The sequence below is a fragment of the Aminobacter sp. J44 genome, assembly GCF_007829415.1.
In the GTDB taxonomy this organism is placed as follows: Bacteria; Pseudomonadota; Alphaproteobacteria; order Rhizobiales; family Rhizobiaceae; genus Aerobium.
This window is the reverse complement of sequence record NZ_VLJG01000078.1, coordinates 57,315-113,162: the sequence shown is the minus strand read 5'-3', so window position 1 is coordinate 113,162 and position 55,848 is coordinate 57,315. Positions and strand designations below refer to the sequence as shown.

Sequence of the window (55,848 nt, the reverse complement as noted above, 5' to 3'; positions counted from 1 at the left end):
TCAGTGCCGCCATTAGTTCGTTGGAGAGTTCGGTCAGGTCCTTCAGAGCTACCTGCGTCGAATCCAAGCGCGACCCGGCGAGCTGATTGGTGTCGATGAGGCCGCTGAGTCGGCTGACTTCCCGGTGCAGCGATGCGGAGATGCCGGCACGCGCGCCGAGCGCGAGTCCTACGTCCGCGACGCGAAGGGTCTGCACTTCCTTCTGTGCCTTGGTCAGATCAGACGTCATTTTCTGCGTCTGGTACTGTAGGGCCTTGGAAATGGCCTGCGAGGAGACGAAGGATACCTTCATGGGCCTATCTCACCACACTAAGTAGGGTCTCGAGCATTTCGTCGATCATCTGCAACAGCTTTGCGGAGGCTGCGTAGGACTGTTCCAGCTCAAGCATCAACGCCATTTCTTCGTCGACGTTGACGTTAGTTACATTCGACAGCGCCTCCGCGGTGCGCACCAGTAGGGCGCTCTTGGTTTCGGCGCCGTAGTCGGCGTTCTTGCGCGCATCTTCGAGCCAACTGATCGCGCCGGTCGAGTAGTTCATCAGGCTCATCTCGTAGGATGAACCGTCGGCGCCGACGAACGTCTGGTGCGCGTCCATGGCGGTGCTGAACTTGTTCAGAAGGCCAGTGAAGTTGGCGTGACGCTCCGCCGGAAGGCCCGGATTGATGTCGTAGTTGATGCCGTCGCGCAGCTTGATTGGATCGACATCCGGGTTGATCGCGATCTTCCCGGCGAGCCCCGTCTTCCTGTCGGCCGTTGTGAGGTCGACCGAGGGGTCGACCGAGACGAACAGACCTGCGCTGAAGCTGCCGGGGGTGTTCGGGTCTTCTTCGGAGAAGGCCAGGATGAGACCACGCGCAACCTCATCAAGTTGAGCCTGGAGACCGCCAGCGTAGTCATCGCGCAGCTGAAGCATCGCAGCCAGCGTGCCGCCGGCATTCGTATTTGCACCGTTACCAGGCGACAGAGGTACACCATCCACCAGGATCTGACTGCCGACCGTGTCGCTGGCAAAGATCGGCGTCGCGGTGAACTGAATTGACCGCGGAGTTGACTCGAACAACGTCATGCCGTCGGCCGTCACGATCATCATGTCGTTGTTGGCCCTGGTAATCGTCGAGATCGGCACAAGCTCGGCAATGCGGCTGAGCAGCTCGTCGCGCTGGTCGTATGCGTCGAGGGCCTCACGTCCAGAAGTGGTCGCGAGCTTGATCTCGTCATTAACCTTCTGAAACTGGGCAAGCAGCGTGTTGAGTTCAGCTACTCCGAGCGCGATCTGGCTATCCATTTCGGCACGGAATTTCTGGATCTGGCTCGTGCCGTCATTGAGGGAGCGCACGAGGCTGCGCGCTGCCTCGATCGCATTCTCACCAAGCGTACGGTTGGAGGGCGTTGACGAATAAAGCTGGATCGCTTCCTGCATCTTGCCAAGAAGCGTCGCCGGCGACGTGGCATTGTCGACGCCGTTAACTGCAAGATTCAGCCTGTCGAGACCGTTGACGATCGTGCTCTGAGCCGTCCATCCCGAAAGCGCGTTCAGGTTCTGCCTGAAGAGTGCTTCGTCGGTCGCCCGCCGCACTTCGGCAATCCGGTTCCCAGGCGCGAGACTCGAGACGATAGAGGTTCGCCTCGAGTAGTTCTCGTTATACGCGTTCGCGATGTTCTTGGAGACGACCGTGGTCTGTCGCTGGGAGTTAAGGAGCGAGTTCTGCGCGATATTCAGTGCAGTTGAAAGTGACATTATTCCCCAGTTCCCTTACCCCAGCTGATCACCTATCGCTTCAGGTTGACCAGAACATCCATGAGATCGCCGCCGGTCTGGAAGACCTTCGAGTTTGCGGTGTAGTTGCGTTGGGACTCGATCATGTTGGTGAGTTCCTCAGCGATATCGACGTTGGAGTTCTCGACGGCACCGGACTTGACGGCGCCAAGAGAAATCTCATTCGGCTTGCCGAACTTCACCTGTCCCGACTGGAGACCTTCCTGGAACACGTTGCCGGGCAGCACTGACAGCTGATCCGGGCTCTGCACATAGGCAAGGTCGAGGCGATAGAGTTTCTCCATCGCGCCGTTTGCGTACTGAACCGACAAGATGCCGTCTTCGTCGATAACGATGCGATCGATCGCCGACGGACGAGACCCGTTCATTTCGGCTGCCAGCGGCGTATAGTCTGTCGCCAGCTGGCGCATGTCGCTCAGGTCGACCGAAATTCTTTCGCCGTTGAGATCCTTACCAGCAGGAGCCGGCCGCAGATCAAGGACGAGTTCGGTGCTGGATCCTGCGACTAGATTTCCGGTAGTCGGATCAAAAGTCAGGTCCATCTTTTCGAGAGGGGCCGTCGCAGGGGCGCCTGTGACAGGGTCAATGTATGGAAACGCCGTGGCCGTGGATGCGTCGGGTTGGTAAAAGACAGCGACTTCCCACTGATTGTCTGCAATCTTCGTGAAGTAAATGTCCAGTCGAATTGCTTCGCCGGCGTATCCGATTGCAGTCAAGCCAGACTTGAAGATCGAGCCGGCCTCCATGCCCGCGCGAATGTCGGCATCATTGGCAGGGTTGGCCGAGGGCAACTTGGTAACGTCGCCGGGCGCAGGTAGCATGGGCGCGTACACCGGCGCATCAAACGGAAGATTTGATGCCAATTTGCCCATTGTGGAAGCTACTCGTTCCAAACCCGTCGTTGGAATGGTAACCCGTTCATAGTCGCCGTATGTGGTGGTCGTTCCGGGCTCGCCGAGCGCATAGCTGCGGCCCATGAGGTAGTAGCCGGCGGCATTCACCAGGTTGCCGTTGCCGTCAGGGATGAAAGAGGCGGCACGCGAGAGGAAGGGCTTTCCTGCTGCGTCCTGGACGACGAAGAAGCCGTTTCCATCGATGGCAAGGTCGGTGACGGAGGTCGTATACTGCAGGTTACCAGCGCTCATGTCGTAGCGGACCTGCGTGGAGATGCCGCCCGAGACGTAGCTCGTGCCGGTATTCGGCACGACCAGCGAGGAGAACGCCACGCTTGCCTTCTTGTAGCCGTGGGTGCCGGAGTTGGCGATGTTATCCGCAACGGTTGCAAGGCGGGTGGCCTGTGCGTTCATGCCAGACACGCCGGTGCGCATCATGCCATACAAGCTCATGGGTTCTTCTCCTGAAGATTCAGACAGCTTGGAGTGAGACTAGCTGTTCTGTCTTGCGTGAAGCTGGCCAGCGCCTGCGTCCTCGTGATCGCAGGCGCCAGGGATGATCACGCTACGAGCCGGTAGCCGAGGAAACGCTTCGAATCGATCGGGTCGTATCCGAGGCGCTCACGCAGCTTCTTGCGCAGCTTGCTGATGTGGCTTTCGACGACGTTCTCTTCGACGTCCTCGTCGAAGATGCCGTAGATCGCGCCGAAGACCTGGCTCTTGGTTACGCGACGGCCCGCGTTCATCGCCAGATACTCGAGGATGCGGCGTTCGCGGCGCGGCAGCGGCAGCGGCTGGCCCTCGATTTCCGGATCGCGGCCGTCCATGAAGATGCGCAGCGGTCCGAACTCTGAGTAAGGCTTCTCCTCCTGAACGCGGCGGCGGATTGCCGTGATGCGCGCCAGGATTTCGCGAATGTGAACCGGCTTACGGACCACGTCGTCGACGCCGGCCTCGAACAGCTTCAGCGTCTGCTCGAGCGACTGCTGCTCGAGAAGCGCGATCACCGGAGCCGTGGTGCGGTCGCGGATCTGGCGCGGCGAGACGATGCTGCTCGACGCCTCCCCGATCAGGAATGCGTGCACTGCCTTGAGGTCGTCATCCGAAACGCTGGAGACCCACTCTCCAAACTCGTCGGGGCCAAACCCCGCGCTCGCGACACCCTCGCGATCAAAAAGTGATTGATAACCGTCCTTAACGAGCTCGCGCTCGTCGACAATCACTATCATCGGCCCGCCTCCGAATCAGTTGCCCAAAATTGTTCACAAAGGGTTACTCGCACGGGTGAATCCCCCACAATGGTCAGATTTTGTGGGGTGGTTTTTGGGAGTCTGAGGGGTCTCGGAACGACAGCGAAAAGCAACTATGAGTTGCAGAACTTTCGTGCTTCGGGCGTCCAATTTCCGAAGCCCGTGGTGACCAGATTCGTGATCACCCGACAGATGTAGCGCTGCTGTGCAGGGTCGTTGTTGGGGCCCGCATGATAGCGGGCAACAGCCATCGCCCATGAGTCGTGACGCTTCTTCAGGTCGGCCAGGAAGCGGGCCGCGTAGTCGACGTTCCGCGCAGGATCCAGCATTTGCCTGACGCCGGAAAACTGTTGGGAATGATAGTGATAGTTGATCTGCATGCAGCCGAGATCGATCAGCTTCTTGCCTTCTCTCCGCGCGCTTTCAAACGTGCGGACGGCGTCCTGCGGTGAGCGCGGATAGACGGCGCGTCCCTCGATGTTGAGCGCCCAGGCGTAGAGGCTGCCCTTTCGGCCGGTCTCCGTCAGCCCCACGGCGTAGAGAACGCCGACCGGCACCTTGTGCCGCACGGCGGCACGCAGGATTTCCGCCTCGCAGCGCGCCGTGCTTGCAACTGCGGCTGTGGTGAAAACGCTAGATGTAAATGCCGCCAGAAGAACGATCAGCCACCTGGTCGCTCTGGGCAATGCCTTCCGCATTTCCACCTGCCGTCCTGCCTCTTTCCTGGCCGTTGCCTGCATGGTCACCCTGCTTTGCCGCCTGGTCGAAAGCATCGCTGCCGCGGCTGTCGGTATTGGCCTGCTGGTTGCTCGCATTCGCGCTCGACGGAGACTGCTGGATGATCACCCGGTCGACGTCGTAGCCAACAGCGCGCAGCGCCTTCACGATGGCGTCATGATCGCTTGAGAGGCGTCTGTGGGCCTCGCTCGACTGGACCTGGATTTCAATCGCAAGTTGTTCTCCGGTGGCCGTCAAGCGGGCCGTCACCATCCCAAGTTCCAGGGGGTTCAGCTGGATCTTGAGGGTGCTCGTTCCGGACTGGGCGGCGGTGCCCGGAGTGGCTCCAAGGGAAGCTGTACCAACGAGTGCCTGACGCCATGTCGGCTCGGCATCGATGGCCGCCACGACACCTGCGGAGGTTACGCTGAGGGTCTGGCCCGGAGACGGAGCCATGGCCGCGCTGAAGCCGACGACATCAACCTTTCCGGCGAGTTGTGCCGACTGCCCCTGCAGAGGCAGCGTCGTCTTGGGACGCGTTGACGATGCGTCGTCCGATGAATTGTTGGCGACCTGCGTCGGAGATGCGTTGCCCTGCTTGACCGGCTCGTCTGCGGCCGCCGGTTGTGCTTGCCCGGGCCGTTCGGCGGTCGCGACCGTCTTCTGCTGACCGCGATTGCCAGCGCCGCGCTCCCCGCTTCGCTGCTGGTCCTGCGACGCGTTGTTCGCAATTTGCACGACCGAGGATGCGGTCTGCGTCATGGCAGGCTTTTCGCCAGTGCTCGCCCTCGGCTCGGAAACAGGTTCTCCCGCATCAACGGCTTGTTGCTCGACGTCCGGGGCAGCGACACTCTCCTTCGCGGCCTGCTCGGCGCGTTCGCTCACCCTCGCCAGCGCATCAAGCAGCTTGCGCGCGGGGTCCGGCTTGCCGGACAGCCCGTCATCGCCAGCGTCGGCCTGAACGGGCGGCACATCCCCGTCGAGCGACGGCTGAGGCTTGTTGGCGGGATCTGGTGCGTCGGTCAGCAGCAACGCGAGTGCAGCTTCGGCATCTGATTCTGTTTCCTCGTCGAGCGCAGGGGCACCGTCCAGTACGGGGGCATCCCCCTCAGACTCCTGCGCGGCAGCCGTCGACGAGTTCGACCAGGTCGGCTTTGCCTCGGCGGCCTCGGCTTTCCTGCGGTTGCCCTGCGACGGGCGGTCTTCTGCGGCTGCCGGCGCGAGGAGATTATCGAAGCTCTTCGCGTCCTCATCTCCCTGCGAGCCGCGGGCAGCTGGCTGACCGGCGGTGGCAACGGCTAGACCGGGGAGGGCAACGGTCATGTTCATTGTGCTGTCTCCTCAAGGAGCTTGTCGATCGCCTGAAGCCGGGCACGCGTCGTCTCGACGATGCCGCTCGTATCCTCAGGTGCATCTTCCGCCTCCGGCTGTTCGAAGGCGGGCAATGCTGTTGGCTTCACGGGCGCCACGACTTCATTTGCGACCGTCTTGGCAGCCTTGAGCAGCGCGCGATCCTTCTGGGTCAGGCCGCTGCCATCAAGGCCTTCAAGACGGTTGAGCGTCTCTGTGACGGCGTCGGACGTCACCGTGGAGATGCTGGAGTACAGTTCGGCACGCGGGTCGCTTTCTGCCTCCGAAGGCGGGTACTCGCTCGCGCGTTTCGAAGCATAGGCCAGAAGCTGCTTGTCGCCGTCGATTGCGGCCCGGCGCGCGAGTCGCAGATAGATCGTGCGTGCCTGCTCGCCGGTCATCCAGGCGATCGTCTGGTCGAGGCCGTTGAGGTCGAGTTCGCTGCGGAGTTCGACGACGCCGGCGATGAAAGCCTCGGCAAACTGCGCCGCATAGGGCGAGCGCAGGAACCGCCGGGCGTACTGCTCCGACACGGCGAGAAATCGCGTTGCATCGCGCTTTGCGACGGCCAGGGACACCGTGCGGCGCAGAGCGGCCTCCTCGATCAGCGTGCCGGGGCCGAGTAGCCGAGCACGGTCGAGATGCGAAATCGCCGCGTCATACTCCTCCGACGCAAGGACAGAGCCCTTAATCAGCGACAGGAAGGCGGAGATCTCGTCCGGATATTTGACCGGATCGATCGAATCCAGCGCAGCGCGCGCCTGGTTTACGTCGCCGACCAGATAGGCGAGGATCCCAGCGCCGGCGTCGCGATCGGCATCAGGCAGCTCCGGCCGGGCGAGGCTGGTCGCAACGGTCGACGGGTTGCCGCCGCTCATCGCGTAGATCATCAGCGCCTGAACGTTGCGGCTATCCTTGAAATCTTCCTCGCCTGCCGTGCGCAGACGCAGGTCGATCAGCTCCAGCAGCTTCTTCTGCATCGGCAGCGAGGCGTGATCGCCGCTGGCGATGCGGTCCTGCACCAGCTGGAGCGAGCGCACCATCTGGTATGGCTGGAGTCCCGTATTTTGGGTGTCCGCCGTCGCATGCCCCACCCAGCAGATGCCGAGGGCAAGAGCCCGCAGGATCTGGCAGGAGCGCCTCATCATCCATCGGTCTCCAGCAGGATCTCGATGCGGCGATTGCGGTCGGAGAACGGGTTTTCCGGATCCTTGAGCTGGCGGTCGGCAAAGCCCGCGACTTCCTTCACACGAGCCTCGTCGAGGCCGCCGCGCACCAGCATGTAGTAGGCCGTATGCGCACGCGCGGTCGACAGGCGCCAGTTGTCATAGGACTGGCTGCGGAACGGGCGCGCGTCGGTGTGGCCATTGATGCGGATCTTGCCGGGATGCTCGTTGAGCGTCTTGGCGATGCGCTCCATCGCGCGCACGAGTTCGCCCTTCGGCACGGCCGAGCCGATCTCGAACATGCCGTAGTTGAGCTCGTCGGTGACGGAGATCGCGACGCCCTTGTCGGTCGCGACCACGTTCAGAGCCTTGTTCAGTTCGGAATCCTTGCCGAAAGCCTCACGCAGCTCGCGGCTGATCTGCTCCGCCTGCTTCACCACTTCCTGGCTCGGCATGGCTTCGGCGGCCTGTTCGGCCTGCGCGGCAGCAGCTTCGCCGACCGGCTCGTTCACCGGTAGCTCGTCGGATGACTCGGCTGTAGCAGTTTCTTCCTGAGGCTGTTCATCCTCGTCGCGCTCACGGAAGGCCTCGATCTCTTCTTCGTCGAGGGGTTCGCCGATCTCCTTGGACCAGAAATCAGGTGCAAACGGGTCGCGGTAGGACTCGCCGCCCTGCGCGCCGGTTGCCGGGCCGGAAGTCTGCGCGCCGCCGTCGCCCTTGGCCGACACGTTCTGCAGCATTGCCGTCTGTGTCGCGATCTCGGCAAGGACGGCGTAGGGATCGGAGAACAGGTGTTCGTCGGACGTCTGGCGCGTTTCCGCCATGTCCTTCGAATTCGCGAATTTGGCCGGGCCGGCCTTCTGGTCGAAGGTATCGAGCGGATCCGTCGCGGCCTTCTCCAGATCGGTGCTGACCTCTTCGCGCGCAGGTGTGGTTTCGTCCGGCTCTTCCAGGCCCTTGCTGCTCGGCGCGGTGTCGGTCAGCGCCATTGGGTTGAAATAGCTGGCAATCGACGCCTTGGTTTCCTCATTGGTGGCGTTGATCAGCCACATGACGAGGAACAGGCACATCAGTGCCGTCATGAAGTCAGCGAACGCGATCTTCCACGCGCCGCCGTGATGACCATGATCATCGTGTCCGCCACGACGAACGATGACGATCTCGCCGTGCCGCTGGTCCTGGTCCGCCCCGCTCATTCGATCGCCTCCGCGAGGGCGGCGGACCACTCGGCGAGCCGCGTCTCGAACATGCTGTCGTCAATGGTGACGGAGAGATCCATGCCGATGCTTTCGGTAAAGTCGAACTGCGACGCGTAATTGGGCAGCTTTTCCTTGAGCGCCTCGAATAGGGGTGCACTGCCCGACACCTTGATGCGGACGGACTCCTCGTCATGCAGCGCTTCGGTGATGAGGGAGGCCAGCCGCTCCAGCGAGCGCTCGCGCACGTCCTCGGTAAGCACTGTGCCGAGGATGCGCGCCGTAACGGCCGCCGTCAGGTCGACGACCCGCTTTTCCATGTCCGCGATGGCGGTCTGGATTTGAGCTGCCGTCTCCTCGGCGAGCCGGCGCTCCAGCACCTCGAGTTCCTCGGCATGCCGGTCGCGCTCGAGCTGGAGCGCGTCCTGATGTTCCCTGATCAGGCGTTCGGTAAGCTCCGCCTCCGCCTTGGCGACGGCCTCGGCGATCAGGGCCTCGGTGTCGACCTCCGGGACCGGCGGCAACTCGGGGAAGTCCGGAACTTCGGGTGCCTCGAATGCGGGCGCGGCGAAGTCGATGGGCTCGGGAAACGCAGCCGGCATCGAGAACGGCTCGGCCGCCGCTCGTCGCGGCGCGCCGAAGTCCTTCAGGGCTGCTGCGAGAGCTGGCGAGGCCGTCACGCTGCAAGCTCCTCGCTAGCCCACTTGCGCAGGATCATTGCAGAGCGTTCCTCGTTGAGGTCGACCATCTGCGCCAGGCGATCCTGCGGCGCCGGCTTCAGCTTGAAGCGGATGTCATCCGCCATGTTATCCGGGAACGGGCTGCCGCCATAGCCGATGCCCATACCCAGGCCATCCGCGTCTGCGAGCGGATCCGGCAGCTGCAGGTTGTCCAGCGGGTTCGGCAGCGACAGCTGGAGATCGTCGAAGTTCATGGCATCTGCACCTTCCTTCTTGGTCACGGCGGCGACCAGCGGACGCAGGCCGAACCAGGAGAGGAGGAACACGACGACGATGAAGGCGGTCGCGTTGATGATGGTGCCGAGGTGGCGGCTGAGCGTCTCCATGATGCCCGGCTCGGTCGCCTCGACGCCGGCAAGGCCTTCCATGAACTCGACGGAAGAGACGTTGATCACGTCGCCGCGGTTCGCATCGAAGCCGGTGGCGGACGCCACGACCTTCTCGATCTCGGCAATGCGGTCGGCGACCTGTTCGGGCGTTGCATTCTCGCCGAGGACTGCAAGCAGGCGTTCGCGGTTGACCACGACGGCGATCGACAGGCGCTCGACGGTGTAGCCATTGCTGACGGTGGCGACGCGCTTGGAGTTGAGCTCGTAGTTGGTGGTCTCTTCGCGGCGCTCGCGCTGTTCTGACGAAGCCGGACCCTCGGTCGCCGCCAGATCCTCTTCCGGCAGGTTCTGCTGCACGGTGGTCGGCGGTGCGGACTGGCGCTGGTTCGACTGGTCGTTGGCGCGGACGATCTGGACCGAACGCTCGACGCGCGATTCAGGATCGAAGATCGTTTCCTCGATCTGGCGCATGTCGGTGTTGACGTCGGCCTTGACGCTGGCGCGGAAGTTTTCCGGGCCAAGGTACGGCGCCAGCGCGCGACGGATATTTTCCTCGATCTGGGTCTCGACGGTGCGCTCGACCGTAAGGGAGCGCGCGACGCTGGAGTTGTTCGGATCGTCGCCGGCGGCAAGCAACTCGCCCGTCGCGTTGAGGACGGTGACCTTGTCGGCCTGCAGGCGCGGAACTGCAGCCGCCACGAGGTGACGGATGGCAAGCGCTGCCTTCATGCCTTCGGCGCGGTCGGCGCGGATGACGACCGAAGCGGTCGGCGCCTGCTCCTCGCGGCGAAACGAGGCGCGCTCCGGCATTACGATATGGACGCGGGCGGATTTGATGCCCGTGATCGACTGGATGGTGCGGGCGATCTCGCCCTCGAGCGCACGCACGCGGGTCACCTCCTGCATGAAGGAGGTGAGGCCGAACGAGCCGACATTGTCGAAGAGCTCGTAGCCTGCGTTCGAGCTGGTCGGCAGGCCGCGCTCGGCCAGCAGCATGCGCGCCTGGCCGGTCTTGCCGGCCGCTACCATCACGGACGTGCCGTCGCTCGACACGTCATAACGGATCCCCGCCTCGCTCAGGACGGCGCCGATCTGACCGACATCGTTGCGGTCGAGGCCGACATAGAGCGTCTCGTAGGCGGGACGGTTGAGATAGATCGCAGCCGTCAGCACGACGGCCATGATGATCGCGGCGGCCCCGCCCATCATGGCGAGGCGCTTGGGACCGAGGCCGCGAAGGTTGTCGATGATGGACTTGATCTGCTCAGGCAAAGCTTCATGCTCCGGAAACACCCAGCGGCAACCTAAGCAATGAAGCTTGTGCGAAAATGATTTCGGGCCGCCACGAGGACGGCCCGGGGAAGGGGCGGCTGAAAGCCCAGGTCAGCCCTTGAACAGCGACAGGATGCTCTGGGCGTGCGAATTGGCGATCTGCAGCGCCTGGATGCCCAGCTGCTGCTGAACCTGCAGGGCCTGAAGGCGGGTGGACTCTTCCTCCATGTCGGCATCAACGAGCTGACCGACGCCACGGTCGATCGAGTCCATCAGACTTGAGGCGAACTCCTTTTGCATGTCGATGCGCTTCTTCGCGGCGCCGACATGGGTTGCGGCGTTGGTGAGGTCGACCAGCGTTTCATCGATGACCGTCAGCATCTGCTGCAATTGCGCATCGGTGTAGCCGACGACCGTCAAGCTCGAGACCGCATATCCGTCGTTGGCACCCAGCGTAGCGCCGCCGGCCGGCATAGACGCGGCGTTGGCTCTAATGCCGGTTGTTCCGAGACGCAGGCCTTCGAGTATCCCCTTCGTCTCGTTGGTCGTGGCCGCAGCGTCGTATAGCTTGATGGTGTCGACCTTGATGGTGATCTTGCCGAGGAGGATCGCGCCACTGTTGTCGCGTGAGTAGGAAGACACGATCTCGGTGTCGCGGTGAACGCCGGCTGCCGGATGCCCGTCGGCTACGGCAGAATTGACCGCGAGCCAATTTTGGCCGGAAAAGCTTGCGTTCTCGGCCATCGATTTCAGGAGAGACTTAAAACTCTCAATCTCCGACTGGATCTTTGCCTTGTCGCCTTCGCTTGCCCCAACAGCGGACAGAACCTTTTGCTTAATCTCGTCAACCGTATCGATGATCTTGTTGATCGCTGTGTAGGCCGTGTCGACACGGCTAGCGCCCAGCCCCAGCGAGTCCTGGACCGTGGATAGCACCTTATTGTCCGACCGCATGGTCGTCGCAATGGACCAGTAGGCGGCATTGTCCTTGGCCTCAGCGACGCGAAAGCCGGTGGAAATGCGATTCTGGACCGTCGCAAGCTGCTTGTTGACGGCGGTGAGTGACTGAAGAGCCGTCATTGCGGACGGGTTCGTAATAATGCTCGACACGTTGTGCCCTTCCAGAAATGCAAACCGGTATGGTTAACCATTTCTATGCAGGCATGGTTAAGCAGGCGTTAATCAGTGGTCGGTGCCCCAACGCCAAAAGCCGCGCCCGAGGGCGCGGCCATTCAAATCGCTGTTGCGGGTGAGTTTAGTTCTTGAACAGCGCGAGGATGTTCTGGCTGTTGGAGTTGGCGATCGACAGCGCCTGAATGCCGAGCTGCTGCTGCACCTGAAGGGCGGACAACTTGGCGGATTCCTTCTCCATATCGGCGTCGACGAGTTGGCCCACGCCGCGGTCGATGGCGTCCTGGAGCGCAGAAACAAACTCCATCTGCATATCGATGCGCTTCTTTGCGGCACCGAGTTCCGATGCACCCGTGGAGAGGTCTGCCAGAACCTTTTCCACATGGGTCAACAGGTTGTCGAACTGGGTTGCCTCGTCGCCGCCGCTGACGCCCGCAAGGTTCGTTACGTTCAGAGCGGTCAAGGCGATATTGGAGGTGGTGTTTGTACCGTCCAGTATGCCAGCGGGAGTGGCGTTCGTGTCGAGGAGGCGCACATTGCTCAACGCAATCTCGATTTTTCCCGTCGTAACTGCGCCGCCGGCATCGCGAGTGTAGGATGAGAGGATTGTCAACTTTGCATTCGCGGTGCCGGAATTCGTCTTAAGGATATTCGAACCGGCATAGTTCGCGCCGCTGATATTATCCTCGAGCTGAGCGATGTAAGTCGAAATCTCGCTCTGGATCTTGGCCCGGTCCTCGGCGCTGGCCGTCTTTGCCATCAGGACCTTTTCCTTGATCTGGTCCACGATCTCGATGGCCTTGTTCATCGCCGTGTAAGCAACGTCGACTTTACCGGCGCCGAGGCCAAGATTGTCCTGCAGGACAGAGTTGGCTTTGTTGTCGGAACGCATAGTCGTCGCAATGGACCAGTAAGCGGCATTGTCCTTTGCTTCCGAGACGCGGAACCCGGTGGAAATACGGTTCTGAACGGTAGCGAGGTTTTTGTTGGTAGCAGAAAGGGTCTGCAGCGCCGTCATTGCGGCGGCATTCGTGTTCAAGCTCGACATGGATTGTACGCCCTGTACTTCGTACTCATAAACTACATGCCGGCTAGCCGGCAGATCGGACAGGCGTCATGCCTCCGGAACGAAATTGCGATCGTTCTGTGAGGAAGAGTATGAACAGGAATGGTTAGCGGCTGGCAAAGAAGTATGGTTAACGATTGAATAACGGGCTCCAAAACGAGAAAAGCCGCACCCCGGGGAGTGCGGCTCTTTGTTCTTAGGCTTTACGGTCGTGAGAACGACCGCTTAGCGGAACAGCGACAGGATGTTCTGCGTGTTGGAGTTGGCAATCGACAGCGCCTGGATGCCCAGCTGCTGCTGAACCTGCAGAGCTGAGAGACGAGCCGACTCCTTCTCCATGTCTGCATCTACGAGCTGGCCAACGCCGCGGTCAATCGCGTCGGTTAGGGCCGAGACGAAGTCCTTCTGCAGGTCGATCCGAGCCTTTGCAGCGCCAAGCTCTGCGGCGCCAGTTGCGAGTTTGGAGAGAGCAGTTTCGATGTCAGTAAGAAGGTTATCAAACTTGACGGCGTCCGTTGCACCGGTAGCAGCGGTAAAACCGGCGCCGTCAACTGCGATATTAAGGATCGAGCGCCCAGAAGCGGTGCCGTTAGCGTCCAAGATGCCTGTGTCAGCACCGCTATCGATTAGGCGAACATCCGCAAATGAGACCTCGATGGTCCCCGTCTGTACTGCCCCATTGGTGCCGGTGCGTCCGTACGACGTTAGTACCGACAGCTTCGTGTTTGCCGTATCGGTCGAGCTGGTCTGGATAAGGTTGGAGCCCGCGTAGTTTGCGCCGGCGATGTTGTCTTCCAGCTGCTTAATGTAAGTATTGATCTCGCTTTGGATTTTCTTTCGATCTTCCGCGCCTGCGGTCTTGGCAAGCAGGACCTTTTCCTTGATCTGGTCGACGACTTCGATCGCCTTGTTCACCGCGGTGTAGGCAACGTCGACCTTACCAGCACCGAGACCGAGGCCGTCCTGGAGGACAGAGTTCGCCTTGTTGTCTGAGCGCATGGTAGTTGCGATCGACCAGTACGCAGCGTTGTCCTTGGCTTCGGAGACCCGGAAGCCGGTGGAAATGCGGCTCTGCGTCGTCGACAGGTTCTTGTTGGTAAGCGAGAGGGTCTGCAGTGCCGTCATTGCGGACGCATTGGTATTCAAGCTGGACATGTGTGTACGCCTTTAACTCGATACTCGAACAGCATGCCGGTCAACCCCGGCGAAGTGGCGTGGCATCATGCCAGATCAGTCAGGAAATTATGTCTGTTCCGATCTGCCCCTTATTCGCACTCTGCAATAGAAATATTTACACCGCCGCTAACAAGCATGGTAAACGTCTGATTAATTACTCGCCTGGACTGGTGATATAAAAACAAACCATGACGAAAAACGGCGTCGCGCTCGTGAAAAGCGCGACGCCGCACGTGCTGGTGCTTTGTTATGTCGCTTCCATTAACGGAAGAGCGACAAGATATTCTGCGTGTTGGAGTTTGCGATCGACAGAGCCTGAATGCCCAGCTGCTGCTGAACCTGCAGAGCCGAGAGACGAGCCGACTCCTTCTCCATGTCAGCATCGACGAGCTGGCCAACGCCGCGGTCGATCGCGTCGGTGAGGGCCGAGACGAAGTCCTTCTGGAGGTCGATGCGCGCTTTCGCGGCACCGAGTTCAGCGGCGCCGGTCGCCAATTTCGACAGAGCCGTCTCGATGTCAGTCAAAATGGCGTCGAACGATGCCGCTTCATCGTCTGCATCGTAGTTAGTCAGGCCGCTGAGGTCCGTGACGTCAATATCAAGAATGCTGATACCTTCTGCGCCCTGCTTGTCGAGGATACCCTCCGCGTCCGCACCGGTCTGCACGTCGATAAGCCGGATAGTAGAGTAGTCGACTTCGATGGTGCCGGTCTTCACCGCACCATTTGTGCCGGTACGAGCGTACGATGACAACACCGTGAGCTTCGTATCAGTCGTACTATCGGAGTCGGTCTGAATAAGATTCGAACCAGCGTAGTTTGCGCCCGCGATGTTGTCCTTCAACTGCGCAATGTAGGTGTCGATTTCGCTCTGGATTTTTGCGCGATCTTCGGCCCCTGCAGTCTTTGCCAGAAGGACCTTTTCCTTGATCTGATCGACGACTTCGATAGCCTTATTTACAGCCGTATAGGCAACATCGACCTTACCAGATCCAAGGCCCAGACCGTCCTGGAGGACCGAGTTCGCCTTGTTGTCGGAACGCATCGTGGTCGCGATCGACCAGTAAGCGGCATTGTCCTTTGCTTCGGCAACACGGAAGCCGGTCGAAATGCGGCTCTGGGTGGTCGCGAGGTTCTTATTAGTGAGCGAGAGGGTCTGCAGCGCCGTCATTGCGGACGCATTGGTGTTCAAGCTGGACATGTGTACGCCTTGAAACTCGATACTCGAACAACATGCCGGACCCAGCCGGCGAAGTGGCGTGGCATCATGCCAGATCAGTCAGGAATATCCGTGAGTTCCGATCTGCCCCTTAGCCACGAGTTCTAGGCGCCAAACCCTGCTAAAAGGGTAAGGGATATGGTAAATCTTTAACGAAATTATATGGTTAATAGATGGTGATTCGCGTCACGCAAACGATCGGACCAGGCTGCCCACCAGCAGGTTCCAGCCGTCGATCAGCACGAAGAACAAGATCTTGAAGGGCAGGGACACCACGACCGGTGACAGCATCATCATGCCCATCGACATGGTGATCGTCGCGACGATCAGGTCGATGACAAGGAAGGGCAGGACGATGAGGAAGCCGATCTCGAATCCGCGGCGGATTTCGGAGATCATGAAGGCCGGGATGAGAACGCGCAGGTCGGCGTTCTCGACCGAAATGTCGGTCTGGCCGCGCTCGCGGGCGAGGTCGACGAACAGGTCGAAATCCTTGTCGCGGACATTGGCGACCATGAAGTCGCGGAACGGGTCGGAGATGCGCTGGAGCGCTTCGGCCTCGCCGATCTGGTTGTTGACCAGCGGCTGGACGCCCTCGTTCCAGGCGCGGTCGAAGGTCGGCGCCATGACGTAGAACGTCATGAACAGCGATAGGCTGATCAGGATAAGGTTTGCTGGGGTGGAAGGCAGACCCATGCCCGAGCGCAGGATCGAAAAGACGATGATGAAGCGCGTGAAGCTCGTCACCATGATCAGGATGCCCGGCGCCAGCGACAGCACCGTCAGCAGGCCGAACATCTGAATGATCGTGCCGATGGTCTGCCCCTCGAGCTGCTCGGTGATGCCGCCGAGATTGAGCTGCTGGGCAGCAGCCGGCGTTGCAGCCGCAATGAGAAGCGCGAGCGTCGTGAGGGCGTGACGGATCATTCGAAAAGCAGTGTCCGGATGAGAAGCTGCTTCACCCTGCCGCCGCTGCGGATGGAGGCACGCTCTTCGAGGTCAGTTTTCAGGTGCTGGAAGCCGCTCGCTCCCTCGACCTGGTGGGCCTTGAGGGTGCGCAGGTAGGCGAGGATGTCCTGCTGCACGATCTGCGCGATCTTCGCGTCCGGCTTGCCCTCGAAGACGAGTGCCGCTTCCATGCGCACCCACATGCCGGACGGTCCGGAGAGGTTCGTCATGATGGGCTCGAGATGGACGAGACCGAGCGCGCCGGCTTCTTCCGCGAGCTTGATTCCCTCGGGCGCAGGCGCGGGCTCGATCGCGGCGGGCGCCTGTGGCGCCTTGCTGGACAGGTAGAGCCCCGATCCCCAGCCGATCGCCAAAGCAACAACGGTCAGGCCGGCGAGGACGCCGATCTGCACAATGCGCGAAGGCTCCTTCTTTTCTGGCTGGGTATCGTCGACGATCGCCATTTCGCGTTTCCGTCAGAAGGGCAGGACGTTGTCGAGGAATTGCTGGCCGTAAGGCGGCTGCTGGACCTCGGAGATACGGCCGCGGCCGCCATAGGAGATTCGGGCTTCGGCGATCCGCTCATAGGACACTGTGTTCGCCGCGCCAATATCCGACGGGCGCACGATGCCGGTGATCGTAAGGACACGCATCTCCTCATTCACAAGAACTTCCTGCGTGCCGCTGATGACGAGGTTGCCGTTCGGCAGGACGTCGGTGACGACCGCCGCAATCTGCAGGCGGATGTTCTCCGACCGGGCAATGGCGCCCGAGCCCTTCGAATCGGTCGACGAGTCGACGTCCGCCGACGCACTGCCCGCGGTGCCGAGACCAAGCCAGGTGAAATCGGCGCCAAAGCCGAGGCCGCGTGCAGCCGTGCGCTTGCGCTGCGATTCATTGCTGACGCGGGCGCGGTCGTTGATGCTGATGTCGACGGTCAGGATGTCGCCGGCGCGCAGGGCGCGTGCATCGGTGAAGAACTTCGACTGGCGGTCGTCCCACAGCGAATAGCGGCGGCTGTGGGCCTTGGCAGGTTCCGGATAGGTGTAGACCGACTTCGGGTCGCCGACGCCGTAGCCGACCGGCGACAGCTGAGGCGCGCGGTTGATCTCCTGCGGCGGCGTCGTGTTGCAGCCGGCGATGGCCAGGACCGTCGACAAGGCCAGGAGGTTGAAAAGCGAACGGGTTCCGGTTGTCATGACGGGTCCTGCCTGCGGGTGGCGCTGGCCATAATGGAGGTCAGCGACGCAGCCGCCTTGCTGTCCATTTCATTGAGGATGACGCCTGCCTTGCGCGTCTCGAGTTTCATCAGGATGGCGGCAGCGAGTTCGACCTGCACCTCGGCGAGCCGTTCGGCTGCGGCGTCGGGGCGCATGCGCGAGTAGATCTCGACGAGGTTGTTCTCGGCTTTCTCGAGGAAGTCGTTGCGGCGCTTGAGCCACTCTTCATATTCGGCGCGACGCTCCTCAAGCACCTTGATGCGCTCGTCGACTTCCTTCTGAAGCGTCTCGAGTTCTGCGCGCTGGAGCGCGTAGCGGCGGTCGCGCGCAGCATCGGCGATGTTCGAGCAGAACCGGCGAACGTCGTCATCCATTTCTGTGGTGACCGGGTTGCCGACCAGTGGATCGGAGGTTTCGGCGCCGGCAGGGATAGTGGCGAAGGTGACAACGCCGGCGAGGGCGGCCGTGGCCAGCGCGCCCCTGATCGAGTTGCGGCCCGTGGGGATGAGGGGCATCTTCATCGCCATCTCCTTACTGAACGACCAGTTCGGCCTGCAGCGCGCCTGCGGTCTTGATGCCCTGCAGGATCGCGATGATGCCTTCCGGCTTCACGCCCAGCTTGTTGAGACCGGATACCAGCGTGTCGAGGTCCGGGCCGTTGAGCATGGCAACGCGAGCATCAGGCTGATCAACGTCGATTTCGGTGAAGGGCTCTACAGCCGTCTCACCCTTCGAGAACGGATCGGGCTGCACGACGCGCGGCATCTCGGTGACGCGGACCGTCATCGTGCCGTGGCTGATCGCTACGCGCGAGATGCGAACCTGCGAACCGATAACGATGGTGCCGGTCCGCTCGTCCACGACCACGCGGGCCGGCGCGTCGGCCTCGACCACGATGTTCTCGAGTTCGGCGTAGAAGCGCGCCGTGGTGATGCCCTTCGGACGCTGGATCAACACGGTGCGTGAATCCTGCTCCTGCGCCACGCGCTTCCCGAAGCGGCTCCTAGAATAGTTGTTGATCGCGTCGGTGACGCGCACGGCGGTCGAATAGTCCGGGTTGAAGAGCTGGAGCGTCAGCGTCGTGTCGTTATTGAAGGTCGCCGGGACCTCGCGCTCGATGATCGCGCCGTTTGGGACGCGGCCGGAAGTCGGGACGCCCTGCGTGACGGACTCGGCCTGGCCCTGGGCGTTGAAGCCTGTGACGATCAGCGGGCCTTGCGCAACGGCGTAGATCTCGCCGTCCGGTGCGCGCAGTGGGGTCATGACAAGCGTGCCGCCCTTGAGCGAAGTCGCATCGCCCATCGAGGAGACGGTCACGTCGATGCGGGCGCCGGGGCGAACGAAAGGCGGCATGCTGGCGGTGACGATCACCGCCGCGACGTTTTTGGAGCGCGACTGGCCGCCCTCGGTCGAAATGCCGAGGTTTTCCAGCATCGCGCGCATTGACTGCTCGGTGAACGGCGAATTGCGCAGGCCGTCGCCCGTGCCCTGCAGGCCGATCACGAGGCCGTAGCCGACGAGCTGGTTGTCGCGCGAGCTCTGCAGGGAGGCGATGTCCTTGAGGCGCGTCTTGACGAAGTTTTGGCCGGACAGGCTGTCGAAGCTGCGCACACCGCCATAGGCGGCACCGCCATAAAGCTCGCCTTCAGGCGCCTGGCCGTTGACCGCCTGTTCGTCGGCACTGACCGGAGCCGCGAGGGCCAGAGCAAGGGCAACGATTGCTGCGAATGCACGCTTCATGATGCGGAAACCCTCACGGAACCGTCTTCCATGACGATGCCGGTGAAGACCACTCCGGTATCGACGTTACGCAGGCGGATCAGGTCACCCGCGGAGCCGGACTCGAGCGTGACCCCCGAAACGGTGATCTCGAGCGGGCCGTGGCGGAACTCAACCTGCACGGTGGCGCCGCGCTCGACCAGCCAGGCCTCGCGCACGGACCCGACAGGGATCAGGCGTCCAGGCAGCAGCGTGCGCCGTGCGATCTTGCCGGCAAGCTCCTTGGGCCGATAGACAATGGCGTTTGGATCGCGCAGCTTGCGGCGCAGCGGCACCTCGTCGAGAGACTCCGGCGTGATGACGTCGCCCGGATAGATGATCCGGCTCGGCACCACCACCATCTGCTGCTGCGCATGCGCCAGGGAACCAGCGGCTGCGACGACCAGCAGTGCGGTGGCGACAACTTGCTTCCACTTGGCGCGGCGCATCTTCAATGCCTATCGAATGCTCTGCGTGATCACCGATGCCATCTCATCGGCGGCCTTGATGACCTTGGAGTTCATCTCATAGGCGCGCTGCGCGGTGATCATCTCGGTGATTTCCTTCACCGGGTCGACGTTGGACGACTCAAGATAGCCCTGCTCGATCAGGCCGAAGCCTGCATCACCGGCAAAACCCTGGTTGGCTTCGCCTGATGCGGTGGTCGCACGGAACAGGTTGTCGCCGAGCGGCTCCAGGCCCGCGTCGTTGACGAAGGTCGCGAGCGCAAGCTGGCCGATCAGGATTTCCTGTTCTGCGCCATCGTCGCCGGCAAGCGTCTGGTAGACTTGGCCGGACTGGTTGATGGTGACCTTGATCGCGTTTTCGTCGATGACGATCTCGCCGGCGTCGCTTAGGACGGTGTAGCCACTCGGCGTGACAAGCACGCCCTCGGCGTTGGTGTTGAATGCGCCGGAGCGGGTGTAGAGCTCTTCACCATCAGCACCCTGGATGCGGAACCAGCCGCTGCCCGTGAGGGCAACGTCGTAGGCGCTGCCAGTCTGGTTCAGCGTGCCCTGGGTGTGAACGCTGCGCACGGCGGTCAGCTTGACGCCGAGGCCGATATGGGCGCCTTCCGGCACCATGTTCTGGTTCGCGCGGCTCGGCACGCCCTGCGAGCGCTCAACCTGGTAGAGCAGGTCAGAGAACTCGACCCGGGTGCGCTTGTAGCCGGTCGTGTTGATGTTGGCGATGTTGTTCGCAATGACCTCAAGATTGGTCTGCTGCGCATTCATGCCGGTCGCGGCAATGGCGAGTGCTTTCATGGATCAGGTTCCTCAGATCGCCATGCGGCTGATGTCGAGATACGAGCTGACGATCTTGTCACGGATCGCGATGGCAGCCTGGAGCGTCTGCTCCGCGCTCATCACGGCATCGACAACCTCGCGGGTATCCGCCTCGCCCTGAAGCGCCTTCAGCGACAGGGTCTCTGCACCGCGCAGGGTGGACACCGCGTTTTCGGTTACATTGACGAGTGCCGCTGCGAAGGTGTTTTCAGGCGCGACGTTCGGCGTCCTGACGGCGGGACCAGCAATGTTCGCCAGCCCGTCGAGGGAGGAAGCTGCACCAGTCTTTTCGACTGCACCAAGTGCCGGGATCATTACTGGTTCCTCATCAGGTCGATGGTCATGGAGATCAGCTCGCGGGCCTGCTTGATCGACTGCAGGTTGGCCTCGTAGCTGCGATTGGCTTCGCGCATGTCGGCCATTTCGATGAGCATGTTGACGTTCGGCATCTTCACGTAGCCGTTTTCGTCAGCCGCCTCGTGGCCGGGCATGTACTCGATGCGAAATGGCGACTTGTCGGTCGAGATCGAGGAAACTTCCACGGCGCGTGCGCCGGTGACGCGATCGAGCTCGGCGGTGAAGGTGATGGTCTTGCGCCGGTACGGGTCGGCGCCGGGCGTGTTGCCGGTCGACTGGGCGTTCGCCATGTTTTCCGTGACGACGCGCAGGCGTTCAGACTGGGCGCTGAGGCCAGACGCGGCGACCTTGAGGGAGGAGATGAGCGGATCCACCATTGCGATCAACCTTTCGTCGTCATCAGCAGCATTCGGTGAAATGCCTTCACGATGGCGGTGTTGAGTTCCATGTCGCGCTGGACCTCGCCCTGCTTCATGAGCTCGTTTTCCAGCGTGACCGTATTGCCGGAGGGCATGATCGGGACCGAGTCATTGGACTGGCGAACCGGGAAGCCGGTGCTCGAATCAGCGGACGCGAGATGGCGCTCATGCGTTGCGCGCAGGGAGACGGTCTTCTGATCCAGCACTGCCTCAAACGGCTGCACGTCCACCGCGGCGTAGCCGGGCGTATTTGCGTTGGCGATATTGCTTGAGACGGCGGTCTGGCGAACCGCGAGCCACTTGGCCTTCTGGGACGCCAGTTCGAACAGATTAACGGGCTGCATCGCTACTCCTTCGACGAGTAGCGCCACATTAGAAGGGCAGTCTTGCGCGTACCTTGCGCAAGACGCCAGGTCCGTCAGTGGGTCATTTCGATGGTGGCGTCGTTGGAGTTGACCAGGACCCACTTGCCGCCGCGCTTCTCAATCTTCACGACCTTGCTGGAGTCAGGAAGGCGCGATCCACGCTGAACCACCCACAGGCCGTCCTCGTCCTGGATCAGCGCACGACCATTGGCGACGAAAACGAGTTCGTAGCTGGGCTTCTCGGCAGGGTAGGGCTGGTCCGCGAGGGGCACCGGTGCCGGCTTCTTCCGCTCGGGCCGCACTGTCGCTGTGGGGAAGAAGTCGAGATTCATCTTCGGCAGTTCTGCCGCCGTGAATGGTGCACCGATCGGCGCGAACGCAGTTTCCGGCGCAGCAAAGCTCGAGCCGGTCCCCTTGTTGCTGAAGGAAAATTCGCGGACGCCGAATTTTTCCTGGTTGAAGAAGATGTACCAGGGGAAGGTCGCGCAGGTGATGCCAAGGCCGATGCCGAACGCGCCGATCATGATATCAACTCGGTCGTATTTCGACTTGGACAGCAGGGCGAGACCGACCGTGGCGGCCGTTGCGGAGCCCGCTGCGCCTGCGGCGCGACCCTTCCGAGAGAGCCGCGGCAACTTCAGCTTATTCATCAGGCTCTTCACCGGCTCTCTCCCTGCTCTTCAGATAGCGCGCCAGATCGGCGAACGGATCGGCCGAAGGGCCATCCTGCGGCGACTGCGTCAGGGCCTCGTAGATAAGGGGCACTTGCTTCACCGCGAGGTCGAGATCCGGATCTGCACCAGGCTGGTAGGCGCCAAGAAGCCGAATGTCGCGCGTATCCTCGAAACGCGCTATGAGGCTGCGGAGCTTGATCACCAGCGCGCGCTGTTCCTTCGTCCATGCTTTCGGTGCAAGGCGCGAGATCGACGCCAGCGGATCGACCGCCGGAAAGCGGCCCTGCTCGCCGATCTTGCGACTCAGCACGATGTGACCGTCGAGAATGCCGCGGATGGAGTCCGCGACCGGGTCGTTATGGTCGTCACCGTCAACGAGCACCGAAAGGATTGCCGTGATGGAGCCGCGGCCATCCGTGCCGGGACCTGCGCGCTCAAGCAGCTTCGGCAGGTCCGTGAATACGGACGCCGGATAGCCGCGCGCGACCGGCGGCTCACCAATGCCGATGGCCACCTCGCGCAGCGCATGCGCGAAACGCGTGATCGAGTCGATGACAAGAAGCACGCGGTGGCCCTGATCGCGAAAATATTCCGCGACGCGCATGGACATTTCCGGCGCGCGCTTGCGCATCATCGCGCTCTCGTCGCTGGTGGCGACCACGGCGACGGTTTTGGCAAGGCTCTTGGGGCCGATCGTGTCTTCAAGAAATTCGCGCACTTCGCGGCCGCGCTCGCCGACAAGGCCGACGACGACAGTGTCGAAGGCTTCGGCGGCGGCGAGCATCGCCAGCAGCGTCGACTTGCCGACGCCAGAACCTGCGAAGATGCCGAGACGCTGACCGAAGCAGATCGGCGTGAAGATGTCGATCACGCGCACGCCGGTGCGGAAGCCAGTCTCCACACGCTGGCGGGCGAGGGCAGGGGGCGGAGTGCCAGGGCTGACTTCCTCGCCGGTGACCAGCGGACCCTTGCCGTCAACCGGTTTGCCAAGCGCGTTGATGACGCGCCCACGCCAGGACAGGTGCGGGGCAGCGCCGCTCGACGTGCGAATGAAGACCGGATCGCCGATGCCAGCATCCGGATTGGTCTCGTAAGGCGCCACCAGCACGTCATCCGGGCCGATGCGGACGATCTCGCCCGACCGCGGGCCGGCGCTGGAGCGATGCTCGACCACGTCGCCGAGCCGCGCCGCAGCCGAAATGCCACGCACGCGGTAATGGCTCGGCGAGATCTCGTCGATGCGGCCGCCGTTGCGCAGGAGCTTGCGGTCATTGCTGAAGCGCGAAAGCGTGCGCTCGAGCGCGTGCAACGGCGTGTCGCGCTCCGTGGGCTCCAGCAAATGAGCGTCGGCGGCTGCCATTCAGGTTACCTTGGGCCGAGGGTGGAGATGGCCTGCTCAAGCGCGGATTCGCTGTCGCGCATCAGCGCAGACACCTGCTCGAACGCACGCTGGACCTGGATGAGGCGCGTGATTTCCATCACGGGGTTCACGTTGGAATCCTCGACAAAGCCCTGTGCGACGCCGATGTCGACCCGGTCGACGATCGGTTCAGGCGCGCCGTAAGGCACGACACCGGAATTGCCGAACCGGGTGAAGTTGAGACCTGGCTGGAAGTCGAACAGGCCGAGCGTCGCGACCGGCTCCCCGTTCTGGTAGAGCGTGCCGTCTGCGCTGGCTTCCGGCGCACCGCCCTGCGCGTTGAGCTGGATGGGGGCGCCGCCCGCGTCGAGGACGGGATAGCCTTCGATCGTCACCAGCTCGCCGGTCGGCAGCATCGTGAAGCGGCCGTCGCGGGTCATGATCGGACCATCGGGACCCTGGAAAGCGAACCAGGCATCGCCCTGGATCGCGAAGTCAAGCGGATTGCCGGTCTTGCGGAGCGCGCCGGCCTGCGGTGACAGGTAAGTGTCGCCGGTCGAGGCAAATGAGACCGACTTGTCGCCGAGGCCGCTAACGATGTCCTCGAACTTCACGCCGGTCGCGCGAAAGCCGACCGTGCTGACGTTGGCGACGTTGTCTGCAATCGTGTTGAGGCGCTTTTCCAGCGCCACCTGCGATGACAGGGCGACGTAGAGACCGTTCTCCAAGGCGAATTCCTATCGTTTGAGCGTCGCGATGGCGAGCATCGTGTCTGGCGAGATGCCGAACGAGTTTGAGTTGTTGAACAGGCTCAGGGTCAGTGACTGAACAGATGTCGTTGGATTTTCGATTTCCCACATCGTTGTGAAGCGGGCGAGGAACTTCTCTACCTTCTTGGGATCCTGGAAGTCCTCGATATCGAATTTCTTCTGGAGCAGTTTAACCTGTTGATCGACGTCGGCATTCGCGATGGCATCTGGCAGGCCGAGCGCGGTGCGCACGACTTTCGACAACGCGCTATCGCCGAGAATAGCGTAGTAGTTCTTTATGTCTGCCGCCTTGCGCTGGAAGTAGAGCGCAAGGCGCACGCCTTCATTTTCGTTTCCTGCGTTTTCTTCTAGGGTCTGGCGCGCATATTTGGAAGCCGTCAGATCCCTGGCCGCAACGTAGGTAGTAGTCTTCTCGCCAAGCGTCGCGAAATCGAATGCCGCCGCGAATTTTTTGACGTTCTCGTTGCTGTGCTTGTTGGCAGGGCTGTCCGGGTCGGTCGTGCCGCCGGAAAGGATGTCGAACAGCTGGGCGCGTGAGAACGTTTCCTTTTCGAGGTTGAAGGCGCGCAGCGCATAGTCAAGCAGGCGAGCGTCATCAAGAAGGTCGTCGATGGACTGAACCTTGCCGATGTTCGTCTCGAAATAGGCGGTCTCCTGCTTCGCGGATTCCGTTGGCGGGAACAGCCCGTCGCCGGTCGCGCGCGACATGTAGTTCTTGACGGTCGCATCGCGCGCGGCAACGTAGGTGGTGGCGTCTTCACCGTATGCGGCGAAGTTGAAGGCTTTGACAAATTCAGCGTAGCGCTTGTCGGTCAGCTTGTTCGCAAAGCTGTCGGGATCGGAAAGGCCCTCGTTCAGAGCCTTCTTCATGAATGCCTTGGCGTAGGCCATGTCCTCGAGGTTGAACGCCTTCATGGCGTATTTGAACAGGCGAGTGTTGCTGACGAACTCGTCAACCGATTTCACGTTGCCGATGTTTGCGAGGAAGTATTCCGTCTCACGCTTGACGGTCGGCTGCTTCTCGACGCGCGAAATGGCCGTGTCGATGTCGCGGGTAATGAGTTTGTAACTCGCATAGGTACTGACCACGGGTGCCCCCAAGCATAGGAATGGACGGTGCAACGCTACATGCAAATGCTTGCGTGAAGCTGAACGCAGCCAGCTGCATTAGAACCGCCCGGGAACAAGCCTCGCGCAAGCCATGGCCGGTAGTGAACAAGGTCACGGAGCAGCAGAGGGTGCGACAGTGGGCATACTTATTGGATTTGTAGTCATGATCGGCTGCGTCCTCGGGGGCTTCATGGCGATGGGCGGCCACCTCGAGGTGCTCATGCAGCCCTGGGAGCTCGTCATCATCGGCGGCGCCGGTGTCGGCGCGTACCTGGTCGCCAACCCGATGGGGGTGGTGAAGGACACGGGCAAGGCCATAAAGGAAGCCTTCGCGCAGGCTGTACCCTCCCAGCAGCACTATCTGGAAACCCTTGGCGTCCTGCACAGCCTGATGCGCGAACTGCGCACCAAGTCGAAGAACGAAGTCGAAGCCCACATCGACAACGCCGAGGAATCCTCGATCTTCCAAGCCTATCCGCTGGTGCTTGCCAACAAGGACCTCACCAACTTCATCTGCGATTACTGCCGCATCATCATCATCGGCAATGCGCGCCCCTTCGAGGTCGAAGCGCTGATGGACGAGGAAATCCACACCATCAAGCACGACAAGCTGAAGTCCTACAATGCGCTCGTCACCATGGCCGACGGTTTCCCGGCGCTCGGCATCTGCGCCGCAGTGCTTGGCGTGATCAAGGCGATGGGCGCAATCGACCAGTCGCCCGAAATCCTCGGCGGACTGGTGGGCGCGGCGCTGGTCGGTACCTTCCTCGGCATCTTCCTCAGCTACGGCATCGTCGCGCCGATCGCGCAGAAGGTGAAGATGGTGCGCGACAAGCAGAACCGGCTCTACATCATCGTCAAGCAGACGCTGCTGGCCTACATGAACGGTTCGCTGCCGCAGGTGGCCCTGGAATTCGGCCGCAAGACAATCTCGGCCCACGACCGTCCGTCGATCGATGCGGTGGAACAGAGCACCCTCCTAGCCCTCGAACATCGTAGCGCTGCCTGATGGACAGCGAAGCGGAAGACGAGACCATGATTACCGGCAACGAAACAGCGGCACCCCGCAATCCGATTGTCGAGCGCCTGATCGGCGCAACCGGTGAACCGGATCATCTGCTCAAGGCTGCCCGCTCGCTCGGGCTGCGCGCCTTGCCGGCGATCCGCGAGAGCCTCAACGAGCAGGTTTCCTACCCGATCGAGATCGAGATGGACGAAGTGTCCATCTCGCGCATGGCGGAGGCAAAGCGTCCGGGCATCGAGAATGATGCGCTGGTGGTCGCTTCGTCCGCGACCTCGCCGGACGCGCTGATCCTCATTGCCGACTCCAATGCCATCGCGCTGCTGGTCAGCGCGCTTTTTGGTGGTGATCCGAACACCCCCGTGATGCCGATCGACCGGCCGCTCACGAGCATCGAACTGGAACTCGCCTCGGTCGTGTTCGAGGCGGCGGCGAAGGCGCTGAACGGCTCGGGGGTTCGCGCCCTCTCGATCAAGTTTCCGATGCAATCGGCCATTTCCGGCAAGGACCTGCGTAAGCTGATCATCCGCGACGGGCCGGCAGTGCGCATCTCCTTCACGATGATTGCGCCCTCGGGCGAAGGCCGCTTCACGGTGATGATGCCGCAGCGCGTCCTTCTCCTGCACCGCGGCGACACCGTGCCCGGTGAAAAGGCGCGGCCGGAGCCGGAGGATACGCCGGGCGAGGTCTGGCGCGAGCGCTTCAGCGAAGAGGTGATGCGCTCGGCGGTCAGGCTGGAGGCGACGGTTCCGCTGGCGCGCATGACGCTCGGCGAGCTGACGAAGCTTTACGTTGGCCAGGTGATTGAAATGCCGGAAACGGCGCCGACCAGCACAAAGCTGTCGGTTCGCCGCAAGCCGCTGTTTACCTGCGAGTTCGGCCGCCTGGGCGAGAAGTACACGGTGCAGATCATCGAGCCTTACGATGCGGGTAAGGAATTCATGGCCGGGCTGGTTCCTGCCAAGCAATAGAACGGCCAGCGGCAGTTAGCCGGAAGGAGACTGAACATGAGCACGACAACTCCAGACTTTGCCAATCTCGGTGACCTGGGAGGTAGCTCGGAGCCCTTCGACTTCGGTTCGCTCGGTGTCGGCGGTGATGCCGATCCGCAGGAGTTGGAGCTCAACAAGGCGATCGAGGAGCTCCGCGGCGTCCTTCATGATGATGATTCTGTGGAAAAGGCGAAGCCATCTGCAGAACCTCAGCACGGCAATGCCAACATCATCATGGACATCCCGGTTGACGTTCAGATTGTGCTTGGCAGCACCGAAATGGCAGTTGCGGAGCTGATGGCGCTGCAAAAAGGTTCTACGGTGGCGCTGAACCGCCGTGTCGGCGAGCCGGTTGATGTCGTCGTCAACGGCCGCAGGATCGCCTGCGGCGAAATCACGGTGCTCGAGCACGACCCGTCCCGCTTCGGCATCAAGCTGACTCAGATCATCGAGGCTGCGAAGCCCGCCTAGCCGATATAAACTTAATAATGACGAATCAGGGACTGGGTCGGGGATGAGCCTTGAGGGCAAGCTGACAAAGGCTCAGAAAGCTGCCGCCGTACTGGTTGCAATGGGCAAGCCTTCGGCGGGACGTTTGCTGCGCTTTTTCAAGCACGAAGAGCTGAAGGCTCTCATCGACGCTGCGCGCCAGCTGCGGACCATCCCGCAGAGCGAGCTGGAAAACATCGTCGCGGAGTTCGAGGAGGAGTTCACCGAGGGCGCCGGCCTGCTGGATTCGGCCGACCAGATGAACACCATCATCAACGAGTCTCTGTCGGCGGAAGAAATCAGCGCGCTGATGGGCTGGGGCAAGCCGTCCCTGATCAGCCAGGAGGCTCCGCCGATCTGGCCGGACCTGGCCGAGCTGGCGCCGGAGCGCCTGCAGGCACTGATCAAGGACGAGCATCCGCAGACGATCGCGATGGTGTTCTCGAACCTGGATTCAGAGGCCGCCGCGAACGTCCTCGTCACCTTCGACAAGAAGACCCGCGCCGAAATCCTGAAGCGCATGCTGGCGATGACGACGGTTCAGCCGGCTGCGAAGCAGCTCGTCGAAAACCAGCTGCGTGCCCGCATGCTTACCGAGTCGCGATCGCGCGACGCGTCGGCAGGTCAGGCGAAGGTCGCCAGCGTCCTCAACGCGCTCGACAAGCAGGTCCTCGATGAAATTGTCTCTGACCTCGAGCAGAGCGGCGTCGATGGCGTCGAAGAGGTCAAGGCGCGGCTGTTCACCTTCGACGATATCGTGCTGCTCGACCAGAAGTCGCGCGTCACGCTGTTCGACGGTATGTCGACGGAAATGATCACCCTCGCGCTCCGCGATGCACCCGCCGAACTCGTCGAGGCAGTGCTTTCGGCACTTGGCGCCCGTGCTCGCCGCCTCATCGAGGCCGAGCTTTCTATCCCGTCGGACGCCGCGACACCTGCGGAAATCTCGCAGGCACGCAAGCGTATTGCCGGTACGGCAATCAGTCTCGCCTCAAATGGCGTGATCGACCTGCCGCAAATGCAAAATGCTGCCTGAATAAGACCCGGAACCGACATCGCTGCCGGTTCCGGAAGAAGTTCCCGATCCGCATAGCAAGACCATCGGCGGTTGCAGCGTAGTTTGAACGTCTGCGTTCATCCACTGACTCACGAGGCCGCACTTGAGCGAAGAGTCGGACGACGACAGCAAAACAGAAGAAGCCACGGAAAAGAAAGTCCGTGACGCTATCGAGAAGGGCCAGCTTCCTTTTGCCAAGGAAGTGCCTGTTGTCGCCTCATTCCTCGCGATCCTGGTCTTCACCATCTTTCTTGCGCAACCGCGCGCGATCGAACTAGCCAACTTCCTGTCGATGTTCCTGGAGCGGCCAGAGGCGTGGTCGCTGGAGACGGAGTACGATGCGATCCTGCTCTACCGCCAGGTCTTCCTGGAGATTGCCAAGCTGCTGGCTGGCCTGATGGCGCTGCTGATCTTTGCAGGTCTCGCCGCGTCGTTCGCCCAGAACCTGCCAAGCATGGTTCTCGACCGCATTCAGCCGAAATTTTCGCGCATTTCGCCTATCGGCGGCTGGAAGCGGCTCTACAGCAAGAAGGGCTTCGTCGAATTCGGCAAGGCCATCGGTAAGCTGATCCTGGCCGGCACGGTCGTCGGCCTCGGCCTCAGTGAGGCGCAGACGCAGCTCCTGTCCGGCATGGGCACGCAGCCGGAGGCCTTCGCTTCGGTGATCCGCGAGATCGCTATTCAGATCCTGGTCTCGATCACGGCCGTGATGGTGGTGATCGCACTTGCCGACCTCGTCTGGTCCCGCTTCAGCTGGCGGCGCGACCTGCGCATGACGAAACAGGAAGTAAAGGACGAGATGAAGCAGGCGGAAGGCGACCCGATCATGAAGTCGCGCCTGCGCTCGCTGCAAAGAGATCGCGCCCGCCAGCGCATGATGGCGGACGTGCCAAAGGCAACTCTCGTCATCGCGAACCCAACCCACTACGCGATTGCGCTGCGATATGTGCGTGACGAGACGCCGGCGCCGGTTGTCGTCGCAAAGGGGCAGGATCTCATCGCCCTGAAGATCCGCGAGATCGCGGAAGCGCACGAAATTCCTGTTTTTGAGGATGTCGCGCTCGCTCGCTCCATGTACGATCAAGTTTCGGTGAGTAGTGTGATCCCAGCACAGTTTTATCAGGCGGTGGCTGAGCTGGTTCGGCTGCTTTACGCAAACAATGGTTCAAGGACTGGTCAGGTGACGCGATGAATCGTCAGCCATACTCTTTAGCCCGGGAAGTGATCGTCGCCGAGGCCATTGCCGACATTGTCAGCGAACTGCGCATGGTCGATGTAGCCGACTACATCGCCTTCATCCGCCTCGAGCGCTTCGCAAGCGTTGCCGATCTCGTCGATGCGGCTGCCGAACTCTATTTCCAGCCGGGTACGCTGACCCTGGGTCATGGCGGCGAGGCGATGGTAACGTGGGAAGATGCGCCGAAGATCGTGCTTGATCTGGAGCTGCGTCCTCTAGGCGCGACCGTCTATTTCCAGCTGACGCTGGCCGACGAGTTTGCGTCAGTCGAGGTTCACTACGTCTGGTTTGAAAACCCGTCGGAAGACCCGGAAGAGAACAACAGGTTCCTCAGGGAAGCCCTTGAACATGCGCGGGTGCGCAAGAGTGCGCCGCTGGCTCCTGCACTCGACTGACGCGCCCGCGACTGAGGGCGGCGGCGCGTCGCGTCTGTAGAGAATTCACGTCTCAGGCGATCATGCCGCTGCGCAGAGCCTTGGCCACTGCGTGGATACGGTTCATCGCGTTCAGCTTCTGCGTCGAATTGGTCAGATACTGGTTCGCCGTGTGCACCGACAGACCCAGTGCGGTCGCGATCTCATCGCTGGTGAGGCCGTTGGCGGBCAGCCGCAGGCACTCGAGTTCACGCTTCGACATCGGCCGTTGCGCATTGCATTCCTGCTCGCGTAGCTTCGCGACCTGAGCGAAGAGGTCGAAGCATTCCGCGTGCGTGTCGCAGAGCAATTCTTCGTCTAGCTTCATCTCGTTGCCGGTAAAGATGATGGCACCAAGCCGGCGGCGGTCATTTGCGACCGGGAATGCTATCCCCGACTGTTTGGTGAGCGACGGCGCCACCTCGCGCGTCCAGACGCGCGCCTGCGCGTCGAGGAATGTCGGCGCACCGTTTCCGCGCCACCATAGCGGGCAGGTCGTCGTGCTGACGAGGCGCACGAAGTCTGTTGTGTCCGGACCAGAAAGCCGGCGTGTCACCGGCGACACGCCCGGGAAGGTTTCGTCGAACACCGGAACCAGCCGGCGGGCCTCGCCGTGAACCGCGGTGAAGAACAGGCTGAAGCTTTCGGCGCCGATACGGCCGGCAATGTTGCGGCACATGCTGACCGCATCGATCAGCGAGCGCGCTTCGCCTTCATCGTTCGACGTTGCCGATGGCTGACTACTGGAAACCAGGCTTAGCATCCCCAAAATCCCCTCGCTCCGTGCCCCCGCAGGGACTCAGATGATGCCGCTCCTGATCGCCGTCGCGATCGCCATAGCCCGGTTGCTGGCGCCGAACTTCTGGATCGCGTGCGCGATGTAACTGTTCACGGTGTTGGACGACACGCCCAGGATCAGCGCGACCTCGTCGGTCGTCTTGCCCTCCGAGACCCACATGAGGCATTCGCGCTCGCGTTCAGACAGCGGATCTGCTGAAGCGCGTCCGCCGGTGGCAGCGAAGAACTGGACCAGCGCGTAGCCACATTTCATGTGCGCGCGCGACAGGGCCGCACCGCTGATCGCGCCGGGAGTTTCGCTGGAAAACAGGGCGTAGACATTGACGCCGTCCGCAACGAGGCGGCGGCAGTGCGTCTCGATATGTCCGTGGTCGCGCAGGGCTCGACGTTCCTCGGCCGTAAGGAAAGTGGCGCTTGCCGCAAGCAGAGGCCGTGCGCGCGCGCCGGCACTAACTGCGACGCCGCTTTCGATGATCCGGGCGATGCCCTCGCTGCCGAGGTCCTCGAGCGCATCGAAGACCCAGTTGGACGTGATGATGCTGACTGACTTCGGGCCTCGCTCGACGGAGGGCTGAACGAGCATGTACCGCTGCGCTCCCATTTCGGCGCAGATGCGACGCATGAATCGCGCGAGCCCGGTACGTGAAGTCACCGGCGCATTCGCGTCCTGGGTCTCAACTATCGGTGCTGCATAAGCCATCTGATCGGTTCCGTAGGCCCAAAGCCGACCTGTTATGCCTTGCCCCAACCGTAAACCGGCTCGGAGCGGTGAATTTCGCACGCACGAATCCAATCGCAGCCACGCGCGAACGCGGGCTGGACAACAGACGCGGATACGGACGAACTAACGGATGGCGACAGGGTAAAGACCTGCAGACGGCAGTCCTGTACAGGCTGCAATCAGACCGAAGCGCACGCTGGAATCTGCAGAAGACACGAAAGTCCTGTTACGACTTTCGACTGCGAATCACCCAAACCGCTCAAGCCCGCCTATAGTTAATTTTGTATGTATCCGATTGATTCGCGTCAAGATTCCTTGTGCGACGCTTACGCAGAAACATCACCCGGAAGTGGTAACGCATCGGCAGGGCCATCCCGAAATGGCGCGATGTGTTTCAATCCGGTTCAGGTGCGATTCCACAGGAAGGGACGCGGGCGCGTTAACGATTGGGGCGGGGCCAAAATCCGGGTTGGCACGCTTCATGCTTGGACAGGATCGGAGGGACGGGGGTCCATCCAAGTTCAGTCGGAGCAGTCATGTCCGGATTTACAACAAAGTCGCAGCGGCGCATCCTAGTGACCGGCGCAGCCGGTTTCCTCGGGTCGCATCTTTGCGACCGGCTTCTCGCATCGGACCCCGATGTAGAGATTGTCGCGGCCGATAGCCTCTTTTCAGGATCGCGCGCCAACATCGAGCATCTGCGCGACCATCCGCGCTTCGAATTTCTTCGTCACGATGTGACCGTGCCGCTGTTCTGCGAGATCGACGAGATCTACAACCTGGCGTGTCCGGCGAGCCCGGTGCACTACCAGTTCGATCCGATCCACACGATCAAGACGTCGGTCAACGGCGCGCTGAACATGCTGGGTCTCGCCAAGCGTACGCGGGCGAAGATCCTGCAGACCTCGACCAGCGAGGTTTACGGCGACCCAACCATCTCGCCGCAGCACGAGGGCTACCTCGGCAACGTCAACACGATGGGACCGCGCGCCTGCTACGACGAGGGCAAGCGCGTTGCCGAGACCCTGTTCTACAGCTACCGCCAGCTTCATGGGGTCGATACGCGCGTCGTCCGCATCTTCAATACCTACGGCCCGCGCATGCTCCCCGAAGACGGGCGTGTCGTCTCGAACTTCATCATGCAGGCGCTGACCGGCCAGCCAATCACCGTCTACGGCGACGGCAACCACACGCGCAGCTTCTGCTACGTCGATGACCTGCTCGACGCGCTGGTGCAGGTGATGGATTTGCCGCAGAGCGATGGCATGCCGGTCAATATCGGCAATCCGCAGGAAGTAACCATCAACGAGCTCGCAAAGCTGGTGATCGAGCTGACCGGCTCGCGTTCCCCGATCGTCTACAAGCCGCTGCCGAAGGACGATCCGATGCAGCGCCGGCCGGACATCTCCAAGGCCAAGGCAATGCTGGACTGGGAGCCCAGCGTCGACCTGCGCGACGGCCTGATGAAGACCATCGAATACTTCGAGGAACTTCTGATGCGCGCAGCCCAGCGCCGCATCGCCGCAGAGTAGGGAAGGGCATATGCCACAAGTCGTCCTCATCACCGGCTCAGCCGGACTGATAGGCTCGGAAGCCGCGCGCTTTTTCTCGGCGCGCGGTTTCCGCGTTGTCGGCATCGACAACGATATGCGCGCGAGGCTGTTCGGCGCCGAGGCCTCCACCGCATGGAACAGGGAGCGTCTGATCCAGGACCTGCCGAATTATGTTCATGCGAACCTCGACATCCGTGATCGCGAACAGCTCGAGGAGGTCTTCCGCACCTATGAGCGCAACATCAGGCTGGTGATCCATACGGCCGCGCAGCCTTCGCACGATTGGGCGGCGCGCGACCCGCATGCGGACTTCACCATCAATGCGAACGGGACGCTCAACCTGCTGGAACTGACGTGGCGCTTTTGCCCGCACGCGCCGTTCGTCTTCACCTCGACCAACAAGGTCTATGGCGACACGCCGAACAGCTTGCCGCTGGTGGAGCTTGAAAAGCGCTGGGAGATCGCGTCAGATCACACTTATTTCGAGCACGGCATCGACGAGACGATGTCGATCGATCGCTCGATGCACTCGCTGTTCGGCGCCTCGAAGGTGGCAGCTGACGTGCTGGTGCAGGAGTACGGCCGCTATTTCGGCATGAAGACCGCCTGCTTCCGCGGCGGCTGCCTGACCGGCCCGTCGCACAGCGGCACGCAGCTGCACGGCTTCCTCGCCTACCTGATGAAGTGCGCCGCTACCGGCACGCCCTATACGGTATTCGGCTACGAGGGAAAGCAGGTCCGCGACAACATCCATAGCGCCGATCTGATCGCGGCGTTCTGGGAGTTCTTCCAGGCCCCGCGCTCAGGCGAGGTCTACAACATGGGCGGCGGGCGCGACTGCAACTGCTCGATGCTCGAAGCGATCGAGATCTGTGAGCAGATCACCGGCAAGAAGCTCGACTGGACCTACAGCGAGCAGAACCGCGCTGGCGACCACATCTGGTGGATTTCCGATACGCGCCGGTTCCGCGAACACTATCCGAACTGGTCGATCCGCCACGACGTCAGCGCGATCCTCGAGGAGATTTACGCCGCCAACCATCAGCGCTGGCGCCAGGCAGGCTAGGTTCGCTGGAGAGCGGAAGATGCGGAAAGGGCGCGGCAGCGATGCCGCGCCCTTCTGCTATTTGGCCGAAGGAAACGGGCTGGCCGTGACCGACTAGCGCGCAGAGGAAACCCGCAGGCCAATGGCAAAGAACAGCAGCATCAGCATCCAGAGCGGGTTCGACGAGATGAAGATGTCCGATTCCAGGTTGTTGTGCAGCAGGACGAAGACGACGATCGTCAGCGACAGCCAGCCGAGCCGCGCATCGCGCCGGGCAAGCCGCCCCGCAGCCGTGAGCGCGGCGAGCAGGAAGGTCACCTTCAGCGCAAAGCCAAACAGGCCGAGATGTAGCAGCATGTCGATGTAGCCGTTATGACCGGTAGGCGCCACGCGGGCAAAGCCCAGCGTCATCCTGTAAGGCAGGCCATCGTAGCCCAGGCCCCACACTGCTTCGTAGCCATAGCCTAGCCAGGGCTGGGCCGCGATCAGCGTCGCCGCGAAGTCCCAGAGGTCGGTGCGGCCGGTTAGCGTCGGATCGCCAAGGAGCTTCTGGCTGAGCCACTTGAAGGTCCAGAGGCCGGCCGATTCGCCGATGAAGTAGACGAGCGCCGCGAGCAGCACCCCGGCTGAGACAACGATGGCCGGCGAGATCAGCATCCGCCGCGCAGGGTAGAGCAGCATCAGGCCCACAACAGGTGCCAGCAGCGACAGGCCGAGCGACGTCTTTGACTGCGACAGGATCAGGAAGACGGGGGCTGCCACGATCATGGCGAGCGCTATGCTGCGCTGGAGGAGGCCGCCGAAGGTCAGGTGGTAGAGCCCTACGAACAGGATGACGCCGGAGACCCAGCCAAACACGTTCTTCTGCGGGTAGATGCCAGTGTGACCGATCGGTCCGGGCGGCTGTGTTGCTACGGAGACGAGATTGAGCGCCATCGCCACGACGACCACGGCGAACAGACCGAGCATCATCACCCGGAACGAATGCGCTGAGTAGACGGATAGGATCAGCGTCGTCGAGATGATGCCGAGCAGCGCGCCGCGCATGAAGGTGAATTGAGGAAACAGGCTCCATGATGCGGAGGCGACCGCAAGGGCGATCACCCCAACAACTGCTGCGATGCCCGGATTGTCGAACGGGAGCCTGCGATAGGAGCCAGTGAAAATACTGGAAATCACCGCCAGCACGAACAGCAGCGGGTAGGCGATCATCTTGAGCGGAGAGCGCTCGCCCGCATCCGGCGGCAGCGGCGCCATCCAGCCCGCCTGGACCTCGATCGGCGAATAGTCGCCACCGCCGAAGACCAGGGGCCAGATGATCATCACATAGCCAAGCATCAACACCGGTATGAGCGACGCAACCGGGCTGCTAAGGCGCGCAAGAGCCAGCTGTAGGGCTTGGGCTTCCGATGAACTGGCTGCGATTACAACATGGCTGGGAAGCAAGAATGTGCGTGCATTCATGAGATCTCAGCCTCCTGAGACGGGTGCAGCAGGGACATCCACTTGGGCGAGGACGATGCAGGGGTGGAGTTCCGGGCAAGGTCCAGCAGAACGGCTGAAATTCGTGCGCCCGCGAGTGAACGGAAGCCGTAGAAGAGCAGCCGCGGGAAGGCCATACCCGCCCGGTACCCACGCCAGAGGGCACCCGTCACCTTCAGCGGATGGCTGAAGATGCTGAGTTCCGAGGCGATGGTGGCGTCGATCAGTGCCTGGCCGCGCACGGTTAGGTGGTTCTGCGCGTAGTCCTGAAAAGCGCGAAAATCCTCGGGGGTGCGGTGGCGCCTGGAGGCTCGGCCAGCCCGGCTATCATCCACGTAGACGGCAAGCAGATCGTCGAGCACTGCCACGGTCTTCGCGGCGCGGACGCAGTCGAAGACAAAAGCCTGGTCCTCGAGCATCCGCATACCGGGCCGGAATCGCGTTACTTCGAATATCCGGCGGCGCACGCACAGGACGTTGATGTTGTAGTACTCGCCGGCGCGGAAGGTGAATTCCTCGATTGGCTCGCCGGGTTCAAGGCTGCGGGTCGGCAGCTCAGACCAGGAGGCTGCGCCTTCCTGCGTCTTAAATAGACGATACTGGCGATGGAGCAGGACGTCGGGATGCCCAATCGCGATGGCGCGCGACAGCACTTCCAACTTGTTGGGCAGGTAGACGTCGTCGGCGTCGAGAAAGACGGCATAGTCGCCGCGTGCCGCTTCCAGCCCGCGGTTGCGGGAGGCCGAGGCGCCGATATTGAAGCCATTGCGCAGGCACACGATGCGTGGATCTGCAAAGCCTTCGCATATCTTGGCAGCGGGCTCCTGAGAGGCATCATCAATGACGATGATCTCGAAGTCACCAAAGGTCTGGTTGAGACAGGAGCGCAGTGCGACCGTCAGTGTCGCGTTGCTGTTGTGGGTCGGGATGATGATCGAGAACATCATGGGCGCGACCCTCCGAGAGGCATCGCCACGTTTCTGAGACCCACAAGCAGGAAGGCGGTGAGCATGGCGAGCTGCACCACGGCCATCGCCACCAGCGCGATGACCAGATCGACATCGAAGGCGAGAGCGGCGAGAAGCCCGGTCGTCGCGGTTGCCGCTGCGATGCCGACCATTGCGATGAGGCGAAAGCGGCGCGTCGCGTTCAGGAAGACGACAAGCGACCAGTTGCTGAGGACGAGCAGGCTGACGAATCCCCATCCGGCGACCAGAGGGCCGATGTCACTGAACTTAGCGAACAGGTGCCGTTCGATTAGCGGCCAGAGCGCGGCGATCGCGCCGCCGCAGAAGGCGGTGGCGGCAACCATCAGGCCGATACCAGCCAGCGTGAGCCAACGGGCGGTTGCAAGGTCGCCGGCTTCGACGAGCCCGGCGATGCGGGGCTGGGCAACGCGTTGCCAGGCCGAGCCCATGAGCTGCAGCGGCGCCCAGAGGATGCGGCCCGCCTCGATCAGACCGACCTGATCCGCGCCACGGACAAGCTGGATGACGAGCACATGCGCGCGCGTCTGAGCCTCGTTCGTTGCGGAATTCAGCAGCGACCAGCCCGCGCCGGGGAAGGTTTGGCGGTAGCGCTGCAGGAGGCCGGTGATGGCTGCATCGTTCCGCTCGTGACGAGCGGGGAAGGCCGCAAGGGCAAGCACGGTCGACAGCGCCGCGGCCATGAGCGCGGCAAGTTCAGAGCGCTCCAGATAGAAAAGGATGGCATAGACGAGCAGGAGCAGCACAAAAGATGTCGCGCCGAAGCGGGCGGCTGACCGGCTGTCTCCCTCGAGATAGAAAAGGTTGCGGCGGGTTTCGCGCGCAAGCCAGGCGACTACGAAAGCCGCCCCAGCCAACGCGGTCGCGATGCTTCCACTGGCCCAGAAGGCGGCCAGCCCCACAACAAGTGCGGCTGCTGCACGGAAGCGCAGGTCGACACTGCGCAGGATCGCCAGCTGCTGCATTCGGTCTGCGGCATGAGCCTGCCGGACATGAACGAGCAGCGGTACCCCGATCGCGCCATAGTGCAGGCTGGCGGCAACCAACGCGCAGGTCGTCACGAAGGCGAAGCGACCGAAGGTGGCTGGATCGGTTCCTGCGATCAGAAATGCAGAAAGGACGAGCGAGCCGAGGCTGTGCAGTCCCTGGTCAACGAACGACAGTACGACCGCGCCGATGCCGAGCGGTGCCTTCGGCCGCGCGATCGATGGTGTCGTGTTGGTGCTCGCCATTTCTCGCCCGCGCCCCAAGGTCAGACGTAGTTCTGGCGGCGGGAGGGCTTCAGGTCGTCCTCCGGCCGGAATACCTCGGGTGACAGCCACTGGCGCGCGAGATTCCAGCAAAAGAGCGGGTTGAGGATGATGTAGCGGCGCCAGAGGCGGCGGGGCTCGCACATCAGCCGGAACAGCCATTCGAGGCCGCGATCCTGCATCCAGCGCGGCGCCTGTGGCTGGGTGCCGGCGTGAAAGTCGAACGCCGCGCCGACTGCAATCACCGCACAGGAAAGTTCTTCTGCGTTCTCGTAGGCAAAAACCTCCTGGCGCGGGCAGCCAAGGCCGACAAAGATGATCTTTGCTCCGGTTTCGCGGATGGAGGCGATGACCTCAGCGTTTTCCTCATCATTTGCCATACGGAAGCGCGAGGTGGCGGTGCCGACGATACGGATGCCGGGAAATTTCCGGCGCAGGTTCTTCTCCAGGCGCGACATCACCTCGTGGCGACTGCCGTAGAGAAAGATAGGCACGCACTCGCGGGTTGCTGCCTCGCAGACGCGCAGCATCAGGTTCGGGCCGTAGACGCGGTCCTTCAGGCCTGCGCGGTAGAGGAGGTTCAGTGCCCAGCGCACGGGCTGGCCGTCGGGAACGACAAGGTTCAGCCGGTTGAGGCGATAGCGATGTGTGTGGTCCTGCAGACCCGTCATCACCCCGTGGACAGCAAGAGCGGTGACGGAAAACGGCTTTCCGAGCTTCGCGGCCTCGATGATCCGCTTCACCGCGCCGTCGTAATCGATCGCATTGACGCCGACGCCCAGAATGGGCAGCTTTTCGCCACGTTGCATGATTAGCTCCTGAACCTCGTTCACGAGTTCAAGCAACGACCGTGCCAGCGCCGATGGTCCGATATGAAACGCGTGGGTGCGGTGGCACGCGGCTTGCTGTGGAAGCCATGGAGGCGCCGCTAACGGACTTTTAGGCCGTGTGGTGACACAATCTGGCACAGGACAAAATCGCGATGCGCAGATTCCGGCTGGACAGAGAGGATACTCGACCTCACGAGCAGGTCGAACTGATCACCTATCGGCGCTCCGAGAGCCCCGAGAGGCCGGAGGCTGCTTTCGTTTCCGATGTCCGAACCCTCTGGTCGGCCGTCTCCACACGCGTCCGCCTGATTGGCGGCTGTGTCATCGGAACCCTTCTGCTTACCCTCGCCTACATCTGGATCGTCCCGCCGGTCTACAAGGCCACTGCGGAAGTGCTGATCGACCCGCGCCGGCGTGCCGTGTTTCAGCAGGAAATCGTGCAGAGCGGCATGGGCCAGTCCTCGTTCGGTGCGGACACCTTCCTGCTCGACAGCCAGGTCAACGTGATGACCTCGCAGCTGCTGCTGCGCAAAGTCATCGCTGATTTGAATCTGCTCGATGATCCCGAACTCGTCGAGAGCGCCAGCAGCAGTTCGCCGCTCCAAGATTTCGCCCGGTTGATCCTGCGCGGACCGCGCGCAGCTTCCACGAGCGGCCTCACTCTTGAGGACAGGGTGCTCAAGGCGCTGCAGGAAGATGTCGAGGTCGCGCGCGTCGGCAATACCTATGTGCTTGGCGTCACAGTCAAGTCGAAGGACCCGATCCTTGCTGCCGACATCGCCAATCGCCTGACCGACCTCTACATCGAGGAACTCGCCAACAACACGCGGTCGCAGATCAACCAGGTCGAGGAACAGCTCGGCGGACGCCTTGAGGAACTGCGGCTGGCCGCACTTGAGTCGCAGCGCAAGGTCGAGGAATACCGCGCGCAAAACGGCCTCCTCAACGCGGAACGCATGACCGTCGTCGAGCAGCAGCTGCGCGACCTCAACCAGCAGCTCAGCGTGGTGTCGACCACTGCCAGTGCCGCCCGTGCGCGCTGGGAAGAAGTGTCGCGCCTTCGCGGCCAAACGGTCGAGCGCGTGCTTGCGTCCGGCTCGCTGGACTCCCCGCATCTCGACTCGCTACGCCAGCAGTATTCTTCGCTGACCTCGCGCGAGGCCTCGCTTTCGGCGACCCTCGCTTCGCGGCATCCCTCGCTGCAGGCTCTGCGGGATTCCAAGGCGACAGTACAGGCCGATATCCGGCGCGAGGTTGATCGGCTGATTGCCCGCTACCAGGTCGAGCATGATGTGGCGGCTGCCAACGAACGGGCGGTGCGCGAGCAGATCGCGAGGCTCGAGGAGCAGATGGCGACGAGCAACCAGGCAAGCGTCGAGCTGCGCGACCTGGAGCGGCAGGCCGCGTCTGACGCTGCAATCTACGAACAGTTCCTCGTTCGCTCCAAGGACGCGCGCGAGCAGGTCAATGTCCCGACGGACGTTGCCCGCGTGATCACGACCGCGCGGCCGGACTTCACGCCGAGCTGGCCGTCGCCGTACCTCCTGCTGGCCGTCGCGCTGATTGTCGGTCTCGGCCTGGGAGTTGGACTTGCGCTGTTGTCGAAGCTGTTCGCGGGCTCACCCGCCGGTCCGAGCGAGAGGCCTGAACCAAGGTCAGTTCTGGGCGGGGCGCGCTGATGGTTGAGGTTGTTTCTGAAGAGCGTGCCAGGGGAGTGACTGTCTCTTCCCGGGCCGCCGCGATGTGGGCGCTTGTCGCCACGGTGGCGCTTGCCGCAGTCCTTCTGAGCGTCGTGACCGTGCTACCGATCGGTACCTACTACTGGGACATCTATTTCTTCGTCGACGCGGCGCACAGGATCCGCGTCGGGGAGGTTCCGCATCAGGACTTCTTCCTCTCGGTAGGCGCGCTTCCATACTATCTGTACGAGCTGACGCAACGCATCTGGCCTGACGGTCAGCCGCTTCTGGTAGGGCAGTATTCGCTTCTGCTTGTGACGGCGCCGTTGATGGCAGCCGTCATACTTGCAGCAGATGCGGAGCCCGGGCGTGTGCTGGCGGTTGTGCTGCCCTTTGCGTTCTTCAGCCTTGCCCCGGTCAATTCCAATGAATTCGTGACGGTTCCGGCGGTCGACGGCTATGGGCTCTACAACCGTCAGGCAGGCCTGGTTCTTTATGTGCTGGCATCTGCCCTGGCACTGGTCCGTGTTCCGCTAGCTTTGGGATCGATCGCGGGGCTTGCCGCGGCAGCGCTTTTCTTTCTCAAGATCACCGGTTTTGTCGCTGGCGCGGGCTTCATCCTTTGCGCATTCCTTGCGGGCAGGCTCGGCGCCAAGTTAATGGGCGCCGGTTTGGTCGCGTTTCTCGTGCCAGTTGTTGTCGTGGAAGCGAGCCTCGGCATCGTCTCGATCTATATCTCCGACGTTCTTGCCATGCTCGCGCACAACAGCGGAGGCCTCCTGCGCCGTGTGCTGCGTCTGATCTCGCAAGAGCTGGACCTGCTTGCGCCGCTGGGGATTCTCTGCATCGTGCTGGCATTCGCCGAGCGTGACCGGCTGTTGCATTCGCTCCGGGCACCGGGTCTTAACAAGATCACCGGGATATTCTCGCTGACTGCCGTTCAGCTCGCGCTGATGACTGTCTTTGCGATCAGCTTCGAGATGCAGAACACCGGCTCCCAGGAGTTCATCTATCTGTGGCCGCTGCTGTCCGGCATCCTGTTTTTGGGAAAGAAGCTCGGAGGTCATGTTCGTCTTGCCGTTATCTTGCTTCTGGCCCTCACGGCACTGCCGACATTCAGCAAGGCGGCACACCGGCTTGCTCGCGCTGTGGCGATCATGCCTGCGCAGGTGAGCCTGAACCTTCCCGAGCTTGGCGTCCTCAACAGCGTGTCTTCACGTGAGGAGTACATTCGCCGGGCACGGTTGATGCGGGAGCATTACACCGAGCACTCGGAAACATACCGGACGCTCGTACAGGAGGGCGAGGATCCCTCCTTCCTCTACTACACCATGCCCGATACACAGCTGCTGTACCTGATTGATCTCGTTGAGGGGATGAAGGCTATCCAGCGCCACGAGCAGGAGGCGGGGGTTCGCTACGAGAGCATTGCCGGACTCGACTATGTTGATCCGATGCCGTTGCTACTGGGGCGCAAGGGCGCCAAAGGAATGCCAATGGGGCTCGACCCCACGCGAGGATATCCGGCCGGCCGGCATGAATCCTATCGTGCGGGGCTAGCTGAAGTCGACGCGATCGTAGAACCGCTGTGCCCGTTGCTAGACCAGAGGGCAGACATTCGTGCCATTGCCGAACCCGTCCTGGCGGAGCGCCGCGCAGTGCGCATCGATCCTTGCTGGATCCTTTACGTGAAGCAGTAGGTGCAGCTCACCGGCAGGTCGTCCCAGATTGGGACGTCCGCTCAGGATGCAGCCAGCGCCGCCGTGTCAGGCTCGAACGAGGGCTGGCGTAGCTTCAGCCCGCGCTGGCGGACTTCGTCGGCGTAAGCGCGCATGGTGAGCACGCGGTGGCTGCGGGAAAGGTCCGACAGTACCATGTCGACGATGGCAAGCTTGCGCTGCGACGGCAGCTGCATGCCGGGGAAGCGCGCCAGGATGTCGAGGTCGTCGCAGCCAAGGAAGTCGAGCGGGTGCAGGAGCACGGATGGCTCGACGCCGAAGACGCGGCAGGCGGCGAGCGCGGCCTTCCAGTACGCAGTGGCAGCGGCGCCTGAATGGGTTGCCAGAAATGACAGATAGGTCAGATGGAACGGGGCGCGGGCGACCGGAATGGTCGTGACCGGGATCTCGACCATGCTGCCCTTCGGCAGCTTCCACTCATAGGGGCGGATGGGGCGCAGGCCGTCTGCCAGCGAACCGAACAGCAGCGAGCGCTTCCGGCGCTCTTCGGCCGAAAGGTCCGCGCGGGTGAAATAATAGGCGCGGGCGAGCGGCCCGAGGAAGGTTGGCAGCGTGGAGGCGTCGTACTGGTAGGCGCGCTCGAACAGCGTCTCCAGCAGTGGTGTCGACAGGCAGAAGCTCGGACCGCGGAAGCCGATGGTGCGCTGGCCGGTGGCCTCGCCGATGGCCTGTTCCGCAGCTTCGAGCTCGGCGTTCATTGCCTCGCGCGAGCGGCGCGAGAGCCAGGGCTCATGGTGAAACGAGTGGTTGGCGATCTCGTGCCCTGAGTCGGCGATCATGCGCAGCGCCGCCGCATTTTCCTTCAACGCCGCATCCTGCCCGACGATGAAGAAGGTGATCTTCAGCCCGTGGCGGTCGAGGCGCTCGAGGATCCGGGGCGTGACGAGATCGAGATAGGATGGGAAATCCTGCCAGCCCGAGATCCCGGCCGTCTTCATGTAGCTCCAGAGATTGTCGAGATCGAGAGACAGGCTGGCGGGGCGCATGGCTACCTCAGAACGCGTTGCGATAGGCGCGGGCGGAGACGAGCGTCATCAAGAGGATGCGGATGTCGAACCAGAAGGAACGGCGGCGCAGATATTCCAGGTCGTGCAGAACGCGCAGCTGCATCTTCTTGATTGTGTCGGTCTCGCCGCGAAACCCGTTAACCTGTGCCCAGCCCGTGATGCCGGGCCGCACGTCATAACGGTCCCAATAGCGGTCGATCCGCGAACCGAATTGTTCGTCGAGCGCAATCGGGTGGGGCCGAGGTCCAACGAGCGACATATCCCCCAGCAGCACGTTGAAGAGCTGCGGCAGCTCGTCCAGATTGACCCGGCGCAGGACGCGGCCAACGCGAGTAATGCGGTCGTCGCCGCGCACCGCCTGGCGGAACTCGGCGTCGCGCTCGTGCCGCATGGTGCGGAACTTGTAGATGCGAAAGCGGGTGCGGCCCTGGCCATAACGTTCCTGGCGGAACAGCACTGGTCCCTTGCTTTCAAGGCGGATCGCAATGGCGATGATGATGAATAGCGGCGAGAAGACGAGGATCGCCAGCAGCGCGCCGATAATGTCGAAGACGCGCTTTGCCAGCGGCTCGGTGCGCGGCAGCGCCCGCGCATAGTCGAGGGTATCGCCTGCGCTCATCGTGCGGCCATTCCGACAGGATTGGCGGTGTCCGCGGTGTCGACTTCCGGCGCGTGGTTTGCAGACGCAATCAGCGATACGCCCGCAATGACGAGCGCGGCTCCGACCGACGCCTTCAGGGACAGGGCGTCGCCGAAGAAGACGACCGAGGCGACCGTGATGCCGACCATCGAGAGCGAGATGACGAAGACGTAGGACATCATCAGGCTGAGGTCGCGCAATGCCAGCAGGTAGCAGCCGAGGAGCAGCACGCATGCGAGCCCGCCGGCCCACAGGTAAGGATTGAAGGCGAAGCGCAGCAGCGTCTCGAAGGTGCGCTCCTGCGGAAACGCCGCCATGGCTAGCTTGAACATCATGTTGGAAGTGATGTTGGAGAGCACTGCTATCGTCAGAAAAATCCAGGCCATTTCTTATTCCGCCGCTATTGGCATCGCCTCGTCGCCGCATGCGGCTCCGCATACCGTGGTGCTTGGCGCCGTCAGTGCGTCAAGGTCGCGCGCTGCACGCTCGGCAAGCGCGATGGTCTCGTCGACATTGAGGTTGCCGTTGATGATCTGCGCCGAGTTGACGATGTGCAGGCCCTCGACGCTGGTGTGCATCGGCGGCACAGCCTTCGAGTAGTTCAGCGCCTGCACCGCCATCACGTTGCGCGCGCGGGAGACACGGAAGGCGACGACGTCATCGTCGGCGATGTGGGGGTACATGCGCCGGAGGTTGGAGATGCAGCGCTCGCGCAGCACCTCCTCCTTCTCATCGAACAGCGGGTGATCCGCCGGCAGATAGTGCGGCAGGTAGACGAGGCTAAGCCCGTTGAAGGTCTCGCGATCGACGACCGCCGTCATTTCGATGACACCGGTGAAGGGGATCGTCTCGTCGGCGACATAGGTGAGGTAGCGGCCCCGCAACGGCTTCTTCAGCACCACGGAGGCGCAGACGACGCCCTGATAGCGCAGGGCTGCAAGCCGCTCGCGCTCCGACTGTGCCAGCGCGGAGCACATGCGCGCGGCGATGTCGCCCGGGGCGGTAACGATGACGCGGTCGAACGTCTCGGTGCCGGCCGGTGTGCGGACGCTGATGCCGTCCGGGCCTTGCGCGATATCCAGCACAGGCTGGTTCTCGCGGCAGATGACCCCGCGCGTCTCAAGGTCGGCGACAAACGTGTTGACGATCCGCTCGTAGCCGCCGGTCACGTAGCCGAACATCTCCTTTTCGATGCCGGCGCGGCGGGCGCTGTAGAAGCGGTTGATGACGGACCAGATGAACGAGGCTGAGACGATCTTGTAGTTGTCGCCGAGCTTGGCACGCAGCAGCGGCTTCCAGATGCGCTCGTAGGTGCGCTTCCCCGACAGTTTCGTCAGCCACTCGGCGACCGGGATGCTTTCGAGCGCGACGCCATTCTTCAGCCGCGACGCGTAGAGGATCGTGAAGGCGAGGCGCGCCTTGTCGATCAGCCCGAGCGGCGGGAAACGCAGGAAGTCGATCGCATTGTTGAGCGGGTGGAAGCGGCCGTTTTCGTAGAAATCAGTGCGGGTCGTGCGCCAGTTGAGTTCGCCGTCGAGGCCGATGTCCTTGAGGAGACCCCGCATGTGCAGGTCGGACATGAGCGTGACGTGGTAGTGGCGATCCCAGGTGACCGGACCAACCGTCCAGGCATCAGCAAGGCCGCCGAAGCGGTCGGACGCTTCTAGGACGGTGATCTCCCGTCTCGGCTGTTCGAGCTTGTGGGCGAGGGCAAGACCCAGCATGCCACCGCCTACGATGCACCAGCGTTCACGAGCCATAGCGAGAGTTCCCTGTTGCCGGAGTTGCGGGAATGGCGAAGGTGCGATCACCGCGGCGCCGCAGGACGAGCCGGCGGATGAGGCCGAGGTGATTGCGGATGACCCGCACCACCTTCATTTTCGAGTGGCCGATCAGGCGGCTTTCGAGCACTGCCGGGAATTCAACGATCCGCGCATTCGACTGGTCGAGGCGGACGAAGATTTCCATGATGCCCATGAAGCCTTCGTCATCCAGCTTCATGCCGAGCACCTTCGAACGGCGGTAGACACGGAAGCACGCCGTATAGCTCGAGAAGGCGTGGTTGAGGATGTGGCGGTAGATCAGGCACACGCCCTTCGACAGCGCGAGCCGCCAGGCGGGCACGTTCAAAACGCCGCCGTCGCGGTGGTAGGGGGACGCCTGCACCATGTCGACCCCGGGCGTCAGTAGCGGGATCATCTTCGCCAGCAGGTGCGGGTCGAACGAGCAGTCGCAGTCGATGCCGCAGACGATCTCGTCCCTTGCGGCGCGGATTCCGGTCATGGTCGCGGCGGCGATGCCGCGATTGACCTGGTGGCGGATGAGCTGGACGTTCTCTTTCCCGCCGAAGAGCTCGTGCAGCTTGTTCCAGGTGCCGTCCTTACTGCCGTCGTCGACAAAGACGTAGGAGAACTCGTAGAGGCCTTCATTCTCGCGCTCGACCGAAGCGAGTGTGCTGGCGAGGTAGGGAAGCGTTTCTTCCTCATTGTAGCAGGGGGTGACGATCGTCACCTTCTGTACTTCGCGCGTCGGCGCATTGGTCTTGACGACGATCGGCGTTGCCTCGCGCGCGGCGCGGACCGGAGCGGGCTCAATCGCAAGCTGGAGATGCTCGGCGATGCTGCGGAACGAGTAGCGCTCCAGCCAGCCTTCGATGCGCTCGCGCATTTCGTCCAGATTGCGGTACTGGCGTAGCCGGCCAAGCCGGGTCGTGGCCGACACGCGCGGCTGGTCGGGGTCGAGTTCCCAGGAATGGAAGTAGAAGTGCCACGGCTCGTCATGGTGCTGGTGCCATGCGGCGACGCGGCCCTCATGCAGCCCGCGCGGCAGCTGGCGCATGTAGTTGCCACCGGTGACCGGAATTGGCACACCGAGGAAGGTGTCGGACGAGAGCGGCACTTCGGTGATGGACCAGCCATCGCCAGAAATTTCGTGGATGCGGCGCTGTTGCGGCTTGCCGATGAAGCGCGGGCCGAACGGGCGCAGGCTGGAGTCATAGCGCACGCCTGCCTCTGCGAGCACGCGATAGGGCGCAATGTCGTCAGCGGGAAGCGAGCCTTCCGCCATGCGGTAGCCAAGGACGGTCTCACCGGTCGCTTTCTCGATGGCATCGCGCGAGCGCAGGAAGTCGTCGCGCAGCTCATCGAGGCACATCTGGCTGAAATTGCGGTGGAAGTAGCCCTTGCTTGCAACCTCGTGGCCGCGCCGCGAGATTTCGGCAATCAGGTCCGGGCAGCGCTCGGCCAGCCAGCCGACGGAAAAGAAGGTTGCCCTGGCTCCATAGCGATCGAGCAGGTCCAGTACCTCGCCCGTCGACTTCTCAATACGCAGCTCGAAGCGCGGCCAGTATCGGTGCGGAATGACCTGTCGCATGGGCGCGACCTGGAAGTAGTCTTCCAGATTGACCGAGAGAATGTTCTGACGGTTATGCATGGCACATACCCCCATTGTTGGCCCTCGACTTGTGCTGGGACCTTTGCCTGCTTCGGGGTGTGCAAGGGGCATGCCACTATGCGCTGTCTCATTATGAAGCGCGGGGCGGGCGGGTTTATCTCGCGATTGAATCGGTTTAGGACAATGTGGAGAAGCTTCGCAGTAGGGAGGTGCAGCGTGGCAATCGAGGGACGTGAGCAGAAGTCAAACCGGCCGATCCGCTACGGCATGGTCGGCGGCGGGCAGGGCGCATTCATCGGTGCGGTGCATCGGATAGCCGCAAGGCTGGACGGAGAATTCGAACTCGCAGCCGGCGCGCTATCGTCGGACCCCGAACGCGCAAAGGTTTCGGGGGCGGAACTCGGGCTTGATCCCGAACGCTGCTACGACTCGTTCGAGGAAATGGCGAAGGCGGAAGCCGCCCGGCCCGACGGGATCGAGGCGGTCTCGATCGTCACGCCCAATCATGTCCACTTCCCGGCGGCGAAGGCTTTCCTTGAAGCCGGCATACACGTCATCTGCGACAAGCCGCTGACGTCGAACCTTGCTGATGCAAAGCAGCTCGCCGACCTCGTGAAGTCCAGCGGCAAGCTGCTGGTGCTCACTCACAACTACACCGGCTATCCGATGGTCCGCCACGCCCGGCAGATGGTCGCCGAAGGGCTGCTCGGGACTATCAGGGTGGTGCAGGCGGAATACCCGCAGGATTGGCTGACCGAGCCCGTCAGCAACAAGCAGGCGGACTGGCGCACTGATCCGGCGCGATCTGGCGCGGGCGGTGCGCTGGGCGACATCGGCACCCACGCCTACAACCTCGCCCGCTTCGTCACCGGGCTCGAGTTGGACAGCCTCGCCGCCGATCTCACGGCGTTCGTCGATGGTCGCCAGCTCGATGACAACGCGCATGTGATGCTGCGCTTCAGAGGCGGGGCCAAGGGCATGTTGTGGGCGAGCCAGGTCGCGCCTGGCAACGAGAATGGCCTCAAGCTGCGGATCTACGGCTCGAAGGGCGGGCTCGAATGGGAACAGGAGCAGCCAAACCACCTGTGGTTTACGCCCTTCGGCGGCGAGAAGCGCCTGATCACGCGCGGCGGAACGGGTGCCGGAGCATCGGCGGCGCGGTTGACCCGCGTTCCAAGCGGCCATCCGGAAGGCTATCTCGAAGGTTTCGCCAACATCTATGCTGAGGCAGCAAGAGCCATCCGCGCGGTGCGAGATGGCACGCCGATCCCCGAGGACGTCGTGTTCCCGACCGTCGAGGATGGCGTCGAGGGTGTCGCTTTCGTTGAGGCCTGTGTGCGCTCGTCGAAGGACAACGGCGCCTGGACGAAGCTATAGGCGCAGATCGGCCAGGTAGGAGTTCTGCTTCCTGGCCTCGGCGTAGCCGTCGGGGTCAAGGTCGGCAACGAGCAGCGCCGCCTCGCTGTCATCCTGATGGGCGAGCATTGCCCCATCCGGCGCGGCGATCACCGACAAGCCGGCATAGCGGAATGCGTCGTCCGCGCCGGCGTGGTTGGCGTAGGCCACGAAGATCTGGTTCTCGAAAGCACGCACCGGCAGCATCGACCGGGCGATGAAGGGCGAGTAGGGGCTCTCCGGCAGCGCGGTCGGTACTACGACAAGGTTGCAGCCGGCGAGCGCGAGCCGCCGGACGTTTTCGGGAAACTCCACGTCGAAGCAGATCAGCATGCCGATCTTCATGCCGGCATGTTCGAACGTGACGGCCGAAGGGGCTGCCGCCTTGCAGAGGTTTTTCTCGTAGTCGCCGTAGAGGTGCGACTTGCGATAGATGACCGGCGCACCCTTCCCATCAAGGAAGGCTGCGCTGTTCCAGACTGCGCCATCGGCCGCCTCGGCAAAGCCGGTGACGAGCGCGGTGCCGGTTTCAGCAACAAGTGCGTTTAGGCGATGAAGCGACGGGCCAGAAGCGGGTTCCGCCAGCCGGGTAATCGCATCGCCCGCGCCATAGCCGGTGACAGCCAGCTCTGGCGCGATCAGCAGATCCGCGTTCTGCGCGGCGGCAGCCCGCAGGCCGTCCTCGATCATCTTCAGGTTGGCTTCCACATTGCCGGGCAGCGCCCGCATCTGCAGAACCGCCAGCCTCACTTGCCGCCTCCCGACAGGGCGCCGAGCAGCTTCGGCAGGTCGCCAAAGCGGGCAATCAGGCCGAAGATGATGGCTGCCAGCAAGACGAAGAACACCGAAACCGAGGCCATGATCGGTGTGTAGCCGTAGCGCAGGGCGTTGAAGATCTTGATCGGCAGCGTTTCCATCGTGAAGCCCACGGTCATGTAGGCGATGATGTACTCGTTGAGCGACAGCACGAAGGCAAAGGCGAAGCCCGAAATCAGGTAGGGCAGGATCAGCGGCAACACCACGGTGCGCAGGATGGTGCGGTCATTGCCGCCCATGGTTGCGGCGGCTTCGACCAGCGAACGGTCGATCGAGGCAAAGCCGAGCGAGAGCGTGACCAGCGGCAGCGTGATGAAGAAGATCGCGTGGCTGATCGCCGCGGTCCACGCCTGCCCATAAGCGCCAACCGTCGCCCAGAAGGTCAGGAAGCCGAGCGCGGTGATGACCGGCGGCAGGATGAATGGCGCGACGCCGAGCAGGCGGAAGATGTTCGCCCACGGCGCGATGCGCCGCCAGAGGAACCACGAGAGCGGCAGCGCCATCAGCACCGCGATGGCCGCCGAGGCGGCAGCGAGCGTAACCGAATTGATCAGGGCCGCACGCCAGCCGTCGTCGGCAAAGATCTGGTAGTACCAGTTCAGCGAAAAGCCCTGCGGCGGGAAGGTCAGCGACTGCTTCTCGTTGACCGAAACGCCGGCGACGACGACCAGCGGCCCGGCAAGGAACAGCGCGACCAGCGTGAAGATGATGCGACGAAGCCCGACTTGGCTCATGCTTCGCCTCCCTTGCGCGCGCCGACGAGTAGGGTGAGCCCGACGAAAGCAAGCGACATCAGCACCAGGAACACGGCCATCGCAGCCGCGAAAGGCATGTTCGACTGGTAGATCGCCTGATCCGTGATCAGCACCGACAGCGTCCAGTGCTGAGGGCGGCCGAGCATCTGTGGCAGCAGGTAGGAACCGAGCGCAAAGACGAACACCATGATCAGCGTTGCGACGATAGTGCTGCGCATGGCGGGAACGACCACGTTGAAGAAGGCGCGCAGCGGCGAGGAGCCGAGCGTGCGGGCAGCCTCCATCAGCGTCGGATCAAGCCGCACGATGGCCGGATAGAGAACGAGCACAGTGTAGGGCAGTGCCTGGTAGACCATGCCCGTCAGCACCGCGCCAAAGTTCGGCGACAGTGCCTGCGCCTCGCTCATCAGGCCCATCCAGACGAAGATGTTGGTGATGCCGGCGGTGCGCGAGAAGAGGGTGGTCCAGGCAAAGCCGATGATGACTTCGGACAGCGACAGAATCGACAGGATCACCACCAGCCAAACGATCTGGACGCGGCGCGACGCCTGCGCCAGCAGCCAGGTGAAGGGGAATGCGATGATGACGCAGACCACCGCCACGATCACGGCGAGCATGATCGAGAAGCCGAGCACGCCGCCGAAGAAGGCGGAGAGGAAGCGCTCGTAATTGTCGAAGATGAAATCACGCGAATAGAAGCCGGCCGGGTCGCGGCGGAAGAACGACACCGCGATCATCGTCGAGAAGGGAATGACGAAGAAGACCAGCAGCATGATCGCCGGGAAGGCGAGCGGCGCGTAGTCGGCCAGGCTGCGGGGCGGTTCGCGTCTCATCCCTTGAGCACCACGCAGCTTTCGACCGGCAGCCGGACGCCGACGGCGTCGCCGGCGACAAAGGGCGTACGCTCGCGCGGGGTCGTCACCGAGACGATCGAGACGCCCTGGACGTCGACGAAGGTTTCGATGGTGCCGCCGAGGTCGCGGACGAAGGTGACGGTGCCGGTCAGCGTGCCCTGTTCGGGCGCGACCAGGCGCACGTCTTCCGGACGGATCGACAGATGGCCGCCGGCCGATCCCACGGCCATGCCGAGGCTCGGGAAATTGGTGCCGAGAAGGTCGCCATTGCCCTTGAGAGGCAAAAGGTTGGTCATGCCGATGAAGTCGGCGACGAAGGCGTCGGACGGCTTGCGGTAGACCTGGATCGGCGAGGCGGCCTGGCGAATGCGGCCTTCACCCATGACGACGACGAGGTCGGCCATGGTCATGGCTTCGCGCTGGTCGTGGGTGACGACGATGGTGGTGATGCCGAGCGACTGCTGCAGCTGGCGCAGTTCGACCTGCATCGCCTCGCGCAGCTTGGCGTCGAGTGCCGACAGCGGTTCGTCGAGAAGGAAAAGTTTCGGGCGCAGTGCAAGCGCACGCGCGATGGCGACGCGCTGGCGCTGGCCGCCGGAAAGCTTGGCAACGGGACGGTCGGCGAGGCCCGGGAGGCGGACGAGGTTCAGCAGCTCGTCAACGCGCTTCTTCTGCTCTGCCTTGTCAACGCCGCGGATGCGCAGCGGGTAGGCGATGTTCTCGCCCACGTTGAGATGAGGAAAGAGGGCGAGCGACTGGAACACCATGCCGAAGTCGCGCTGGTGCGTCGGAACGCCCGTCATGTCCTTGCCGTCAAGGACGATCGCGCCGGCGGTGGGGTCTTCAAGCCCGGCAATCATGCGCAGCAAGGTCGTCTTGCCGCAACCGGACGGTCCCAGCAGACACACGAAGGTGCCATGCGGAACGGAAAGATTCACGCCATCGACCGCGTTCACGGAGCCGAAGCGCTTTGTGAGATCCTGTAGCTGGAGCCCCGACATGCAGTCACCCTCTTAAGGGCCGCGGGCGGTCTGGGTGCCGCCCTGCAGCGTGATCCGGATTTCCTCGTGCCATCAGCACGAGGAAATCGCAAGGCGGGATGATGATCAGCCCGCGATCATCTCCGTCCACTTCTGGTTCAGCCAGTCGGACTTGGAGGTGTAGAGGTCGTAGCGGGGGATGATCGGATCGATCTCGGACGACACGGCTGCGAACTCTTCGTCGGTGAGGTCGAGCAGGTCGCGGCGGACGGTTGGGGCCGTGCCGACCTTGCGCGACAGCTGAGCCTGAATCTCAGGCTGGCACATGTAGTCGATGAAGATGTGTGCCTCTTCGCCCTTCTGCGAAGCGCGCGACAGCGCCCAGCAGCCGGAGTCGAGGATGCCGCCTTCCTTCGGGAAGGTCGAGCGGACCGGGTGACCATCGGCAGCCGCGAGGCCGGTCACGTCATGGTAGTACTGGCCCATCGGGATTTCGCCCGACTTCAGCGCCTGCTCGAACTGAGCCTCGTCACGGTACCAGAGGCGGACGTTCGGGCGAACCTCGGCGAGTTTCTCGAAGACCTTAAGCTGGCCTTCCTCGGTGTCGAGGGCGTTGGTGCCGCCGAAGAAGGTCTTGGCGGTAACTTCCAGCAGGAACGAGTTGGAGACGAGCGCGAGCAGGCCGAGCTTGTCCTTGTTGGCCTCATCCCACAGCGCAGCCCAGCTTTCCGGCGCATCCTTGTAGACGTCGGTGTTGGTGACGAGCGTGATGTACCAGGCCACAGCACCGATGCCGGCAACGCGGCCATCCGGGTACTTGTTGACAAACTGGTCGAGGAGATTTCCGGCGTTCTTCAGCTTGGCGGTGTCAAGCGGCGTCCACAGTTCGGTCGCCTGGCCCTTCAGCATTGCAACCTGGGACATCATCGACAGGTCAGCCGGAGCCTGGCCAGCGCGGGCAGCCTGCTCGAGCTGAACAAGCCATGCCTCGCCCGTCGGCTCGGCAATTGACTCGACGGCGATGCCGGTTGCCTTGGTGAATTCCGGGAAGATGTGCTTGTCGAAGGAATCCTTGAAGTAGCCACCGTAGACGCCGACCTTGATCGAGCGGTCCTGCGCGCGAAGGATCGACGGCATGGCAAGGATGCCGGCCGTGGCCAGGCCCGCGCCGAGTGCGGCGCGGCGACTGATCCTGGTTTCAAAAATCTTGGTCATCGTGTTCTCCTCTGTATGGGCGGTCTTGGGTTGCGCCCTTTGTGTTATGTTTAGCCGTTTGCCGGCTAGCATAAAGTGTGTTCAGCGGGACTCGCCAGTCACGAATGGGCTGAAAACCATCAGGCTCAGGATTTCGAACAGCATCTGCGCGCCGGCGTGCGCGGTGTTGGTCGTGGAGTCGTATTGCGGCGCCACTTCAACGACGTCGCCGCCAACAAGGTTCACGCCCTTGAGACCGCGGATCAGCTCGAGGATCTCGCGGCTGGACGGACCGCCGATCTCCGGCGTGCCGGTGCCGGGCGCGTAAGCCGGATCGAGGCTGTCGATGTCGAAGGACAGGTAGGTCGGGCCGTCGCCGACCACTTCCAGCGCCTTCTTGATGATCGCCGGAATGCCCATGGCAGGCATTTCCTCTGCGTGGATCACCGTCATGCCGGAGTCGTAGGAGAACTCCCACAGATATTCGGACGAGCCGCGAATGCCGATCTGGATCGTGCGGGTCGGGTCGAGCACGCCGTCCAGCACCGCGTTGCGGAACGGGCCGCCGTGGTGGAACTTGGTGCCGTCGAACGCGCCCGAGGTGTCGCAGTGCGCATCGATGTGGATCATGCCCACCGGGCGGTCCTTGCCGACCGCCTTGAGGATCGGATGGCTGATCGAGTGGTCGCCGCCGACCGAGAGCGGCACGACGCCGGCCGCGACGATCTTGCCGATCCAGTTCTCAATGTCCTGATGGCTCTGCTCGAGCATGTAGCGGCTGCGGAACGGGACGTCGCCCACGTCCGCAACACGCAGCTGCTGCACCGGCGCGCAGTCAAGCACGTGGTTGTACGGGCCGACGCGCTCGATGGCGCGAACGGCGCGGGGGCCGAATCGAGAGCCCGGGCGGTTGGTCACGCCGAGGTCCATCGGCATGCCGACGATCGCGACGTCGAGGTCGCTGAAATCCGGGTTCTTCGGGTCAACCTGGCGGAACGGCGCATCAAGGAAAGTCGGGATGCCGGCAAATGGTGCAACACGCGTATTGCCCGAGAAGATGCGGTCGGCAACACGCCGGAAGCGCGGGTCATAGATGTCGCCACCGCCGCCTTCGCCATACCGCTCGCGAAGTTTGGCGAGTTGTTCGTCGTTCCAGCTCATGATCAGACCCCATTCTCGGTGCCAGCTCTTTCCGCGATGCGGCGTTCCCTGTGCCGGCATTTTTGAGGGATCGATCGTGCGTCATAAATCTTGGAAATTCAATTGATATTGTTGTACGCTATCGTGTGAGAAAAATTCACAACCGGGGATATGTTTGGTCAAGCGTTTGCCGCCTCTGAATCCGCTGCGGGCCTTCGAGGCGACCGCGCGACTGGGCTCGCTGACGCGGGCAGCGGGCGAGCTCAACGTCACGCACGGTGCGATCAGCCACCAGATCAAGGCGCTGGAGGCCGCGCTCAATGTCCGGCTGTTCGAAAGGGACGGCGCGCGGTTCCGGCTGAGCCCGCAGGGCGCGGAGCTTTTGCCCGCGGTTTCCTCGGCCTTTGATGCCATCGCGGCCGCGACGGCGCGGATGGAACGGCCGGTGACGGCGGGCTCGCTGTCGGTCACCTGCGTTCCGGCGCTGCTGTCGCTGTGGGTGATCCCACGCCTTGCCAGTTTTACCTCACGCTTTCCCGAAATCAGGCTGAAGCTGGAGGGGAGCAATGACGCGGAAGCGCTGCGCTCGCCGGATGTCGACGTCTCGATCCTTTATGGCGATGGAAGCTGGACCGACTGCTGGGTCAAGCGCTGGTCGCATCTCGACCTTTTTCCAGTTCTTAGCCCGACACTGATGAACGCCAAGCCGGTGCGCACGATCCGCGACCTCAGCAACCACGTGCTGCTGCACGCCGACGACGGGCGCGAGTGGCACCAGTGGCTGGCGGCGGCCGATGCGCTCGACCTTGCGCGCGGGCCGCAGCATCATCTCA

57 protein-coding genes (2 of these 57 running past the window's edge) are annotated in these 55,848 nt (G+C 62.5%); 12 read left to right on the top strand and 45 right to left on the bottom strand.

From position 1 onward, the window contains the following. The 28 genes from L610_RS19255 to L610_RS19120 all read right to left on the bottom strand — a co-directional run. On the bottom strand, nucleotides 1-292 hold the beginning of the coding sequence (locus L610_RS19255) for a flagellar hook-associated family protein (RefSeq protein ID WP_024847937.1). The gene continues 731 nt to the left of window position 1, outside the view; the window shows 292 of its 1,023 coding nt (coding positions 1-292); the start codon lies at nucleotides 290-292; its stop codon lies off the left edge, out of view. A gap of 4 nt (nucleotides 293-296) precedes the next feature. Beyond that, the gene (flgK, locus tag L610_RS19250) at nucleotides 297-1,739 is read right to left on the bottom strand and encodes a flagellar hook-associated protein FlgK (protein WP_024847938.1); all 1,443 of its coding nucleotides are present in this window, start codon (nucleotides 1,737-1,739) and stop codon (nucleotides 297-299) included. A gap of 32 nt (nucleotides 1,740-1,771) precedes the next feature. Then, on the bottom strand, nucleotides 1,772-3,109 hold the full coding sequence (locus L610_RS19245) for a flagellar hook protein FlgE (protein WP_371713073.1): 1,338 nt from the start codon (nucleotides 3,107-3,109) through the stop codon (nucleotides 1,772-1,774). 122 nt (nucleotides 3,110-3,231) lie between these two features. After that, a complete protein-coding gene (locus tag L610_RS19240; protein WP_144706970.1) occupies nucleotides 3,232-3,900 on the bottom strand; it encodes a response regulator transcription factor in 669 nt (222 codons plus the stop codon). 134 nt (nucleotides 3,901-4,034) lie between these two features. Further along, nucleotides 4,035-4,619, bottom strand: a complete 585-nt coding sequence (locus tag L610_RS19235) for a transglycosylase SLT domain-containing protein (RefSeq protein WP_051473164.1) — start codon at nucleotides 4,617-4,619, stop codon at nucleotides 4,035-4,037. Continuing rightward, nucleotides 4,555-5,967: a flagellar hook-length control protein FliK gene (locus L610_RS19230; protein WP_144706968.1), complete on the bottom strand. Its 1,413-nt coding sequence runs from the start codon at nucleotides 5,965-5,967 to the stop codon at nucleotides 4,555-4,557. The genes L610_RS19235 and L610_RS19230 overlap by 65 nt, the downstream gene beginning before the upstream one ends. Further along, nucleotides 5,964-7,136, bottom strand: a complete 1,173-nt coding sequence (locus tag L610_RS19225) for a chemotaxis protein MotC (protein ID WP_144706966.1) — start codon at nucleotides 7,134-7,136, stop codon at nucleotides 5,964-5,966. Before L610_RS19225 ends, L610_RS19230 begins: the two co-directional genes overlap by 4 nt. Continuing rightward, on the bottom strand, nucleotides 7,133-8,350 hold the full coding sequence (locus tag L610_RS19220) for a MotB family protein (protein ID WP_144706964.1): 1,218 nt from the start codon (nucleotides 8,348-8,350) through the stop codon (nucleotides 7,133-7,135). The genes L610_RS19225 and L610_RS19220 overlap by 4 nt, the downstream gene beginning before the upstream one ends. After that, the gene (locus L610_RS19215; protein ID WP_024847945.1) at nucleotides 8,347-9,030 is read right to left on the bottom strand and encodes a hypothetical protein; all 684 of its coding nucleotides are present in this window, start codon (nucleotides 9,028-9,030) and stop codon (nucleotides 8,347-8,349) included. Before L610_RS19215 ends, L610_RS19220 begins: the two co-directional genes overlap by 4 nt. Next, nucleotides 9,027-10,691: a flagellar basal-body MS-ring/collar protein FliF gene (gene fliF / locus L610_RS19210; protein WP_144706962.1), complete on the bottom strand. Its 1,665-nt coding sequence runs from the start codon at nucleotides 10,689-10,691 to the stop codon at nucleotides 9,027-9,029. The genes L610_RS19215 and fliF overlap by 4 nt, the downstream gene beginning before the upstream one ends. A 111-nt stretch (nucleotides 10,692-10,802) precedes the next feature. Further along, nucleotides 10,803-11,801 (bottom strand): flagellin, encoded by a 999-nt coding sequence (locus L610_RS19205; protein WP_024847947.1) that lies wholly within the window; start codon nucleotides 11,799-11,801, stop codon nucleotides 10,803-10,805. A gap of 145 nt (nucleotides 11,802-11,946) precedes the next feature. After that, nucleotides 11,947-12,870: a flagellin gene (locus L610_RS19200; protein ID WP_024847948.1), complete on the bottom strand. Its 924-nt coding sequence runs from the start codon at nucleotides 12,868-12,870 to the stop codon at nucleotides 11,947-11,949. Nucleotides 12,871-13,113: 243 nt separating this feature from the next. Continuing rightward, nucleotides 13,114-14,043 carry a flagellin gene (locus L610_RS19195; RefSeq protein WP_024847949.1) on the bottom strand — a complete coding sequence of 310 codons (930 nt, stop codon included), beginning with the start codon at nucleotides 14,041-14,043 and terminating at the stop codon, nucleotides 13,114-13,116. A gap of 282 nt (nucleotides 14,044-14,325) precedes the next feature. Next, complete coding sequence (locus L610_RS19190) at nucleotides 14,326-15,264, bottom strand: flagellin (RefSeq protein ID WP_024847950.1); 939 nt, start codon at nucleotides 15,262-15,264, stop codon at nucleotides 14,326-14,328. A gap of 204 nt (nucleotides 15,265-15,468) precedes the next feature. Next, on the bottom strand, nucleotides 15,469-16,209 hold the full coding sequence (gene fliP, locus L610_RS19185) for a flagellar type III secretion system pore protein FliP (protein ID WP_024847951.1): 741 nt from the start codon (nucleotides 16,207-16,209) through the stop codon (nucleotides 15,469-15,471). Continuing rightward, nucleotides 16,206-16,694, bottom strand: coding sequence for a flagellar basal body-associated FliL family protein (locus L610_RS19180; protein ID WP_024847952.1), 489 nt, complete (start codon nucleotides 16,692-16,694; stop codon nucleotides 16,206-16,208). Before L610_RS19180 ends, fliP begins: the two co-directional genes overlap by 4 nt. A gap of 12 nt (nucleotides 16,695-16,706) precedes the next feature. Continuing rightward, a complete protein-coding gene (gene flgH, locus L610_RS19175) occupies nucleotides 16,707-17,429 on the bottom strand; it encodes a flagellar basal body L-ring protein FlgH (protein ID WP_024847953.1) in 723 nt (240 codons plus the stop codon). Beyond that, complete coding sequence (locus L610_RS19170) at nucleotides 17,426-17,965, bottom strand: MotE family protein (protein WP_024847954.1); 540 nt, start codon at nucleotides 17,963-17,965, stop codon at nucleotides 17,426-17,428. The genes flgH and L610_RS19170 overlap by 4 nt, the downstream gene beginning before the upstream one ends. A gap of 16 nt (nucleotides 17,966-17,981) precedes the next feature. Further along, nucleotides 17,982-19,190 (bottom strand): flagellar basal body P-ring protein FlgI, encoded by a 1,209-nt coding sequence (locus L610_RS19165; protein WP_024847955.1) that lies wholly within the window; start codon nucleotides 19,188-19,190, stop codon nucleotides 17,982-17,984. After that, the gene (gene flgA / locus L610_RS19160) at nucleotides 19,187-19,657 is read right to left on the bottom strand and encodes a flagellar basal body P-ring formation chaperone FlgA (protein ID WP_024847956.1); all 471 of its coding nucleotides are present in this window, start codon (nucleotides 19,655-19,657) and stop codon (nucleotides 19,187-19,189) included. Before flgA ends, L610_RS19165 begins: the two co-directional genes overlap by 4 nt. 9 nt (nucleotides 19,658-19,666) lie before the next feature. Next, on the bottom strand, nucleotides 19,667-20,473 hold the full coding sequence (gene flgG / locus L610_RS19155) for a flagellar basal-body rod protein FlgG (protein ID WP_024847957.1): 807 nt from the start codon (nucleotides 20,471-20,473) through the stop codon (nucleotides 19,667-19,669). 12 nt (nucleotides 20,474-20,485) lie between these two features. Further along, entirely contained in the window at nucleotides 20,486-20,809 is a 324-nt protein-coding gene (locus L610_RS19150) for a flagellar hook-basal body complex protein FliE (protein ID WP_024847958.1), read from the bottom strand. Next, nucleotides 20,809-21,228, bottom strand: a complete 420-nt coding sequence (gene flgC, locus L610_RS19145) for a flagellar basal body rod protein FlgC (RefSeq protein WP_371713072.1) — start codon at nucleotides 21,226-21,228, stop codon at nucleotides 20,809-20,811. The genes L610_RS19150 and flgC overlap by 1 nt, the downstream gene beginning before the upstream one ends. 5 nt (nucleotides 21,229-21,233) lie before the next feature. Then, nucleotides 21,234-21,614 carry a flagellar basal body rod protein FlgB gene (flgB, locus tag L610_RS19140; protein WP_024847960.1) on the bottom strand — a complete coding sequence of 127 codons (381 nt, stop codon included), beginning with the start codon at nucleotides 21,612-21,614 and terminating at the stop codon, nucleotides 21,234-21,236. 74 nt (nucleotides 21,615-21,688) lie between these two features. Beyond that, nucleotides 21,689-22,285 (bottom strand): hypothetical protein, encoded by a 597-nt coding sequence (locus L610_RS19135; protein ID WP_024847961.1) that lies wholly within the window; start codon nucleotides 22,283-22,285, stop codon nucleotides 21,689-21,691. Continuing rightward, complete coding sequence (gene fliI / locus L610_RS19130; RefSeq protein WP_024847962.1) at nucleotides 22,278-23,669, bottom strand: flagellar protein export ATPase FliI; 1,392 nt, start codon at nucleotides 23,667-23,669, stop codon at nucleotides 22,278-22,280. The genes L610_RS19135 and fliI overlap by 8 nt, the downstream gene beginning before the upstream one ends. A 5-nt stretch (nucleotides 23,670-23,674) precedes the next feature. Continuing rightward, on the bottom strand, nucleotides 23,675-24,397 hold the full coding sequence (gene flgF, locus L610_RS19125; protein WP_144706960.1) for a flagellar basal-body rod protein FlgF: 723 nt from the start codon (nucleotides 24,395-24,397) through the stop codon (nucleotides 23,675-23,677). Nucleotides 24,398-24,406: 9 nt separating this feature from the next. Further along, nucleotides 24,407-25,528 (bottom strand): DUF1217 domain-containing protein, encoded by a 1,122-nt coding sequence (locus tag L610_RS19120; protein ID WP_024847964.1) that lies wholly within the window; start codon nucleotides 25,526-25,528, stop codon nucleotides 24,407-24,409. A gap of 157 nt (nucleotides 25,529-25,685) precedes the next feature. On the opposite strand from L610_RS19120, the gene motA reads away from it, so the two are divergent. The 6 genes from motA to L610_RS19090 all read left to right on the top strand — a co-directional run bounded on the left by motA (nucleotide 25,686) and on the right by L610_RS19090 (nucleotide 30,740). Next, nucleotides 25,686-26,558: a flagellar motor stator protein MotA gene (gene motA / locus L610_RS19115; RefSeq protein WP_024847965.1), complete on the top strand. Its 873-nt coding sequence runs from the start codon at nucleotides 25,686-25,688 to the stop codon at nucleotides 26,556-26,558. Beyond that, nucleotides 26,558-27,541 carry a FliM/FliN family flagellar motor switch protein gene (locus L610_RS19110; RefSeq protein ID WP_051473168.1) on the top strand — a complete coding sequence of 328 codons (984 nt, stop codon included), beginning with the start codon at nucleotides 26,558-26,560 and terminating at the stop codon, nucleotides 27,539-27,541. Before motA ends, L610_RS19110 begins: the two co-directional genes overlap by 1 nt. Nucleotides 27,542-27,577: 36 nt before the next feature. After that, nucleotides 27,578-28,033, top strand: coding sequence for a flagellar motor switch protein FliN (fliN, locus tag L610_RS19105; RefSeq protein WP_024847967.1), 456 nt, complete (start codon nucleotides 27,578-27,580; stop codon nucleotides 28,031-28,033). Between the two features lie 43 nt (nucleotides 28,034-28,076). After that, nucleotides 28,077-29,087, top strand: a complete 1,011-nt coding sequence (locus tag L610_RS19100; RefSeq protein WP_024847968.1) for a flagellar motor switch protein FliG — start codon at nucleotides 28,077-28,079, stop codon at nucleotides 29,085-29,087. Between the two features lie 124 nt (nucleotides 29,088-29,211). Continuing rightward, nucleotides 29,212-30,300 carry a flagellar biosynthesis protein FlhB gene (gene flhB, locus L610_RS19095; RefSeq protein WP_024847969.1) on the top strand — a complete coding sequence of 363 codons (1,089 nt, stop codon included), beginning with the start codon at nucleotides 29,212-29,214 and terminating at the stop codon, nucleotides 30,298-30,300. Then, the gene (locus tag L610_RS19090) at nucleotides 30,297-30,740 is read left to right on the top strand and encodes a hypothetical protein (RefSeq protein ID WP_024847970.1); all 444 of its coding nucleotides are present in this window, start codon (nucleotides 30,297-30,299) and stop codon (nucleotides 30,738-30,740) included. The genes flhB and L610_RS19090 overlap by 4 nt, the downstream gene beginning before the upstream one ends. Before the next feature lie 52 nt (nucleotides 30,741-30,792). On the opposite strand, the gene L610_RS19085 is transcribed toward L610_RS19090, so the two are convergent. Next, nucleotides 30,793-31,521 carry a helix-turn-helix transcriptional regulator gene (locus L610_RS19085; RefSeq protein ID WP_144706958.1) on the bottom strand — a complete coding sequence of 243 codons (729 nt, stop codon included), beginning with the start codon at nucleotides 31,519-31,521 and terminating at the stop codon, nucleotides 30,793-30,795. Between the two features lie 36 nt (nucleotides 31,522-31,557). After that, entirely contained in the window at nucleotides 31,558-32,139 is a 582-nt protein-coding gene (locus L610_RS19080; RefSeq protein WP_246659061.1) for a helix-turn-helix transcriptional regulator, read from the bottom strand. A 674-nt stretch (nucleotides 32,140-32,813) separates the two neighbouring features. On the opposite strand from L610_RS19080, the gene L610_RS19075 reads away from it, so the two are divergent. Next, nucleotides 32,814-33,809, top strand: a complete 996-nt coding sequence (locus tag L610_RS19075) for a UDP-glucuronic acid decarboxylase family protein (protein WP_024847973.1) — start codon at nucleotides 32,814-32,816, stop codon at nucleotides 33,807-33,809. Nucleotides 33,810-33,819: 10 nt separating this feature from the next. Continuing rightward, nucleotides 33,820-34,896, top strand: a complete 1,077-nt coding sequence (locus L610_RS19070) for an NAD-dependent epimerase/dehydratase family protein (protein ID WP_144706954.1) — start codon at nucleotides 33,820-33,822, stop codon at nucleotides 34,894-34,896. Between the two features lie 93 nt (nucleotides 34,897-34,989). Here the strand turns inward: L610_RS19070 and L610_RS19065 are convergent, their stop codons facing one another. From L610_RS19065 to L610_RS19055, 4 genes are all read right to left on the bottom strand, one after another. Continuing rightward, a complete protein-coding gene (locus L610_RS19065) occupies nucleotides 34,990-36,198 on the bottom strand; it encodes an O-antigen ligase (protein WP_186441624.1) in 1,209 nt (402 codons plus the stop codon). Nucleotides 36,199-36,335: 137 nt separating this feature from the next. Next, the gene (locus tag L610_RS19060) at nucleotides 36,336-37,304 is read right to left on the bottom strand and encodes a glycosyltransferase family 2 protein (RefSeq protein WP_024847976.1); all 969 of its coding nucleotides are present in this window, start codon (nucleotides 37,302-37,304) and stop codon (nucleotides 36,336-36,338) included. Further along, a complete protein-coding gene (locus L610_RS20275) occupies nucleotides 37,301-38,575 on the bottom strand; it encodes a lipopolysaccharide biosynthesis protein (protein ID WP_186441622.1) in 1,275 nt (424 codons plus the stop codon). Before L610_RS20275 ends, L610_RS19060 begins: the two co-directional genes overlap by 4 nt. A gap of 20 nt (nucleotides 38,576-38,595) precedes the next feature. Then, the gene (locus tag L610_RS19055; protein WP_198019540.1) at nucleotides 38,596-39,402 is read right to left on the bottom strand and encodes a WecB/TagA/CpsF family glycosyltransferase; all 807 of its coding nucleotides are present in this window, start codon (nucleotides 39,400-39,402) and stop codon (nucleotides 38,596-38,598) included. A gap of 173 nt (nucleotides 39,403-39,575) precedes the next feature. Here L610_RS19055 and L610_RS19050 point away from each other — a divergent pair, with 173 nt between their 5' ends. Together L610_RS19050 and L610_RS19045 are read left to right on the top strand one after the other, a co-directional pair. Further along, nucleotides 39,576-41,102: a GumC family protein gene (locus L610_RS19050; RefSeq protein ID WP_024847979.1), complete on the top strand. Its 1,527-nt coding sequence runs from the start codon at nucleotides 39,576-39,578 to the stop codon at nucleotides 41,100-41,102. Further along, nucleotides 41,102-42,802 (top strand): hypothetical protein, encoded by a 1,701-nt coding sequence (locus L610_RS19045; RefSeq protein ID WP_144706949.1) that lies wholly within the window; start codon nucleotides 41,102-41,104, stop codon nucleotides 42,800-42,802. The genes L610_RS19050 and L610_RS19045 overlap by 1 nt, the downstream gene beginning before the upstream one ends. A gap of 41 nt (nucleotides 42,803-42,843) precedes the next feature. Here L610_RS19045 and L610_RS19040 read toward each other — a convergent pair whose 3' ends face one another. Genes L610_RS19040 through L610_RS19020 form a run of 5 tightly spaced genes read right to left on the bottom strand, consistent with a single transcriptional unit; the run spans nucleotide 42,844 to nucleotide 47,920 of the window. Further along, the gene (locus L610_RS19040) at nucleotides 42,844-43,827 is read right to left on the bottom strand and encodes a polysaccharide deacetylase family protein (RefSeq protein WP_144706947.1); all 984 of its coding nucleotides are present in this window, start codon (nucleotides 43,825-43,827) and stop codon (nucleotides 42,844-42,846) included. A 7-nt stretch (nucleotides 43,828-43,834) separates the two neighbouring features. Next, entirely contained in the window at nucleotides 43,835-44,467 is a 633-nt protein-coding gene (locus L610_RS19035) for an exopolysaccharide biosynthesis polyprenyl glycosylphosphotransferase (protein ID WP_024847982.1), read from the bottom strand. Beyond that, nucleotides 44,464-44,874 (bottom strand): hypothetical protein, encoded by a 411-nt coding sequence (locus L610_RS19030; RefSeq protein ID WP_024847983.1) that lies wholly within the window; start codon nucleotides 44,872-44,874, stop codon nucleotides 44,464-44,466. Before L610_RS19030 ends, L610_RS19035 begins: the two co-directional genes overlap by 4 nt. 3 nt (nucleotides 44,875-44,877) lie before the next feature. Further along, on the bottom strand, nucleotides 44,878-46,248 hold the full coding sequence (locus L610_RS19025) for an NAD(P)/FAD-dependent oxidoreductase (RefSeq protein ID WP_024847984.1): 1,371 nt from the start codon (nucleotides 46,246-46,248) through the stop codon (nucleotides 44,878-44,880). Further along, nucleotides 46,238-47,920, bottom strand: a complete 1,683-nt coding sequence (locus L610_RS19020) for a glycosyltransferase (protein WP_024847985.1) — start codon at nucleotides 47,918-47,920, stop codon at nucleotides 46,238-46,240. Before L610_RS19020 ends, L610_RS19025 begins: the two co-directional genes overlap by 11 nt. A gap of 228 nt (nucleotides 47,921-48,148) precedes the next feature. On the opposite strand from L610_RS19020, the gene L610_RS19015 reads away from it, so the two are divergent. Next, on the top strand, nucleotides 48,149-49,258 hold the full coding sequence (locus tag L610_RS19015) for a Gfo/Idh/MocA family protein (protein ID WP_051473181.1): 1,110 nt from the start codon (nucleotides 48,149-48,151) through the stop codon (nucleotides 49,256-49,258). Here L610_RS19015 and L610_RS19010 read toward each other — a convergent pair. The 6 genes from L610_RS19010 to speB form a co-directional block, all read right to left on the bottom strand. Beyond that, entirely contained in the window at nucleotides 49,253-50,026 is a 774-nt protein-coding gene (locus tag L610_RS19010) for a carbon-nitrogen hydrolase family protein (protein WP_024847987.1), read from the bottom strand. The genes L610_RS19015 and L610_RS19010 overlap by 6 nt on opposite strands. Further along, nucleotides 50,023-50,826: an ABC transporter permease gene (locus L610_RS19005; RefSeq protein WP_024847988.1), complete on the bottom strand. Its 804-nt coding sequence runs from the start codon at nucleotides 50,824-50,826 to the stop codon at nucleotides 50,023-50,025. Before L610_RS19005 ends, L610_RS19010 begins: the two co-directional genes overlap by 4 nt. Then, nucleotides 50,823-51,680 carry an ABC transporter permease gene (locus L610_RS19000; protein ID WP_024847989.1) on the bottom strand — a complete coding sequence of 286 codons (858 nt, stop codon included), beginning with the start codon at nucleotides 51,678-51,680 and terminating at the stop codon, nucleotides 50,823-50,825. The genes L610_RS19005 and L610_RS19000 overlap by 4 nt, the downstream gene beginning before the upstream one ends. Then, nucleotides 51,677-52,702 carry an ABC transporter ATP-binding protein gene (locus L610_RS18995; RefSeq protein ID WP_024847990.1) on the bottom strand — a complete coding sequence of 342 codons (1,026 nt, stop codon included), beginning with the start codon at nucleotides 52,700-52,702 and terminating at the stop codon, nucleotides 51,677-51,679. The genes L610_RS19000 and L610_RS18995 overlap by 4 nt, the downstream gene beginning before the upstream one ends. Nucleotides 52,703-52,807: 105 nt before the next feature. Continuing rightward, on the bottom strand, nucleotides 52,808-53,896 hold the full coding sequence (locus tag L610_RS18990; RefSeq protein ID WP_024847991.1) for a PotD/PotF family extracellular solute-binding protein: 1,089 nt from the start codon (nucleotides 53,894-53,896) through the stop codon (nucleotides 52,808-52,810). Nucleotides 53,897-53,977: 81 nt separating this feature from the next. After that, the gene (gene speB / locus L610_RS18985) at nucleotides 53,978-55,036 is read right to left on the bottom strand and encodes an agmatinase (RefSeq protein ID WP_024847992.1); all 1,059 of its coding nucleotides are present in this window, start codon (nucleotides 55,034-55,036) and stop codon (nucleotides 53,978-53,980) included. Nucleotides 55,037-55,190: 154 nt separating this feature from the next. On the opposite strand from speB, the gene gcvA reads away from it, so the two are divergent. Further along, nucleotides 55,191-55,848 carry the 5' portion of a transcriptional regulator GcvA gene (gcvA, locus tag L610_RS18980; protein WP_024847993.1) on the top strand. It continues 332 nt past the right edge of the window, so only the first 658 of its 990 coding nucleotides appear in the window; the start codon lies at nucleotides 55,191-55,193; the stop codon falls past the right edge of the window.

Bases quoted from the DNA above. Each gene is read 5' to 3' on its own strand.
- L610_RS19090 (WP_024847970.1), top strand. From the start codon at position 30,297: ATGAATCGTCAGCCATACTCTTTAGCCCGGGAAGTGATCGTCGCCGAG.
- L610_RS19065 (WP_186441624.1), bottom strand. From the start codon at position 36,198: ATGATCATCTGGCCCCTGGTCTTCGGCGGTGGCGACTATTCGCCGATC.
- L610_RS19035 (WP_024847982.1), bottom strand. From the start codon at position 44,467: ATGAGCGCAGGCGATACCCTCGACTATGCGCGGGCGCTGCCGCGCACC.
- L610_RS19170 (WP_024847954.1), bottom strand. From the start codon at position 17,965: ATGCCCCTCATCCCCACGGGCCGCAACTCGATCAGGGGCGCGCTGGCC.
- L610_RS19080 (WP_246659061.1), bottom strand. From the start codon at position 32,139: ATGCTCGTTCAGCCCTCCGTCGAGCGAGGCCCGAAGTCAGTCAGCATC.
- L610_RS19245 (WP_371713073.1), bottom strand. From the start codon at position 3,109: ATGATGCGCACCGGCGTGTCTGGCATGAACGCACAGGCCACCCGCCTT.
- L610_RS19110 (WP_051473168.1), top strand. From the start codon at position 26,558: ATGGACAGCGAAGCGGAAGACGAGACCATGATTACCGGCAACGAAACA.
- L610_RS19050 (WP_024847979.1), top strand. From the start codon at position 39,576: ATGCGCAGATTCCGGCTGGACAGAGAGGATACTCGACCTCACGAGCAG.
- L610_RS19240 (WP_144706970.1), bottom strand. From the start codon at position 3,900: ATGATAGTGATTGTCGACGAGCGCGAGCTCGTTAAGGACGGTTATCAA.
- L610_RS19045 (WP_144706949.1), top strand. From the start codon at position 41,102: ATGGTTGAGGTTGTTTCTGAAGAGCGTGCCAGGGGAGTGACTGTCTCT.
- L610_RS19070 (WP_144706954.1), top strand. From the start codon at position 33,820: ATGCCACAAGTCGTCCTCATCACCGGCTCAGCCGGACTGATAGGCTCG.
- fliP (WP_024847951.1), bottom strand. From the start codon at position 16,209: ATGATCCGTCACGCCCTCACGACGCTCGCGCTTCTCATTGCGGCTGCA.
- L610_RS19040 (WP_144706947.1), bottom strand. From the start codon at position 43,827: ATGCGCCCCGCCAGCCTGTCTCTCGATCTCGACAATCTCTGGAGCTAC.
- fliN (WP_024847967.1), top strand. From the start codon at position 27,578: ATGAGCACGACAACTCCAGACTTTGCCAATCTCGGTGACCTGGGAGGT.
- L610_RS19005 (WP_024847988.1), bottom strand. From the start codon at position 50,826: ATGAGCCAAGTCGGGCTTCGTCGCATCATCTTCACGCTGGTCGCGCTG.
- L610_RS19025 (WP_024847984.1), bottom strand. From the start codon at position 46,248: ATGGCTCGTGAACGCTGGTGCATCGTAGGCGGTGGCATGCTGGGTCTT.
- L610_RS19195 (WP_024847949.1), bottom strand. From the start codon at position 14,043: ATGTCCAGCTTGAATACCAATGCGTCCGCAATGACGGCACTGCAGACC.
- flgK (WP_024847938.1), bottom strand. From the start codon at position 1,739: ATGTCACTTTCAACTGCACTGAATATCGCGCAGAACTCGCTCCTTAAC.
- L610_RS19015 (WP_051473181.1), top strand. From the start codon at position 48,149: ATGGTCGGCGGCGGGCAGGGCGCATTCATCGGTGCGGTGCATCGGATA.
- L610_RS19235 (WP_051473164.1), bottom strand. From the start codon at position 4,619: ATGCGGAAGGCATTGCCCAGAGCGACCAGGTGGCTGATCGTTCTTCTG.
- L610_RS19055 (WP_198019540.1), bottom strand. From the start codon at position 39,402: ATGCAACGTGGCGAAAAGCTGCCCATTCTGGGCGTCGGCGTCAATGCG.
- L610_RS19180 (WP_024847952.1), bottom strand. From the start codon at position 16,694: ATGGCGATCGTCGACGATACCCAGCCAGAAAAGAAGGAGCCTTCGCGC.
- flgG (WP_024847957.1), bottom strand. From the start codon at position 20,473: ATGAAAGCACTCGCCATTGCCGCGACCGGCATGAATGCGCAGCAGACC.
- L610_RS19060 (WP_024847976.1), bottom strand. From the start codon at position 37,304: ATGATGTTCTCGATCATCATCCCGACCCACAACAGCAACGCGACACTG.
- fliI (WP_024847962.1), bottom strand. From the start codon at position 23,669: ATGGCAGCCGCCGACGCTCATTTGCTGGAGCCCACGGAGCGCGACACG.
- L610_RS19000 (WP_024847989.1), bottom strand. From the start codon at position 51,680: ATGAGACGCGAACCGCCCCGCAGCCTGGCCGACTACGCGCCGCTCGCC.
- L610_RS18990 (WP_024847991.1), bottom strand. From the start codon at position 53,896: ATGACCAAGATTTTTGAAACCAGGATCAGTCGCCGCGCCGCACTCGGC.
- L610_RS19030 (WP_024847983.1), bottom strand. From the start codon at position 44,874: ATGGCCTGGATTTTTCTGACGATAGCAGTGCTCTCCAACATCACTTCC.
- flgA (WP_024847956.1), bottom strand. From the start codon at position 19,657: ATGCGCCGCGCCAAGTGGAAGCAAGTTGTCGCCACCGCACTGCTGGTC.
- L610_RS19220 (WP_144706964.1), bottom strand. From the start codon at position 8,350: ATGAGCGGGGCGGACCAGGACCAGCGGCACGGCGAGATCGTCATCGTT.
- L610_RS19020 (WP_024847985.1), bottom strand. From the start codon at position 47,920: ATGCATAACCGTCAGAACATTCTCTCGGTCAATCTGGAAGACTACTTC.
- L610_RS19075 (WP_024847973.1), top strand. From the start codon at position 32,814: ATGTCCGGATTTACAACAAAGTCGCAGCGGCGCATCCTAGTGACCGGC.
- L610_RS19225 (WP_144706966.1), bottom strand. From the start codon at position 7,136: ATGATGAGGCGCTCCTGCCAGATCCTGCGGGCTCTTGCCCTCGGCATC.
- L610_RS19150 (WP_024847958.1), bottom strand. From the start codon at position 20,809: ATGATCCCGGCACTTGGTGCAGTCGAAAAGACTGGTGCAGCTTCCTCC.
- L610_RS19190 (WP_024847950.1), bottom strand. From the start codon at position 15,264: ATGTCCAGCTTGAACACCAATGCGTCCGCAATGACGGCGCTGCAGACC.
- L610_RS20275 (WP_186441622.1), bottom strand. From the start codon at position 38,575: ATGGCGAGCACCAACACGACACCATCGATCGCGCGGCCGAAGGCACCG.
- L610_RS19100 (WP_024847968.1), top strand. From the start codon at position 28,077: ATGAGCCTTGAGGGCAAGCTGACAAAGGCTCAGAAAGCTGCCGCCGTA.
- L610_RS19230 (WP_144706968.1), bottom strand. From the start codon at position 5,967: ATGAACATGACCGTTGCCCTCCCCGGTCTAGCCGTTGCCACCGCCGGT.
- L610_RS19200 (WP_024847948.1), bottom strand. From the start codon at position 12,870: ATGTCGAGCTTGAACACGAATGCCGCCGCAATGACGGCGCTGCAGACC.
- L610_RS19135 (WP_024847961.1), bottom strand. From the start codon at position 22,285: ATGAATAAGCTGAAGTTGCCGCGGCTCTCTCGGAAGGGTCGCGCCGCA.
- flgC (WP_371713072.1), bottom strand. From the start codon at position 21,228: ATGGTGGATCCGCTCATCTCCTCCCTCAAGGTCGCCGCGTCTGGCCTC.
- L610_RS18995 (WP_024847990.1), bottom strand. From the start codon at position 52,702: ATGTCGGGGCTCCAGCTACAGGATCTCACAAAGCGCTTCGGCTCCGTG.
- L610_RS19165 (WP_024847955.1), bottom strand. From the start codon at position 19,190: ATGAAGCGTGCATTCGCAGCAATCGTTGCCCTTGCTCTGGCCCTCGCG.
- flgH (WP_024847953.1), bottom strand. From the start codon at position 17,429: ATGACAACCGGAACCCGTTCGCTTTTCAACCTCCTGGCCTTGTCGACG.
- flgB (WP_024847960.1), bottom strand. From the start codon at position 21,614: ATGCAGCCCGTTAATCTGTTCGAACTGGCGTCCCAGAAGGCCAAGTGG.
- speB (WP_024847992.1), bottom strand. From the start codon at position 55,036: ATGAGCTGGAACGACGAACAACTCGCCAAACTTCGCGAGCGGTATGGC.